Below are 56,794 nucleotides of genomic sequence, written 5' to 3'. Positions count from 1 at the left end.
TGGTCACAATAATGGCGTCGTGCTTACCAAAGTATGCCCGTGGGTGTCGAATCACTGATAAATGTAGTAGTGAGATGACTGGGCTACTGTGGACTAGTTTTAGTTAGATCGCGTCGACAGTAGTAGTTTCCAGAAGTGCTAAACATAGACACCATCCGTTAGCAACAGCGAAATCACGTGGTTTCGTTGGATGTTATTGCGTACCAGGCGGCTTACCTAAGCCCGGCATGCCTGACACGCAGCAAGGGATGAACTGAGCTATTTTTTGGTGACGGTGAATTTGCCGCCGGAGGCATCAATGTTGCAGTAGCCAGGGTCTGTATCGAACGGCATCATGCAAGCACCGACACCCATAATTTCCGCAGCACCAGTACTTATCGGCTGCTTGAGGATCTGCGAGAAGAAGGCCTTGGCTTCATCGCAGGACATGTCTGAATCGCCGAGATCATAAGTGTACTGAGCGCCTACGCAGTTACCGCCAGTAGCTTCTTGTTCAGCTGGTGCGGCTTTCAGCTGCTTGAAAGACAGCATGGTCTTTTTAAGATCCTTGTACTCGGCGGTCTTGGTGTAAGCCTTGAATCGCTTGGTGCCTTTTAGTGCTGGGTCTACACTTGGAAGCACTGCTTTATTATCGAGCTTTCCCTGGAAAAGTCCTGTTCCACCGGTGTAGACAGGACCATCAAGAGGAGCTTCCCATATTGGTGTAATTTCAGGTTCAATTGCTGTGAGCATCATCCATGCTTCATTCGGTGAACCGTTATATGAGATAAATGCGTAGTTCATCATCTTGTGGGCAGGGTCCGGCGTCGAATCGATAAGTGTGTTTTCTTCAGTGGTCGGACGTACGGTGAGGTCAAAGACTTCTGGGTATCCGGTGCGTACCTCTGCGAGGTCGCGTCCATTTTCAGAGACGATGTTGAAGCTTGCGGTCATGTCTTTCACTAACTGATACTGGTCCGGCTTGATCGTCTCGATCTTCCAATTGGACGGAAGCTCGATCTGGAAGTTCTCGTTGGCGAACTTGTGTTTCGCCCATGTCACCTCGGCTGGGGTTGGAGAAGCCGTTGGTGTGGCAGAAGTAGCTGTCGCAGCAGGGGAGCCGGAATTTGTCTCGGCTGCGGCCTCCGCGCTTGGTGAGGTTGAATTTGCGGACGGTTCTGTTGGTTCCGTGGCTGAATTCGCACTGCAGCCTGCGAGCAGCATGGCCGTGGCGAGTGTTAAGCCAGCCCACTTAGTCTTGTGACTTACTTTTTGAACGCTCATTGAGCAACCCCCAGAGTTTATGCAGACAGAATCTCCTACTGAGACCGCCATTATTCGCAATTGTATGAGAGAGCTGTGCGGCTTGTGGCCCGCCACTCTGACAATTACTGGGAGTTCACTGGGTATGTGGTGGACGATTGTGCCATTGATGATTTAAAGCGCACGGTGCACCAAACGCTAGGTTTGTCGAAGCCGCAGTAGGCGGCGTTTATTCTCGACTTTTGATTACGGCAAAATGGCTGTTGTATCTACGTGGCGTTCGCGTGTCAACGAATATCCGTGTCGTCGCCATTTAGCGCGCCATACCTAAAATAACGTCTTGATGGTCAGTGGCCTCGGCATATGCCGAGGCCACTGCGTCATAAAAATGAGGTGGAGAGCAACTGCTCTTCCTACTTCAGGTAAGTACCCGAAACCCAACCCTTCTTCGACTTGAACTTCACCGGATACCAGCCGGACTTCTTTGAGCCGATGATTTCGACCTTCTTCCCCTTTGGAATGGTCAAAACGACCTGTTTCTTGGTGCTGTTTCCGGTACGCATATTCAAGTTCGCGGTGGTCGTTTTAGTCTTGACCTTTTTCTTCGGGGAGCTTTCGGTCTTAGGCTTCGACTTCTTTGGCGTCGAGGTATTGCTCAGGTAGGTGCCGGAGACCCATCCGGTCTTGGACTTGTACGTCACCTGCAGCCAACCGGACTTGGTTTTCCCGGTGGCCTTGACCGTCTTGCCCTTTGGAATGGTCAGAATGACGCGGTTGCTGGTGCCGGCCCCAGCGCGCATATTTAGGTTGGCAGTCGTTTTCTTTGACGAGCTGTTCGGCTTAGGGGAAGGCTTCTTGGTTTCTTTCTTTTTCGTTTCGGACTTAGGCATCGAAACATTGCTCAAATACGTTCCGGAGACCCATCCGGTCTTCGACTTATAGGTGACCTGGTACCAGCCGGACTTCTTGGATCCGGTCAACTTGACGCTCTTGCCCCGCGGGATGGTGAGAATGACCCGGTTGCCGGCGCCGGCGCCGGAGCGCATATTCAGATTCGCCGTGGTCTTAGCGGTGCCCTTCACGGTTTTAGGGCTGTTCTTCTTGGTCGAGGCCACCCCATGGAAGTGCTCGAAGGTTTTAGCGCCCGAATTCTTGTAGGACTTGGCTAGGGAAGTACCGACGTAGCGGAAATGCCATGGTTCGTAGGCGTAACCGGTGACCGATTCCTGGCCCTTTGGGTAGCGCAGGATGAACCCATACTTATGGGCATTTTTCTTCATCCACTTTCCCACGGGAGTGCCTTCGAAACAGGACTGCAGCGCACAGGCACCGTTGTAGTTTCCTACGTCGGCGGCGAGTCCGGTCTGATGCTCGCTGGTTCCAGGCTTGGCCGAGATGCGTTCGGCATACTTCTTGCCGTACATCCTGGAGTATTGGTTAAACAGTTGTGCCTGACGGTTGTATGACCGGTAGCCACTGATTAGTTTGACCCGGACACCGGACTTCTTGGCTGCCTTCACCATTTTGTTGTAGGCCCCAGCGGCTTCCGGGCGAAGGCGAATGCCGGTGCCGCTGACCGTGCTGGTCTTGGGTGTGTATCTCGCCGGCTTCAGCGGGTAGCTTTTGTTGACGAATACATCAAGGTGGCTCGGGTTGCGGTCCAGTTTCCGTGCGGCCGCGACGGATATCGAGTTTGCGCTCGCCGGTGCTATCGACGAAGCGGTGGCCATCGAGGTTACTGAATGCACCGTTGCTGATTGCCCGGCAGCTATGGCCGGGCTCGGAAGGGTTCCTAAGGAAAGTGCGGCTCCGAGCGCCATGGCAGTGAAAATCTTTGGGCCAAAGTATTTGGGCATCTGAAGTTACTCCGTTGTCCAAGTGATGATGCTCCATTCGACCACTCTTTGGGCTCGTGAGACAAGGGAAATCTTGACTCGTTTTGAAACGTTCTTCAGACGATTAGTGGGAGCTGTTCGCGGAAAAGTTTATAAATTCACTGGTAGGACTCGGTTTTCTGATGCTCGTACTTGAGTCGGGGCGCAAAGTCCAACAAAGAAACGAGTCTTCATCTGAGCTTCAATTTTGGTAAGTTACCAACATGCAGATCAGGCAAGAAGTCTTCGACGACAGAGCAGGAATTTATGCTGTGACGCATGCGGCCTTCAGCAAAGACGATCACCTGGTTGAGCCAAGCGAAGTCGGATTGGTTCAGCAACTCTTCGAATGCGACGGCTATTCGCCGGCGTTTTCACTAGTAGCCACGAACGGTAACACCGTCATCGCCCACGTGATTGCCACCTGGGGAACAGTAGATGGCAAGCACAAGCTGCTGGGTCTAGGTCCGTTGACGGTGGCACCCGAGTATCAGGGCAAGGGAGCCGGTACTGCGCTGATGCAGGCCATTTCCGACCGCGCCGAGAGTGAGCATGTGTCGGGCATCGTACTGCTCGGGGCGACGGGTTATTATCAGCGTTTTGGCTACGAGCCGGCCGTTAGCCGCGGCATCATTCCCTCGGATCCTGTCTGGGGCGATCACTTCATGGTTCGGGTCTTTGACGAACGGTCGCTTCCTACCGGCCACTATCGCTACGCGGCTCCATTCGGCTGCTGAAGTGCGCGCGGTGATCAGTCGAAGATCGATAACCAAGACAGCGCAAAACCTAGCACGCCGGCACCCAGCAGGAACTTAGCGAGCACGGAAAAGATCTCCAAAGATTCCTGTGGATCGTGGCGCACCAGCCGGCTGTGGGTTTTGCTGTCCACGAGGACCGTTTGCCAGCCGCATTCCATGGAGCGGCGTTCAGTGTAAGTCAGCTGCCGTTCATGCATCCCGTCCGGTGCCATCCAACGGATGGATGTCTGATTTCCTTCGGTGAAAACGAAGGCATCAAGGTATTCGGTACCGGCCTTCAATTTCTTTTGTCGTTGCGCTAGGAGCAGGCAGAGCAGGCCAAGTCCGAGCCCGATCCACGCAAGAATTTCACCGATGACGGAGATCGTGTCCACAATATTCACTGGTGTTACCTTCATGCTGGCATCGATGGGTGACGCCGCTGCGGTAAGGCTGACAACTTCGCTATTTGGAATCTAGCAAGCTAGGCGGCGGATCTTGTTCATCGCCATCCAAGAAGCAAAAGTTTATTAGGTGAATAATCTGATTGATGGCGGCAAGAAAGAATCCAAGGTCTTGTTGCAGTGCCATGAGTAGGGCTCCTGCGGATAGCCGCTGTGCTCCGGATGAATCCGGTGAACGGTACGCGGCACGGAATCTGGGAACTGAAGGGAAAGACCCGGCTCAACGTCGTTGACGGCTACTGGAGGCACGCGGTAGATATTGCATTATGGAAACTCCCCAGCCATCCGAACCGCTGTCCTTCACAGTTAGTGGACACATTTCGAAAACCTGTCATGAAGTGTATGGAGCCGTCGCAGACCCAGACCAGCTCTCCTTCTACTTCACCACCGGAGGGGCCAAAGGGCGTTTAGAAGTAGGGGCCGAAGTGACCTGGGACTTTCACGATTTTCCCGATCGTTTCCCGGTGCAGGTAATCCAAAACATCCAGGATAAGAAGATCGTCTTAAAATGGGCAGGGGAGTGGGTGGCAGCGGATGACGGAATGAATACCGTCACCTTCGAATTCCATCCCGTAGCTGAGGCAACACGCACCAAGGTGAAGACCACCGAAGCAGGGTGGCTTTCCACGCCGCAGGGGCTGACTGGCGCCTTCGGTAACTGCGAGGGGTGGACCGGGACGCTAGCTGCCATGAAGATCTGGCTGGAGCACGGAATCAACCTGCGTGAAGGTTTCTACAAATAACTCTTGCTACTCCATCAACGGACGAATTTCCACGCTGCCGTAGGACAGGTGGGGCATGCGCCGGGCGATTTCCTGTGCCTGTTGTTCCCCGGCCACCTTGATAGCATGCACCGCAAAGATGATTTCGGCATCGGTGTCCAGCTTATTGGTTGAATCGAGCGAGCAAACTATCCCGCGGTCCTGGACGGCGAAAGACGAGATGAGGATATCATCGGCTTTCAGCGCCGTATCCAGCGATTCCCACTGGAGCATTTCTGCGTGGAATTCTTCGCTTGGTGGTTGCGGTCCGGTGCCCGGGAGGTAGCGGTGGATCAGTAGGTGGGTTGCATTGTTCACGAGGACTCCTTCGCGTCGTGGTCTGGTTGCCACCGACGTTACCTGATCCTGATTGTTGTCCAACACCAAAGGGCTACCAATTCTGAATGAACTGATAGCCCCTTGAAGCGTGGCGTCTATTCCACCGCGTTGTGTAGCTTCGTGCTCAAACGCTGCAGTTCAATGAATTCTTCTTCGCTCATCGCCTCACCTAACAACAGGTGCAACTGCTTGACGTGGGCACGGCCGATTTCCTGCTGCATGGACAAACCAGCTTCGGTGAGCTTCAGCCGGCTGGCGCGCTGATCGGTGGGGTCGGTGCAGCGGCTGACCAGCCCGCGCTCTTCGAGTCGGGTGATCATCCGGCTCAAGCTCGGCTGGGAGATCAGCAGGTGCTTATTCAGGTCAACTAGCCGGGTTTCATTTTCCGGAGCATGGCGCAGGTTGAACAGTACGTCGTACTCGCGCAGTGAGAGCTTCGCGAATTCAGGCATGGTGGTAATCTGCCTCATCACCGCGACCTGTGCTCGAAAGAGCGCCTCCCACGCATCTGTGGTGACCTTCAGCGTTGCTTGGGTGTTACTGGTCCCGGTCACTGACTTCTGGCTCCTTAGCGACGTTGGCTTGCTCAACTACCAGTTTAGCGTTGCGGGCAGCCACGCGTCCGGCGTGAGTTGGTGCCTGCGCGATATCAGGAGCTGCACGGGAGGCCATTTCCTTCTTCAGCTCCGGTAGTACGTACTCGCCGAACATATCCAGTTGGTTCAGCACGGTCTTGAGTGGAAGACCTGCGTGGTCAATCAGGAAGAGCTGGCGCTGGTAGTCGCCGAAGTACTCCTGGAAGCTCAAGGTCTTTTCCAGTACCTGCTGTGGGGAGCCCACAGTCAGCGGAGTCTGTGCGGTGAAGTCTTCCATTGATGGGCCATTGCCGTAGACCGGGGCGTTGTCGAAGTAGGGGCGGAATTCCTTGACTGCCTGCTGGGAATCCTTGGCCATGTAGAACTGGCCACCTAAGCCAACCACGGCCTGGTGTGCTTTTCCGTGGCCGTAGTGTTCGTAACGCTCACGGTAGAGGTCGATGAGCTGCTTGTAGTGTTCCTTTGGCCAGAAGATGTTGTTGGCAAAGAATCCGTCGCCGTAATACGCGGCGATCTCTGCAACCTGTGGGGTGCGGATGGAGCCGTGCCAGACGAATGGTGCCACATCATCTAGTGGACGTGGGGTAGAGGTGAAGTTCTGCAGCGGGGTGCGGAACTTTCCTTCCCAGTTGACTACGTCTTCATCCCAGAGGCGGCGCAGTAGGTTGTAGTTCTCTACCGTCAGGTTCACCGAGTCCTGCATGTTCTTACCGAACCATGGGTAGACCGGTCCGGTGTTGCCGCGTCCCAGAACCAGATCAACACGGCCTCCGGAAAGGTTCTGCAGCATCGCGAAGTCTTCAGCGATCTTCACTGGGTCGTTGGTGGTGATCAACGTGGTCGCGGTGGAAAGGATAATGCGTTCGGTCTGCGCGGCAATGTAGGCCAGTGTAGTGGTGGGGGAGGATGAGAAGAATGGGCGGTTGTGGTGCTCGCCGATAGCGAAGACATCCATGCCGATTTCTTCGACCTTTTTAGCGATAGCTACCGAGGCGTCGATACGCTCTTTTTCGGTAGGGATCTTACCGGTGGTTGGATCGCGGGTAATGTCGCTGACTGAAAAGACTCCGAATTGCATGCCCACTCCTTGGTGTTGAGGTACATTTTGCGCTTACCTCTAATTTATATGCGTATGCATGTAATAACAAGTTGACGTGTCAAATATTCCCGAGAAAAAGGTATGGCGTCGAACACGGTACGTCTTTGGCATGAAAACCTGGCAGATATGGCTGCAGCACGTGTGGACGCCGGTCATATGCATGAGGTGTGGACTAAATGTCACTATCAACGGCTATGGTTGTTTTCATTCACAACTGTCGATTTATGGGTGGTATTTGGCGTGGCGAACGAAAACGAAAACGAAATTGTAGTTGAAGATCAGGATCTCATTGAAGCCAGTGTTGAAGTAAAAGAATTTGATTCGGTAATTGAAGATGAAAATCCCGAAGAGGGCTTGAAGGATCTGACCGACGAGCAGAATCGGGAAGCCGAACAGTTCGCCACCATGTTCATGAAAAAGATCTTGCGCCTTCGTGGCGTCAGGATTGATCGTAAGCAATTCCTCAAAGCCGAGCTGCATAAACGGGGGTTCTCGCCTGAGCAAATTGCGGGCGCGATTGAGGGGACGCCGGCGGGATCTGGGGTATCAATTAGCGTTCTAGACGACATCGCGCGAAGCGCCATTGACTTTGAAACGCGAAAATCCACATCCTTGTCATTCTTTGCCGGATTGCCGGGCGGGTTTGCGATGATAGGCACTATTCCGGCCGACATTACGCAGTTCTATGTTCACGCATTCCGTGTCATGCAGAAACTTGCGTACGTCTATGGCTGGCAGTCCTTCCTCGAAGATGCCGAAGATATTGATGACGAAACGCTGGGATTGCTGGCGACGTTCCTAGGAGTGATGATGAAGGTCGGAGGCGCAAGCGCGTCGCTAAACACCTTCGCTGCCAGGGTGGCTGCACCTGCCATCGAACGCAATATTGCCCGTGTCGCGCTTACTAAGACGCTTTGGTACACCCCAATGAAAAAGACCCTGCGGATCATTGGCATAAATATCACGAAGCAGAGCTTTGCCAAATCTGTCAGCAAGGTTGTCCCTGTGGTTGGCGGAGTGATCTCCGGCGGCATGACTTTTGTCGTATTGGGTTCCCAGTCACAACGGCTCCAGAAGCACCTGAGAATGCTGCCGCCACCGAATGTAGATGCCGCAGCTTATCTTCGTGCCTTGGCAGAACTTGATGTGGAAAAAGAAGCTAAAAAATCCCGCGTCTCGATTGCCCTTGATAATGCAGGGTCTTCTGCAAGGGATGCCGCCTCGGGAACGGTCGATTTCTTTCGTGCCGTGGATCTTGACGGCGACGGGATCCCGGACGAAGCGCGAGCGAAAACCAGCGTAAAGAAAGCGATGTCGTCGGTGAAGAATGCCGTTTCCCGCAGTGCTGGAAAGACCAATGGGGGAGAAGAAGTGGATGCGGCAAATTCCGCTTCCGCACCAGAAAGTAAGCTGCGTGGTTTCGCAGAAAATACAACGGGAAAATTCAAGTCTAAGTTCGCCTCCAAGCGTTCAAGTAGGGAAACTGCGAAAGACGTTGGAATAGAAGTTCGCGACGAAAAAGATGCTTCAGAATCTGGGTTGGATAGCGACACGTTTTAAGCCTTGGGAGAGTTTTGCCCATACGTGTCTATAGCTTCATCGCAGAATTGCACGCGGTTCAGCCGAAGACGTTTCGAATTATCGCGTAAACGAGTCAGGCGGACGCAGTATTTCAGGAGCTCACAATTCCAGCCCTGTAGGCAATCAATGCTGCGTCCACCCGGTTACGCGCTCCGAGCTTGAGCAAGACAGCGGTCATATGCCCCTTGACCGTCGCCTCGCTGAGCACGAGCTGGATAGCAATCTCTGCGTTGGTGAGGCTCGCACCAACGAGGGCGAGGACTTGCTGCTCGCGAGGGGTCAGCTCTTGTACCAGCTCTTTGGCCTGGGAGTGCGAAGCGGTATTGATCCCGCGCACCTTCTCGATGACCCGCCGGGCTATGCGTGGGGAAAGAGCTGCGGCGCCCTCGGCCACCGCATGGACCCCACCCAGCAGCTCGTCGGGTCCGGAGCTTTTGAGCATGAACCCTGCGGCGCCGCCGGTCATCGCGCGGTCAATGTACTCTTCCTCGCCGAAGGTGGTCAGGATCAGCACCTTGGCTTCAGGATTCCCCTGCAATATGCCTTCCATGGCGCCGAGTCCATCAAGTTGCGGCATGCGGATATCCATGAGGATCACCGCTGGGTTCAATCGCTTAGCCAACGCAATGGCGCGCACTCCGTTTTCTGCCTCGCCGATGATGGAAATCTGCTGGTCGCTGGCCAGGATTGCGCGCAGCCCGGCGCGGATCAACGCATCGTCGTCGACCAGCAAGATGCTGATAGGTGAAGCCATTGTCATCAGTGGTTCCTCGGTTCAGCGTCTTGGATACAGGTGATCGGCGGAAACCAGCGAGTCGCCGGTAAAGCAGAGCCAGAACATTTCACTGCCCAGATCCAGCAGCCCGGTACGTGCGGCGTAGTAGCGGCATTGAGACTCGGCCGGCGGTGCTGGGATATCGAGTACGGGCAGCGGATCATCCAGTCCTTTGGCATGGACAATCTGGTTTACCTCAGCGCGGGTCATGCCGATTGATAGGTCGTGGAAATCCGTGGGGTGCAGAGCCGTTGACCGGTACGTGGCATCTTGAAGCAGCAAGAGACCGCCGGCTATGACCACCACGGCGAGGACCGGCAATAAGATGATGGCTAGCCGGCTTCGACGTTTCACCGGTAACTGCTGGGCCGGTACTGAGTCACCCTGCTTCGGCTGCGCCATCAGAGCGACGAGCTCGAAGTGTTTTCCGGATTGGTTAATGCGCAGCGAGCTACCGTGCGCTTCAAGTGCTGTCCGCAGCGAGGCGAGCCCGGTGGCGCCTGTTCGGGCTGTTGGCACCTGGCCCGTCAATGGATTGGAAATACGAAGTATCGTCGGGTCGCTTCGGCTGTCCAGAACCATGTCCACTGACGCGTGAGGTGCGTACTTCGCCGCATTGGTCAGTGCTTCCTGGGCTACCTGATGAAGCAGGCTTCCGTACCCTGCAGTTAGCGGTGAACCTAGTTGGGTGAACTTGATGTCCATGCCCTTAGATCTCGTCTGCTCCACGAGTTGCTCAAGAGCCATGGCTGCAGGTTCCAAGGGTGCGCGCTCGCCAGCGTCATGGAGAACACCGATGATCTGATGCAGATGATCTATTGCCTCGTCAGCCTGGCTGCGGATCTTGGATGCCTGCTCATGGACCGCAGTTCCCTTGTCCAAAGAAATCTGCAGGCCACCGGCCTGCAAGGCGAGCAACGCGAGGTCATGGCCCAACTGGTCATGCATGGCCTCGGCGATGCGCGCTCGCTCCCGCAGCGCCGCCTGCACCACCACATGCTGGCGTTCCTGGGCGCGAAAGATAAATGATGTGCGCCTGCCCCTGCCGATCCACCAAGGCAAAAGCGCAAAGAGCACCACCCCAGTCAGGATATTCAAGGCGAAGGTCAAAAGGCTCACCGGCGCGGAGAGGATCAGCGTGACCGTAGCGGTCACGAGGCCCGCCCCGAAAGCCAGCAAGCCATGGGCCAATGAAGCTACATGCCGTCCTGCCAGATAGCTGCAGATCGCCGCGACCGGAGCTAGCAGGATCCATGCTCCATTAGTAGAAATCGGAACCAGATATGCGCAGAGCGCCAAGGCGACCAGGAGTGCCGGCTGCTTCCACGAGGTAGTCATGTACAACATGCTACTCAGCGTTGTACCGGGCGGACACCGACCAAGGTAGGGGATAGCCGGCTCATTAGTGCCGACGAACGGCCGGTGTGCAGGGACAAGTTAATTCCTAGGGTTAGCAGCAGAACCTAAGGAGCACACCATGATCACCCTCGAAGCACTGACTAAGGATTTCGGCAGCACCCGCGCAGTGAATGAACTGAGCGTAGATATCACAGCAGGAAAGGTCACCGGATTCCTCGGACCCAACGGGGCAGGAAAATCCACCACCATGCGCATGATCCTCGGCCTTGACTCACCCACAGCTGGGAAGTCGCTGGTCAACGGAGTTCCCTACGCAAAGCTGCGTTATCCCTTGCACACCGTAGGCGCGCACATCTCCGGGACCGCCGGTCATCCCGGTCATACTCCGCGTACCTTCCTCAAAGCCTTAGCGCAGAGCAACCGGATCCCAGTTCGCCGGGCGGAGCAGGCGCTCGCCGAAGTTGGGCTGCAGTCCGTGGCCACCAAACGCATTGGAGGATTCTCTCTGGGCATGCGGCAACGCCTGGGGATCGCCGCCGCCTTGCTGGGGGACCCGCAGATACTCATCCTGGACGAACCGATGAACGGACTGGATGCCGAAGCCATCTTGTGGATCAGGCAGCTAATGCGCACCCGCGCGGATGCAGGCGGAACCATCTTCGTCTCCAGCCACCTGATGAGCGAGGTCCAGCAGGTTGCTGACCATTTGATTCTCATCGGCCGCGGAGAACTCATCACCGAAGCGCCCACCCAAGAGTTGATCCAGGAATTCACCCAACAGCTCATCACCGTGCGTACCCCGCGAGCGAGTGCTCTCGCCGGACTTCTGCTGCAGCAAGGAGCCAAAGTCAACAACGCCGGGGAAGGCCATCTGGAGGTCATCGGCATGCCCCTTGAGCGCATCGGTGCGCTGGCCTTTGCCGGAGGAATCGAACTGCATGAACTGAGCATTATTCATGGCTCGCTGGAAAACGCATATAAACAATTGACGCATGACACGGTGGACTACTCCGCCGAACTAACTGGTGGAGTGAAGACAAAATGAGCACGTTGATGATCAATGAATCCAAAAGTGTAAACTTTGCCGGTTCGTTGCTGGCGGCAGCTCGAGCCGAAACCACCAAATTTTTCGGATTGCGTACCTTGGTGGGGCTTTATGCTTCGGGCCTCCTGGTCACCATCGCGCTGGGATGGCTGCTGCTGGGCGCCAGTGCAAAAGCCAGCGGCGACAACGGCTTCGACACCGCCATGCCAGCCCCGCTGCTGGTGTTCGCCACGCTGCAATTCGGGCAGCTGTTCTTTGCGGCGGCGGCAGCCCTGCACATTACCAACGAGTACTCCAGCGGGAGCATCTGCACCACCTTGCAGTCGGTGCCGCGCCGCGGAACCACGCTCGGCGCCAAGGCGGTACTGCTCGCGGTGCTCGGCTTTCTTGCCGGGGTGGGCCTGATCCTTGTGGGGACGATCCCCACCGCGCTGAGCGCCGAGCAATATGGAGAATTTGGATTCTCGGACTTAATCTCCGCTTCACTTGGTGCGGGCATTTACCTTGGCTTGCTGAGCTTGATGGTGCTGGGTCTCGGCCTGCTGTGCCGAAACTCCGCCGGAGCGATCGTCTCGGCCATCGCGCTAGTTGTAGGTCTGCCTCAGATCTTGCAAATAATCCCGATCCACTGGGTCCAGACGTTGATCCAGTACCTGCCCACCAATGCTGCAACACTCATGGCTACCGGCGCCAGCGAACCCTATGGGCCCGAGGTGGCGTTGTTGGTGCTCATCGCCTGGAGCGTCGCACTGCTCGGTGCGGGGTGGATTTCCCTGAGATTGCGTGATGCGTAAAACAGGGGCAAAACGACAGCGGGCTCAATGGCGAGCAGACGCGGTTCAGTTGTCCGCAACCAATTTTTGAATCCTCGGCGTTGTTCGGGGCCTGAACAAGAACCTAACTGTCCTAGAAGGCCTCTTTGCCGGTGAAATCCTCAAATTCAGAGGCGAAGTTATTAACAAAAATATCACTTCCGTAGTCAAATGATTGGCCATCGCTGAAGCGAGCATGTGTCATCTGCGCTTAGTCCTTTCGATGTGCTTGCCGCGTGTGGGTAACGTAAGGGGCATGAGCACCACCAATCTCGAAACTATGGCCAGCGAACGGTTTCGTTCCCCGCTTGCTATTATTCATTTGGTATTGCTGATTAGCGCCTTGTCCCTAGGGCTATTTTCGATGCACGTTTTGCACCACCCCGGCGCAAATTCCGCCATGGTGCCTGCTGCACAAAATACCTTGGCTACAGAGCTGCCTATGCACCATTCGTCGATTGAGGTCATCGGACATGGCGCGGTGCAAGGGTGTGCTGACTGCCCAACCGGCCATGAAGTGGCTGCTGCAGGATGCATCTTAGCGTTGCTGGCCTTCTTGCTTTTCCTGAGGCCACCACGAATTCTGCAGACCGCGAAACCAAAGAACTCAAAAAGCAGTCCAGCTTTGAAACTGGCTCGCGGGATTTTGCGAAATAAGCCGAATCTCACCGCTTTGGGTATCTGTAGAACGTGAGCACCCTGTGGGCGTCCATAGCCCGCTGTGCCAAGACTTAGGCGTCATCTGATATTGGCGCCATACACGTTCTCAAACACCCTCGGAGATCCAATAATGAAACGACAGACCTTATTTTCCAGCGCCCTGGCATTGAGTTCCATACTTTTGCTGGCAAGCTGCGCCGCCGATCTGCAAGAGGCGCCGGCGCAAAGTCCCTCGGCCTCCACCTCGCACTCGGGCCACTCCATGTCGCAGTCAGTCGCCGCAAACGATGCAGACATGGCCTTTGCCTCAGGCATGAAAATGCACCATGAACAGGCGATCGAAATGTCCGATATTCTCCTGGAAAAGAAGAGCATCCCCGAAGATATCGAGGCCTTGGCCACACGGATCAAGACTGCGCAATCGCCGGAGATTGAACGCATGGTCCGCTGGCTTGCCGAATGGGGCATGTCCGATTCAATGGACCACTCAAGCATGGAACATGGCGACGGCATGATCCCGGAAGATGAAATCAAAGCACTCAAGGAGGCTTCCGGAAAGGAAGCCGCAAAGTTATTCCTTGAACAGATGATCACCCACCACGAAGGTGCCGTGGATATGGCTGAAACTGAGATCAACGAAGGAAGCTACCCGGCGGCCATCGATTTAGCGCAGGACATCGTCAAATCCCAGAATGACGAAATTCACGAGATGAAGCAGCTGCTGGCAGCGCTGTAATCGAACTACGAATCAGGAAGGAACGAGGCAAAACATGTCCAGAGAACTTGCGATGAATCGCGGCATTGGCAGACGAGTGGCTAAAACAGCGGCCGTAGCGGTCGTTGCTCTTGCTGCACTAACCGCCTGCAGCAGTGCGCCCGAGCCGGACTCCCAGGCTGGGCAGATGGCGGTTGACGCCGAGCATACCGGAGATTTCCTCGCCGAGTTGGGCCTTGAAGGACTCGACGCCAAGCAGGCGATAGACAAGCTTGATAGGTTGCCCACGGAGCAACGGCCTACTGAATTCACCGCCCAAGTGCAGCCATCCCAGCTGGTGCTGACCCATCAGTCGGGCCGAACCGCTGGACTGCCGATGCCCGAGGATCAGTACTATCTTTCAGCAGCGCCGTATGTGAACCAGACGCACAGCTGCCATTTCCACAGCCTCACTACATGCTTGGGGGAGCTGTATGGCGAGGAAGTCGAAGTGAAGGCCAGCAACGCGGAAACAGGTGAGGTGCTGGTGAACAAGTCCATGGAAACCTTCGACAATGGATTCATTGGACTCTGGGTTCCACGCGGAATCACCGTGGATCTGGAATTTGCCTACGAGGGTAAAACCGCGAAGAGCACCGTATCTACCGCAGGGACCACGAATGCCACCTGCTTGACGCAGCTGCAACTGGTATAGCCCCAGCGGTTCGCAAGGCTCCGGTATTCGGGGCTGCCGTCAGCGATGACTGGTGGCCTCGAATACTGGATCTCTTTGCGCAGCCGCCAACTCACACTGCGCGAGCCGATGCTGCGTGAGCACCGGAATGCGTTACGGCCAGAGGTTGCCGATAAGCTACAAGAATGGAAAACCAGCAGGCACCGCTGCCCAATGAAGACGAGCCGGAAGCCACCACCTCCTTATGGGTGAATTATGCACGCAACGGTGCGCTGATCGCAGTTTTTCTGCTGATGATCTGGTTGGCGTTCAACGTCCATCTGCCAACCATTGAAGAGATCAGAAATACGGCGGATGCCACCACCTGGACTACTCGGCTGTTGTTCATCGGAGCTTATGCCTTGGTGGCATTAACCCCGATTCCGGTGACTATTATGGCCACCGCCGGAGGGTTGCTCTTTGGAGTCTTCGAAGGCACCATCTACTCCCTCATCGGGGTCATGCTCGGCAGCTGGGGAGCCTATTGGATTGCCCGGGCGCTCGGCCGGCAGACGGTACGCCGGTTTCTGGGGAGGCATGCTGCCACGGTTGAGCGGAAGTTGGAGTCCCGTGGACTGCTGGCAGTGTTCATGCTGCGGCTAATGCCAGGCATTCCCTATTGGCCGGTGAACTACGGCAGTGGAGCCTTCGGGATCACGCAACGCGAGTATCTAGTGGCCAGCACGCTGGCGGTGATCCCCGGGCAGTTGTCCTTGGTCGCCATCGGGGCATTCATTGCCGTGCCCTCATTCTTCCATGGGGCGGTCATCATTGTTGCCTGGATCGCCGTAGCGATCCTGACCATCTGGGCTTACCTCCGGTGGCGCCGCCAAGGGAAAGCTGCGACCCTGGAAGCACCGACTACTTAGTCCCTGAGCTGCCCGGATATTGCACGCTGACATAAGCACTTAACGAAGTTCGCACCGCAATCCGGTGGCACGATGCCACCGGATTGCGGTGCGAACTTTTCTTTTTGCGCTAAGTGCTGGCTAGGCTCTCGTTGGCGATTGCTTATCGCGGCGCAGGTGCGCGCGATCGCGCCACGCGGCCGTTGACCATAATGCCAACGCAATCAATACCGGTTGGAAAAAGAGCCTGGTGAAGCGTTTAGCATCCGTATCCAGTCCAAATCCATCGCGGCCTTCTTGCCACTGGATCAGGTTTCCGGGGAAGACCGCGAGGAAAAAGACTGCAACGATCCAGCCCACATGGACCCGCTTTTTGAGCAGTGCCAGTACCGAGAGCCCTAACCCGATCTCCGCCACGCCGGAGAGCACTACGGTCAGATCCGGATCCAGCGGGACGAAGTGGGGAACTTGCGCCTGAAACTCCTCGCGGGCAAAGGTGAGATGGCCAATTCCGGCAAAGGTCAGAAATGAGCCCAGAATAATGCGCGCGCCATGGCGGGCAAATCCCAGCGGCTTGGCTTCAGGTATGGAACCTGGCGCGGGTCTCTTAGTCATCGCTGACGGTGACGGCAACATCGATATTGCCGCGGGTTGCGTTGGAGTACGGGCAAACCTGATGGGCCGCATCTGCCAGCTCTTGAGCCTGTGCGTGATCCATTTCGGGTATGACTACTTCAAGCTCGACGGAGAGTTTAAATCCACTGTCACCGTCGCGGTGCAAGTGGACTCGTCCGCCGACACTTGAGTCCTCGATCTTGATCTTGCGGCTGCGGGCCACCGAATGAAGTGCCGAATGGAAACATGCGGCATAGCCCGCGGCGAAGAGCTGCTCCGGGTTGGTCCCGGTTCCCGAGCCGCCCAATTCACTTGGGGGAGTCAGGTTCAAATCGAGCTTGCCATCAGCGGTCTTCACGCGTCCTTCACGTCCGTGGCCGGTGGAGAGTGACTCTGCAGTGTACAAAGATTCCATGATGTTGCCTTTCGGTGTGGTTAAGGATTGTGTGCTCTTTCCTCGGCCTAGGTGCCGGGGGAAGAAATCTTTTGCATTGATTCTGTGACCCGGTGCAGTGAATCGATCAGGGCCTGCGCCGCCTTGAGATCCGGGAGTCCGGTACCGCAGGCGATCTGTGCCGGAATGTGCGCCAGGTCTTGGCGCAGCGCGTTGCCGCTGGAAGTCAGGCTGACATTGACGATACGGCTGTCTTGCCCGTCGCGTTCCCGGACAATAAATTCTTTGTCTTCCATGCGACGCAGCAGCGGTGACAACGTACCTGAATCAAGCTGCAGCATTTCGCCTAGTTCGCGGACCGGCTTTGTGCCTTCGGTCCACAAAATGACCAGTACGAGGTACTGGGTATACGTCAGTTTCCATGGTGCCAGCAGCTCCGTATATGCCCGGGTAGTTGCCCGGCTCGCGGAGTACAGAGCGAAACAGACCATCTCATCGACTATTGCCATGGAATAAGAATTGCACACAATTCGATTGTGCGCAACGTAAATTGAGAATTAATGGCTCTCCCCAATACCGCAAGTCGAGGTGCAGCATTAAAACAACGGATCGGGGAGCGCTCAGGGCTGACGCGTGCGCCAAAAGCAAACGGGTCTGCAACCACTAAAAAGTGGTTGCAGACCCGTTTGCTTCACCAGCCGAAGTGACTACTCCTTGGGCTTTTCGTTAGCCTTGTTCATCATTTCCTCGAACTCGCGGCGTTCCTTACGGGTGACCGGAATCTGCCCGGTGAGGGGATTAACTACCTGCTCGGAAGGATTCACAGGTTTGGCCGGTTGCTTTGAAGCTGGCTTTGCGTCCTTAGCAGGTTTTTCAGTGACTTTTTCAGCAGTGCGCTTGGAAGACTTCTTTACCGGCGCCGGAGCGGGTTTTGCCTCCGGAGCGGAGGAGATCTTGGCACTAGCGCCATCCATGGCAAACGCAAGGTCCTGAGCTGTGGTGTGCTGCTCAGTCGAGTGCTTACGCGCCGCACGGTTCAACATGCGCTTTTCCTTGCGCGACTCCACCAGCCGGTAGAGCACCGGAACCAGAATCAGTGTCAGCAAGGTCGAGGACACCAGGCCACCAATGACCACCACAGCCAATGGCTGGGAGATGAACCCGGATTGGCCGGTGAGGCCCAGTCCCATAGGAACCAGCGCGAAGATGGTCGCCAAGGCGGTCATCAAAATTGGGCGCAGACGTTGCCGGGCACCTTGCATAATCGCCTGGTCCAGTGGCATTGCAGGGCGCTCGAGCGTATCTCTGCGGTATTGGTTGATCAGGTCAATGAGCACAATTGCGTTAGTCACCACAATGCCCACCAACATCAACATACCGATCAGTGATGGCAGACCCAGTGGGATGCCCGAAATCAGCAGCAGGCCAATGGCGCCAGTGGCGGCGAATGGAATGGATACCAGCAGAACCAGTGGCTGAATCAAGGACTTAAAGGTTGCCACCATGATCACGTAAACAATCGCGATGGCAGCTAGCAGTGCGAGGTAGAGCTGGTTGAAGGAGTCAGCCTGCTCGGTGGCCGCGCCACCAAGCTCGACACTGGCGCCCTCAGGAAGCTGCACGGAATCCAGACGTTCTGTGACATCCTTGGAAACCGCACCGAGCATATTCTCTGCTGGGGTCAACGTGACGGTAGCAATGCGTTCACCATTGGAGGTGGTGACCTGCTGGACGACTTCGGTGCGATCCACCTTGGCAAGATCTTGCAGTTGAACAATTCCGGTAGCAGTAGGGATCTGTAGCTCGCGCAGCTTGGTCAGACCGTTCAGATCCATGCCTTCACCAATCTGCACGGTCATATCCGTGTAGTCCAGGCGCAGGGTGCCGGCCGGGACGGTCGAGACCTGAGAAGCGACCATTCCGGCGAGCTGAGTTTCTGTCAACCCTGCTTCTGCGGCCTTTTCTGCATTGATATCAATGGAGACTTGTTCACGTTTAGCCGAGAGATTGTCGCTAATCCCGGTGACGTGCTCGGTGCCGGTTAGCGCCTCACGCATCTTGTCGGTGGCCTCACGCAGGATCTCTTCATCCGGTGCCTTCACCTCGACGGTGACATCGCTGGACATCATGGCCGAGGAGTTGGAACCGAAGCTGAGCGTCAAGTCCTTGGAAAGATCCAGCGACTCAACCTGAGTGCGTACCGTGTTGGTCAATTCTTCCTGATCAACATCAGGGTTTGTGATCACGGTGAAGCTTGCCGTATCGGCGCCGGAAGCAAACATGGCAGCCATGCCGCTGGCGCTGCCAACGGTCATCTGAACATCTTCGATTCCGTCGATGTCCTGAAGCTTCGCTTCAACCTTGTCCGCTTCCTTCAATGTGGTGCCCAGCGCGGTACCCGAAGGCATTTTTGCGGTGACCGAGATCGAGTTCTCGCCAGTGGAGCCCAGCAAGTTGGTGTTCAGCAGTGGAGTCATCGCCACGGTGCCGGCAAGGATCACTACCGATGCCAGCAAGGTGATCACCGGGTGCTTCTGGGTGCCGTTGAGTACCGGCACATAAAGTCGCTGCAACCAAGATTTATCTTCGGCCACGTGTACGGTGCGGGTTACCCCTGTGCCCGGGCGGTGCGGTAAGAACCAGTAAGCGAGCACCGGAACAATGGTCAACGAGACCAACAGCGAGGCAAGCAGCGCAATAGTCATGGTCATGGCGAAGGGACTGAATAGCTCACCGGCCATGCCGCCGACCATCGCGATAGGTAAGAACACCGCCACCGTGGTCAGTGTCGCGGCGGTAATTGCGCCTGCCACTTCCTTGACCGCAAGCAAGATGGATTGGGCCTTAGATTCTCCGTGGGAAAGGTGTCGTTTGATGTTCTCGATTACCACAATCGAGTCATCCACCACGCGGCCAATGGAGATGGTCAGTGCACCTAGGGTGAGCATGTTCAAGGTGTAGCCGAACACGTTCATCCCAATGAAGGTGGCCAGCAGGGACAGCGGGATGGAGATCGCGGTGACCAGGGTGGAGCGTACCGAGAAGAGGAAAACTAGGATGATGATCACTGCGAAGCCAAGACCTAGTGCGCCTTCCAGCGCAAGGTGGCTGATGGAGTCTTCGATAAATGGTGCCTGATCAAAGATGGTGGTCATCTTCGCCTTGTTTCCAAGCTCAGATTCCAGATCAGCAATCATCGCGTTGACTGCATGGGAGATCCCTACGGTGTCACCGGCTGGGGTTTTGGTGACCTGGATAGACAGGGTCTCTTCACCATTGGTGCGGGTGACGCTGGTGGCTTTATCGGCTTCGACAGAAACCTTGGCAACATCCTTGAGCAGTACCGGACCGTTGTCGGTGACCAGTGGGATGTTCTTGATGGCGTCTAAGCTATCGGGGGTAGAGCCGGCAATGACCGGCAGTTCCAGACCATCAACGTTCATATTGCCGATAGGCATAGGTGAACCGGCATTCTCGATGCCGTCTTTCAAATCAGCCACGGTCAATCCGGACTGACTCATCTTTCCATCATCGGGAATCACCGCAATGTGCTGGGAAGCGCCACCGGAAACCGAAGCCTCACGTACCCCATCAATTTTCTGCAGCTTAGGCAGCGCAATGCGTTCAACATCATCGTTCAGCGCTTCCAATGACTGATCCGAGGAGACAGCAAGCATCAATACCGGTAGGTCGGCAATGGAGCCGGCTAGCGCGGTAGGCTCAACATTCTCCGGAAGCTGGGATTTGACGTTGGAGATGGCACGCTCAACCTGAGCACGCGCGCGGTCCATGTCGGTACCGTACTCGAAGGTCAGCGCGATACGGGTGAAACCGGCCTGCGAGGTAGCGGTAGAAGATTCAAGTCCTTCGACTGCTTGCAGTGCGGTCTCTAGTGGAGCTGCAACCTGCTCGTCCACTACATCGGGGCTGGCGCCCATCTGGGTGGCCATCACCGAGATCTGCGGGAATTCCATGGAAGGAATGAGTTCTTGCTTCAAAGATCCCATAGAGATCACGCCAAAAACGGCGGCAAAAACCGTGATGAGCGCAATGAGCGCCCGGTTCTTTAATGACAAGGTGGCCAAGCGCTGCATGCGGGTGTAGTCCTAGCGGTGTCGCGAAGTGAGGGGTTTAAAACAACTTTAGTTGGTTGTTAGCGCGCAACGGTCTCTAAGAGATGTAAACCACCCAATATCATCCAAAGGGTTGACGATGACTGTTCAAAAAGTTCTCGTAGTCGCGGTTGTTCCTGAGCACATGAAGTGACACCAAAGAGAGGACTGGGGTCATTTTGTCGGTGCTTGATCCTATGCTCAGGGCTACTTGGTCACGAATAATATTCCACCGGCCAAGGACACTCGTTGAATGTTCTAGGGGGCATCATGTCAATTCTTTTCAACCCACCGCCTGCATGGCGTGCTTACCTGCCGGAGGATTTTGTACCGGCCGCTGATTGGATTCCGGAACGTGCGTGGGGCGCGCCACCAGTTGGTTGGCCTATGTGGGTCGAATCCACGACTGGTGCGGCATCCGAACCTCCAATTGAATATCAAGCTAATCCCTACCTGTATATGTCGGTGATGCCCGCCTGGGATGCACCAGAAACCTCTCAGCGGATTGCACCGGATATGGCGTCCAGGCACAAGCCAAAGAAGCGACCACTGAGTCGTGGAAAGAAAATTGGTCTTGGCGTGGTTGCTGGTGTCCTCGTTATTGGTGTCATCGGGGCACTGGGCGGAGCAGGTGATGAGCAACCCGCGCCGGTTGCTGCAAGTCCAAGTCCAAGTGCGGTGGAGGCCAACGCCACCCTGGAATCGACAGTAGAACCGACTACTATTTCATCGGCAAGCGCCGAAGCGGAAGCCAGCGCAAAAAAGGCTGCCGCAGAGCAAGAACAGAAGGATGCCGCCGAAGCTAGTGCCAAGGCGGAAGCAGAGGAAAAGGATAAGGCCGAGGCTGAAAAGAAAGCCAAAGTTGAAGCCGAAAAGAAAGCCAAGGCCGAGGCTAGCGCTCAAGCAGAAGCCGAAGCGAAGGCTGAAAAAGAGGCTGGAACACTGAGCCAACAAAATGCCCTAAGCAAGGCCAGTGACTATTTGGACTACACCGCATTTTCTAAGACTGGGCTCATCAAACAGTTGGAATATGAAGGATACTCAAACAGCGATGCCACATGGGCTGTTGCGCGAGTGAGCGTCGACTGGAATGAGCAGGCAGCGTTGAAGGCAGCCGACTATTTGGATTACACCTCATTCTCCAAATCTGGTCTCACCGACTAGCTCATCTTCGAGGGCTACACCAAGAAGCAAGCTGCCTATGGGGTGAGTACTACGGGCCTATAAAAGGGTGTCTGATCCACACAGCTATTAACGGACAAGACCCGTTCACCAAAAACGGTGAACGGGTCTTGTGCGTAGCTAAGAGACTAGATCAGTTCCAGAGTCTTATCGGTTGCTGCCTTAACCTCTGCGTACAGTGCAGGGTTTTCGTTCAGCTTCTGACCGTAGGAAGGAATCATTTCCGCCAGCTTCGACTCCCAGCCGGCGAACTGCTTCGGGAAGCAGCGCGAGAGCAGACCAACCATGATTGGGGTCGCGGTCGAGGCGCCAGGGGAGGCGCCGAGCAGACCGGAGATCGAACCATCCGAAGAGGTGATGACCTCGGTACCGAACTGAAGGACACCGCCCTTCTTGGCATCCTTCTTGATGACCTGTACGCGCTGACCGGCGGTGATCAGTTCCCACTTCGAGCCATCTGCCTCTGGGAAGTACTCGGCCAGAGCCTCATCCTTCTTAGCACGTGACTTGAGCACCTCCTTGATCAGGTAGGTGGTCAGTGACATGTTGTCCTTGCCAACTGCAAGCATCGGGATGATGTTGTGCGGACGCAACGAAAGTGGCAGGTCAAGCTGGGTGGTGGACTTCAGGAAGTTCATCGAGAAGCCAGCGTATGGGCCGAACATCAGCGAACGCTCGCCGTTGACGAAGCGGGTGTCCAAGTGTGGCACCGACATTGGTGGGGCACCGACCGAAGCCTGTCCGTACACCTTGGCGTGGTGCTGGTTGATGATGGTCTCATCGGTGCAGCGCAGGAACTGTCCGGAGACTGGGAAGCCGCCGAAGCCCTTGATCTCATCGATGCCAGAGTGCTGCAACAGTGACAGTGCGCCGCCGCCTGCACCAACAAAGACGAACTTAGCCTTGACGGTCTTGACCGCGCCGGTGGCGTTGTTCTTCACCGTGATAGCCCAGCCAGCACCGTCGCGCTTCAAACCCTTGACCTTGTGGCCGTAGTTCACCGAAGCACCATTGGAAGCCAACGAGTTGGTCAGATCCTTGGTGAGCCGGCCAAAGTCAACGTCGGTACCGGAGGTAACGCGGGAGGCAGCGACCTTCTGCGCGCCGTCGCGTCCCTTGGCAACCAGCGGTGCCCAATCGTTGATGGTGTCCAGGTCGGTGCTGATCTCCATATCGCCAAAGAGGGCGTTAGGCTTCAGCGCGTCGTAGCGTGCCTGAAGGTACTTGGAGTGGTCTTCACCAATAACAAATGACATATGCGGCAGTGCGTTGATGAACTTCGCGTCGGAGACGCGCTTGTTCTCAACTGCCCACGAGTAGAACTGGCGTGATACCTGGAACTGCTCGTTGATTCCAACCGCCTTCGCGGGGTCAACGGTGCCGTCGGCCTTGGCCGGGGCGTAGTTTAGTTCGCACAGTGCCGAGTGACCGGTACCTGCGTTGTTCCATGGTGAGGAGGATTCCTCGCCGGCCTTGTCCAGGTTTTCGAAAAGACCAATGGACCAGGTCGGTTCCAGCTGGTTGATCATGGTGCCAAGGGTGGCACTCATGATGCCGGCACCGATTAGTACTACGTCAAATGATTCGGTTGACGTTTCAGAAGGCACGAGGATCTCCATCGACAGTGGTACTTTGCTCTACTACAGCCTAGACCCAGTAGCGCACCGGTTAAAAATCGTTAACTGGACAGTGCAGGTGAGTTCGTCATCTGCACATCCAAATAGCTCTCATTGAGCATAGGTGAGGACGGGTAGTAAGTGACGTTGGAGTTGAAGGCCAACGCGGAGATGGGAAATACCAGCGGGACCAGCGGTAGATCCGTGTTCAGTGTCCTCAGAATGCCGGTCAAAGCCGCGGTACGTTCGTCCCCAGCGGGCAAGGAACGAGCCACCAAAGCCTGTGAGTCAAGCAACTTAGAGGTGTATCCGAACTCATGTTCTTTAGTGTCCAGAATTCCGGAAATAAAGTCATCCTCCAATCGGTAACCGCCGGAGAAACCTAAGAGGTGTAGTCCGGTGAAGTCCTTTGAACGAATCTTTTGCACATAACCATCGGTCCACGGAATCGGGCGCGGCTTGATTCGAATACCCACGGTGGCTAAGTCTTCGGCAAGTTGGGCGAAGGTGCGCTCGGGCAGCGGTAGATAGCTGCGTGAGACCCGCAGCGGGTAGGCAAACTCAATGAGCTCACCCTTGTAGCCAAGGCCGGCCAAGAGTGCCTTGGCCTTGTCGACGCTGTGCGTAATGGTGTCTTCAGGATCTGGAACGCCAAAGGTTGGTGGCAAGATGCTCTGCGCGGCCTTGGAGCCTTGCAGAAAAAGCTTGTCTGCCAGCGAGCCGCGGTCAATTGCATGTGCGATAGCCTTACGGAAGTCTGCCTTGGCCAACCAGGTGTTTCGTCGGTCCATTCCGAGATACAGCACGGAGAACGGGTCACGTTGCACTACCACCTTGGCATTACGTACCAAGGTGCGCATGATGTCTACCGAGACCGTGTCAAAGCCGTCAATTTCCTCGGCCATCAGCGCGCTTTCACGGTTGTACGGTGAGGAGATGGAGGAGACCTCCACCAGCTGCGGGTGGTTGGGATTATTTCCCAGCTTTGCCTTGTCCCAGTAGCCGGCGAAGAGTTCCAACTTCACAATGCCATCAGCATTGGAGACAAACTTGTACGGGCCGGTACCGATCGGCGCGGTGAGCAGGGATTCGCCTGGATTGGCTTTAGGTCCACCGGTCAGGGAGTTCGGAGCGGCGATGGCCATGCCAGGGAGGGTAAACGCTTCGATGAGCCCTACGCGGCGTCGGCGCAGCTTCAGCGTAACGGTGTAATTGTCGGTGGCTTCGACGCCAGCAAAGTAGCTGGCGCTGCCTCCGGAAGATTTGCCAATGAATAAGTCACCGGCAAAAACAGTCTTAAGTTTTTCAAGTTCTGCCAAGCGCAGAGTCTCCGCGGTGCGCTGTTCCTCGCTCAGCTCTTCGCCCTTTTCCACCGTCAGTTTCAGCTCGGCCTCGGTGGGCAGCTTCGGGAGATTTTCTTCGTGATGGAATACGTGGCCGAAACCTTCGGATGCATGTTCCGCCAAGGGTTTGGGCAGCTTGACCCAGCGGTTGAAGTTGGCCACGACCGCTTTGGCGTTGAAGGCGCTGCCGTCATGGAAGGTGACACCGCGGCGCAGGGTGAAGGTGTAACGCAGTCCGTCTTCACTCTCGGTCCAGGCTTCGGCGAGCCCGGCAATGGGGCTGCCAGTATTTGGATCAATGGAAATCAGCGTTTCATAGACCTGGCGGGTGATCCGGAAAGACTCGCTGTCATTGGCTAAGGCTGGATCCAGGTAAACCGGGGGAGCGGAAGAGGCTAGACGTAGCGTGCGCGGGGTAGCCTGCTTACTGGGGGAGGCGCTCACCGAAGCCTGGGCTTGTCCGTCCTTGGAAGTGCAGGAAGCTAGTGCCAACGTTGTCGCAGCGAGTGATCCGGTGAGCATCATGCGTCGCGTCACGAGATGGTGTTGCTTCGAAGGCACAGTGAAGACTCGACTTCCTGGTAAATGGTCGCGGTACCGAACCAAAAGAAATCAGCAGATTTCTCGGTGGTGAACGGTTGGGTATTTATCAAAGATAGCGCACACGACTTGCGGCACCCCGAGTATCTGACGGGATGCCGCAAAGTAGCATCAAATTGTTAGCTAAAAAGCCTTAGCGGGTGATCTGGTGCACAGCGTTTTCGCCGAGTTCGCCCGCGGACCATGCTTTGAGCTGTCCTTTGAGCAGCTTGACCATACGAGGGAAGAATGCCGCGGTATTTCCGCCGTTGTGCGGCAAGATCAATGCGTTGGGGCACTTCCACAACGGGTGATCAGCCGGCAATGGCTCAGGATCAAAAACATCTGAGGCAACCGAGAGCCGGCCAGAGGCTACCTCGGCTACTAATGCGTCGGTATCAACTACCGGCCCGCGAGCCACATTGACGATTAGCGCACCATCAGGAAGTTTGGCGAGCAGTGATGCATCCACCAGATGGTGGGTGGAATCGTTGAGCGGCACGATCAGTATTAGTACCTCAATCTCCGAGGCACGCTGGGCTAGCTGATCAATGTCCAACACTTCGCCGTGTTCATCGGTACGGGCTCGGGAACCAAAGCGCATTAGGTTGATCTCAAAGGGTGCTAGACGTTTGTGGATTTCCTCGCCTATGCCGCCCACGCCCACTAGACCTACGGTGCGGTCCGCCAGTCCGCGCCACTGCATGGGATTCCATTTGCCCTCGGCCTGATCGCGTACTGCTTGTGGGAACCCGCGCAACGAGGCGATGGCCAACCCCACGGCCATCTCGGCGGTAGCTGCCGCATGGACTCCTGCAGCGGTGGTGATGTTGGCACGGTCGCCGACCAGATCAACTAGTCCGTCAAAGCCCGTGGTCTGGGTTTGTACATGGGTGACGTTCGGTGCCTGACCGATGTTGCGCAGGCTGTGCGGGGAGGCCATGTACGGAAAGATCGTAATATCAATCTGTGCTAAGTCTGTAACTGGTTCATTAACCAAGTCCCAAATGACCGGCGTGAGGTTCTCCGGTAGCGGGCCGACAGCGTCGAGGAGTTCTTGGGTTGGGAAGGAAACCGTGCGTTGGTTGCTCATGGGTTCACTGTACAAAGTTGTGAAGCTCTACGGAATAACCCCAAGTCATCTCCTGTAACGAAGGTCACCGGCAGGCAGATGCCTCTCGATTTGCACTCCGGCTGAAAGCTGGTAAAGTTTTATCTCGTTGCGAAAGCGCGAAGCACAAAAAGCTTCTAGAACATCGCAGCGGGCGCCTCTAGCTCAATTGGCAGAGCAACTGACTCTTAATCAGTAGGTTTCGGGTTCAAGTCCCGAGGGGCGCACAGTAGAAAAGGTCGGACTTCGGTTCGGCCTTTTTGCATTTCCGAGAGCTTTTGCCACGGTGCCCGCTTTCAAAGTATTTGCTGGTGATGTAAGTCCTAATGGTTATCTGTTTTGGCAAGTTTCTGTACACACTTTTTGGGACTTAGCTCGAAACGTGGGTTGCTCGGTACAGGCTTACCCTAAATTTCCAGCCGAACCCCATAGATTAGTTTGTGGAACATTTCTTGCTGATCCAAGACCGTATGATCGGACATGAGCCAGAATTTTTAAGGATTCGAGGGGGCTTCTGCCTTGGCAGATAACGAAGTAATTGAACAACACCGCCAGTCGGTCAGTGACCTATCGGCGCCGGGTGAAGCCTTGGCCAGAGATTCTGCGCACGTGACCGTGCGAAACCCCGACTGGTTCACCGAGGTGGAGCCGGGCCACTGGGTGGCCACCGATGTGCGAAAGCAACTACACGAACAACTAAAAAACGAATTCTTAGCTGCCGTGCCAGAAGTTCGCGCAGACCGGCGTGCCTTGGTTCTAGCGGGCCCTCCTGGAGCTGGCAAAAGCACGCTCCTTGGCCAGGTGCTTGAAGGGAACCTAGAGCACTATGTGGTCATTGATTCTGATGAATTCAAAGAGGCGCTGCTTCGCGAGGCGCAATCCGACGGCAGCTACGAATCATGGATCAAACCCCAGATTGTGAAAGATCTGGAAGCTCAAGGTGAAGAATTCTTCCCCCTGGACCTAGCCACCCTGGTTCATGAAGAATCTTCGATACTTGCCGAGCAGCTACGCAGCGACTGCATTGACTTGGGATACAACCTGGTTGTCGACAAGGTACTCGCTTCGCTCAAGCCGGCTCTAGAGTTGATCAGCGACCTAGACGCTGCACGCTATAGCGTGCAGATTATTGAGGCGCATGTTCCTTATGAAGTCTCTGAACAGCGCATCACCGAGCGCTGGGAAGAAATGCACGAGGCCTCATTGGCCGGTGAAGATGATTTAGGTGCCCGGTGGGTACCGTACGAATTCGCTCGAGAGGTATTCAATGGACCTGGCGATAAATCAAAGCCGGAAGCGGTAGCTGAACATTTGGCCAATGAATGTTCTGCTGTGCGTCGATATCGCGTGTATCGCACCACCGGTGAGGCGCTGAATGGTGCGGCAGGCTATGGGCAACTGCGAAGCGACTTCCGCCGTGCTGAACGCGGTGCACCTCTGGTTGAATTTGAGGTTGAAAGCAGGGTCTAACCCCTTTCGGGATTGCCTTCGGCGCTAAATGTGGTTCAAGCCACGCAGGTATTTTTGATTGATTTTTCGTGAAATCGCATCAAAAATGTCTTCATTTCACCGTTGACTAGTATTTATATGCCATCGGTGGGGGAGGGGGGCCGATTTTCCTTTTAGGGGTAGTTCTGCCTATGATTATCTACGTCGCAAAGACATGTTCCGGAAACGGACTAGTCAGAGCGAAGTAAGCGCCTCTAGCTCAATTGGCAGAGCAACTGACTCTTAATCAGTAGGTTTCGGGTTCAAGTCCCGAGGGGCGCACCATTAGATCCGGTCTGAATTCTTCAGATCGGATTTTTTGTATACCCAGCAAAAGGAGTTCTACCGATGAGCAACGAAGCAACCACGCCTACTCGCTTAGCAGTAGGGGATCAGGCCCCAGACTTCACTTTGAGCGATGCCGAAGGTAACGAAGTCTCGCTGTCCAGTTACCAGGGCAAGAAGACTATCGTGTACTTCTACCCAGCTGCCTCGACACCGGGCTGCACCAAGCAGGCCTGCGACTTCCGTGATTCTCTATCCTCGCTGCAGGGCCTGGGCTACGAAGTTCTCGGAATTTCTCCGGACGGCGTGACCAAGCTGGCCAAATTTGTTGCCAAGGAAGAATTGAACTTCCCACTGCTGGCAGATGAAGACCATAAGGTCGCCGAAGCCTATGGCGCATGGGGCGAAAAGAAGAACTATGGCCGCACTTACGAGGGCCTGATTCGTTCCACCGTAGTGCTCGACGAGCAGGGTAAGGTCACGCTAGCTCAGTACAATGTGCGTGCTACAGGTCACGTTGCAAAGCTTCGCCGTGACTTGGGGATTGACCCAAAGTAGCTCCAAGATTCGCCGATTTTATATCTGTGAAAAAGTCCGCTATGCTTATTGAGGTCGAGTTACCGGGCTTCAAGTCGGTGTAGCGCGAGCGAGTATGGCGGAATTGGTAGACGCGCTGGATTTAGGTTCCAGTGTCTTCGGACGTGAGAGTTCAAGTCTCTCTACTCGCACCAAAGATATAAAACCTCCCGGACTTCTAAAGTTCGGGAGGTTTTGTGTATCCGGCGAAAAACTTGGGCAGCCTATGTGACATAGCTCCCACGCAACGCGGGAGTAAGCTTTGGAAGAGTGTTCCCACGCGGGAAACGATGTAAGTGAAATTCAAGGGGTGGAATGTGGAGCGCGAAAAGCTGCCCACGATGTTTAGTCTGGCGCAATCGGATCCAGAGCAAGCCATCATACCCCGCGCCGATATTCCCGCGCAGGATCTAGAGCAAATCGACCGCATCATGGCTGAATTTGGACGGTTGCGCGCGGTGGAACGGCGCATCATGCTTCGCAGCCAAAGCTACATGAAGCTCAACGAAACCGATATGCGCGCCATCCGCCAATTGATTTCCGCTAAGCACGCAGGTGAAGCCGTCACCCCGAGTCTGCTTGCACGCCACTTGGGCGTCACCACCGCCTCGGTGACTAAGATGATTGACCGGCTCGAAGCCGGTGGACACGTGATACGCAAACCACATCCCACCGACCGGCGCTCCAAACAGGTGGAAGTCAGTGCAGAAACCCACCTCGCCGCCCGCGAACAAGTTGGACGTCACCACGCCAAGCGCTTCGACGTAGCGCGCAATTTGAGCTCCGCCGAACGTGATGTAGTGATTCGTTTCCTCGCCGGCACCTCCGACGCCCTGCAAGATAGCCTTGACGGGAATGAACCGCAGGCTACCGAGCCGGGTAAATAATCGTTTAGTTCTTGCTGGCTTCGGCCTGCGACACGATGCTACGCAGCATCGAGGAGAAGATGAGCCCATGAAATGGGTACACCGACCACCAATACAGGCGCCCGGATAGTCCCCGGGGGAAGAAGATGGCTCGCTGGGTGAGCCGCGTCTGCCCGTTTTCTTCCGGGCTTAGTTGGAATTCAAGCCACGCGTTTCCGGGCACTCGCATTTCTGCACGTAAACGCAATAACTGGCCAGGTTCTAGAGCTTCAACCCGCCACCAATCCACCACATCTCCCAAGGCTAGGCTTTCGCGTTGCCTACGGCCACGGCGTATTCCCACACCGCCAGCGAGTTTGTCCATGAGTCCCCGCGCTTTCCAGAGCAGTGGGAACGTGAAGTAGCCCGCTTCTCCACCAATGCGCCCCACCACAGCAAACAATCTTTCGGCGCTGGCGGTGGTACGCGCGGTCCGCTGATCTAGGTAAACCCGGTGTCCTGCCCAGTCTGGGTCTGAAGGCAACGGGTCAGCCGGAGCAGTGACCGGATGGGAGGTGGCCCAGTTAGTCTCCACCGAGTCGGAACGGATCTTCTCAAGGGCTAGCGCCACCGCACGCGGGTAGTCTGTTAGGCCTCCAGCAGGGCGTTCAATCAGCTCATCAATATCCCAGTTGCGCATCACGCAGTCATGCTGCAATGAATCAACTAAGGCTCCGGCGAGCGTGTGGGGCAGGGGAGTGACCAGATTGACCCAATGCGAAGCCAAACGTGGGGTGAGCAACGGCAAGGCAATAACCCAAGGTTGACGCAATCCGGCCTCGGAGGCGTAACTGCGCATCAGCTGCGCGTAGCTATAGGCGTTGGGGCCGCCGATATCGTAGGTCCCTTGCACCCCGTGCGGAAGTTCGGCGCAGCGAGCTAAGTAATGCAGAGCATCGCGCACGGCTATGGGCTGGACCTTATTGAGCACCCAGCGCGGGGCCGGCATTACTGGCAACACATCGCTGAGGTGACGGATCATTTCAAAGCTTGCAGAACCCGAACCAATGACTAGTCCGGCTTGCAAAGTAAGCAACGGAACCGAGCCGGAACCTAGGATCTGACCCACGCTCACCCGCGAAGATAAATGATCGCTGAGTTCTCCCTCTGGATGGAGCCCGGACAGATACACCAGCTGTCCTACCTGAGCCTTGGTCACAGCACGCAGCATGTTGCGTGCGCCGTCTTCCTCGGCTTGCTTAAAGTTCTTGGTGTTGGACATGGAATGCACCAGGTAGTAGACCACGTCGGCTCCGGCGCAGAGCTCAGCCACTGCTTCGGGGTCCTCCAATGTTCCAATGACCACCTCGACCTGCGCGCGCCACGGCACATCGCGAAGGCGTTCTTCATTGCGCGAGAAAACCCTCACTTGGTGCCCACGTTCCAGCAGTAACGGGACTAGTCGCCCGCCAATGTAGCCGGTGGCCCCGGTGACGGCAATGACGCTCATGGTCGGCTCGATTCTGTGCGGTGGCGTTGTGAAAAGGCGATGGCCAGGGCGCCAATGAGTAACGCTGCTGCGATGACTAGCGCGGCGTATCCGACGAGTGTTGATTGATTGGTGCCGGTCAGTCGGCTATGCCCAATCCAAGCGATACCCCAGGTCATGGCCAATGCGGTGTAAATCTTTCCGTGGGTGTATCCAGTAACGCCCAAACCAATGATCGCTGCCACGAGCAAGAGCACTACCGCAGCGTAGGGTGCCCAAGCTGTATCAATTCCTACATTCCAAGAGGACAGAAGTGCTGAGGTGTTGGCAATACTCGCCACGCTCACCCACCCCAGATACAGGCCAAAGGTTAACCACATGATCCAGTGTTCGGCTCGTGAAGCGGTGCCGAAGTTCACCAGTCGCAGTAAAATCCAGATCAAAACCCCAAGCAAGATGAAAATCACAATGGTGCTTACCAGAAGTTGGTCTAGCTGGACCACGGCGATCCACGCGGCATTGAGCAATGCCGAGGCTGCCACGGGAACCCGCACAGCACGCAACTTCTGTGAACGCCGGCCCTGGGGTAAAGCCTGATAGATCGCAAAGACTGCCAGTCCTAGATAAATGACACTCCAGATGGAAAAGGCTGGTCCTGAAGGGGCTAGCAAGGTTGAATCTGCGCTGAGGTATCCACCGGCGGCCTCCTGAATCGGGGTGCCGCCCATGGCTCCGCTGCCGATAAAAGCGGCAGTAATTGCGGCTCCTAAGGCGAGGATTTCCAATATCACCACCGGCCAGGACGCCGAGGTAGTTTCTTGTCGAGCTTGCTTCATCAGTTGCTCCGAAAGTTTGTTTGTTCGGTTTTCTCGATTGTCGGGTCGACAAATCAAGATACTTAACCCATGATGTATCTAGGGAAGCTAATAATCAACCTAGCGAGAGAAGTTCTTTATGGAAACCCCACCGGATGCCCGGTCTTCGAAGGTACTGCGCCTGATGGAGCAGTTCCAAGAAGCATACATAGACGCAGAAGAGGGCTACCGTAAAGAGCTCGGTCTGAATGAAACAGACCTGCGTGCACTGCGCGCACTAGGGATCAACGAACAACTCAGCCCGGGACAACTAGCTGAACGCTTGTCGCTCACCTCCGCCTCCATTACCGCGGTGCTGGACCGGCTCGCCACCCACGGATACATTCGCCGCGAAGCCCACAGCCACGACCGACGCAAAACATTGATTCGGCATGGCGAAAATTTCCCGGGAATCCCGCAACAGACGGCACTGCGCCTGCGCAGTATCTACCGTGCGTTTCGAGAACTAGGCGAGGCCGAGCAGCAAACCGTGCTCGGCTTCCTGACCCAACTTTGCAAAGTATTAGAATCTGCCGCAGAAAATCAGCCACGGAGTAACAAATCATGAGCGCGCACACCGCCCACGCCACCTTGCCTAGCTTTGCAGATACGCAGACCTTGGCCGAGATTCGCACGCACCTAGACCAGCTGGTCACCGAAGCTCAAACCCGCGCCGCAAGCTATTCGGCATACACCGCTAATTTGTGGGAACAAATTTCGGTAAGTATCGACGGCGGAAAACTCACCCGCCCGGCCTTAGTAGTACTTGGCTATCAAGCCTTTGGCGGGGTAGCTTCTAAGGCTTTGTTTGATTTGGCATGCGCCTTCGAGTTACTGCACACCGCACTGCTGATGCATGACGATGTCGTGGACCGTGACTACGTACGCCGTGGAGCGCCGACTCTCTCAGCGCATTACCGTGACCTTGCCCTGGCTGCGGGACGTGACAGCGTCGACGCTGATCACGCAGGTAACAGCGCCGCCATCATTGCTGGCGACCTCCTATTGGCCGAAGCAATCAAAATCGCAGGCCGCTCCGCACAGGGCCTGGACTGTGAGGCCGAGGTGGAGGCAGCATTTCACCGTGCTATCGCCCAAGCCGGTGCCGGTGAACTCGAAGACCTGCTTTACTCGCTCTCGCAGCAGCCGGCCACCACCGGCGAAGTGCTACGCATGGAAGAACTGAAAACCGCAGCCTATTCCTTCCAACTTCCTTTGCAGGCAGGCGCACTATTAGCCGGCGCAGGAAAAGAGCAAGCAGAGGTTCTGGGAAACGTCGGTTGCCAACTAGGTATCGCCTATCAGGTCATTGATGACGTATTGGGAACCTTTGGGGATCCAAAAGCTACCGGAAAATCCGTAGATTCGGATCTTCGCGAAGCCAAAAGCACCATCTTGATCTCGTTGGCCAATGGCCAGCAGGGCTTCAGCTCGCAGTTAGCGCACTACCGGGCAGGAAAGAGCGAGCTCAGCGACCTACGCCGTGCCCTCGAAGAATCAGGGGCCGAACAGTTCGCACGCAAACTAGCACACCAGCTGTGTACCTCGGCCACTCGCTCGGCCACCTTCTTGCGTTTACCCGCCGCGGCGCAGGCCATGCTGCACGAATGTACCGCGCTGATCCTCTCACGGAGTAACTAAGCCATGGAACTGACAGATCTTCAACGCTATTCAGCCACGGCCACCCGCAGTGCCCAGGTGGTCATCGGCGCGTATTCAACTTCCTTTTCATTGGCCTGCAAAATGCTGGACCGCGTTTCTGCCCAGCACATCTCCAATATTTACGCGTTGGTTCGCCTTGCTGACGAGGTAGTAGATGGGGTAGCCAGTGAGGCCGGTTTGAGCGGTCCTCAGGTGGCAGCCGTCTTAGATGCCTTGGAAGCGGAAACCGTACAGGGAATGGAACGCGGGTACAGCACTAACCTGGTGGTCCATGCCTTCGCAGCCACCTGCAGGGCCACCGGTATTGGTGTGGAACTAACCGAACCATTCTTCGCCTCGATGCGTGCAGACCTGGTTCGCAACGATCACGACGCCTCCTCCTTAGAAGACTATATTTACGGTTCAGCCGAAGTCGTGGGACTGATGTGTTTGCAAGTCTTCCGCGCGATGCCAGGCAAACATCACAGTGATTCACCCAAGGCGGCACAGGCCGCCAGAAGCTTAGGCTCAGCCTTCCAGAAGGTGAACTTCCTGCGTGACCTTGCCGCCGATAGCCAACAACTGGGACGTAATTATTTCCCTGGTGCTGCGGCCCACACATTTAGCGAGGCCCAGAAGGATGAGCTAGTCGCACAGATCTATGCAGACCTGGCAATAGCGCGAGAAGGCATTAACCTGCTCGCTCCCAGCGCCGCGCGAGCGGTACGTATAGCCCACGACTTATTTGCCGAACTCAATCGACAAATAGATAACACCCCGGCGCGGAAGCTGCTGACCGGGCGGATCTCGGTCTCAACACCACGCAAGGCTTTGATTACCTTTAAGGCCGTGCTCGCGACTATTTCTTGGAGTACTAAATGAGCACAGCTTCTTCGCGCATCGTGGTGATTGGCGGAGGGTTCTCCGGACTGGCCAGTGCCGGTTTGCTGGCGGCCAGCGGACACCAGGTGACCTTGCTTGAACAGCACGCCAGCTTAGGCGGTCGCTCCGGACGGCTGCACCGCGAAGGCTTCAACTTTGATACCGGACCCTCCTGGTACCTTATGCCCGAGGTCTTTGAACACTGGTTCAAGCTCATGGGCTCCAGTGTGGACCAGCACCTGGATCTTCGTCAGCTACCGGTTGGCTACCGAACCTTCTTTGAAGGTAGTGACAGCCCGGTAGAGGTAGGAACCGGCACGCAAGTAAAGGACCTCTTCGAGCAGCTGGAACCGGGCTCTGCCCCTGCCTTAGCGAAATACTTGGATCGGGCTGCGACCGGCTACAGGCTGGCCCGGGATCATTTCCTCTACGACGATTTCAACACGCTCAAGGGCTTGGTACGCCCGGCGATAGCGCGCCACGCGCTGACCTTGGCTACATTGCTGGCTAATAACCTGCAAGGTTATGTCGCCAAGCGCTTCCGTAACCCGCAACTACGCCAAATCCTGGGCTACCCGGCAGTGTTCCTTGGCTCCAGTCCGCGGCGCACCCCGGCCCTCTACCAACTGATGAGCCACTTGGATCTCACCCAAGGGGTGCAATACCCCATGGGAGGATTTGCGGCGCTCGCCGACGCGATGGGCGACCTCGCGCAGAGCCGTGGAGTAGAAATCAAGCTGGGAGCCACAGCCACAAAAATTGAAACCGGGCGGCGCCCGGAAACCACGGTGGAAGCAGTGCGCTGGGTTGACTCTGACGGCAGGCAGCAACGCATTGAAGCCGACGCGGTGATTGGGGCCGCAGACCTGCACCACCTTGAAGGTGAACTGCTGGATCCTTCACTGCATACCTATCCAGCGAAGAGCTGGAAGTCCAAGGATCCTGGCCCAAGCGCGGTACTGCTCTGCTTAGGCGTCACAGGCCACCTTCCAGAACTCGAACACCACAACCTGTTCTTCACCAAGGACTGGGACGATAACTTCGCCCGAATCCACGAGGGCCGCGATCTCGCCGCAAGTACCAGCATCTACGTATGCAAACCCAGCGCCACCGATCCTTCCGCTGCTCCGGAAGGGCACGAGAATCTATTCATCTTGGTACCGGCGCCCGCCTTGCCGCACTGGGGTAGCGGGGGAGCCGACGGTCAAGGAGATGCGAGGGTGGAACGGGTAGCTGACGCGGCCATCGACCAACTGGCGCAGTGGGCCAAGATCCCAGATCTGCGAGAACGCATTGTAGTGCGCCAGAGCATCGGACCAGCAGACTTCGCCAGCCAATACGGTGCCTTCCAAGGCTCCGCTTTAGGACTGGCACACACCCTGGGGCAAAGTGCATTTTTACGCCCGCAGAACCGCAGCAGCAAAGTCTCCGGTCTCTACTTCGCCGGGAGCTCGGTACGCCCGGGTATCGGCGTACCCATGTGCTTGATCAGCGGGGAACTGGCCGCAAAGGCAGTCAACGGCATCAGCACTCCAGGAGCCATCGATGAGACCTGGTGGACCCAGAAGTATGGAGTGAAACTGTGATTTATCTGCTGATCCTGCTGGGACTGCTTGCCTGCATGGCCCTCATTGATGCGCGCTTTAAGCTCTTCATTTTTGCCAAGCCGCTGGCCGCACTACTGAGCCTGATTCTGGGCACGGCGTTCTTCCTGTTGTGGGATGTTCTGGCCATTAGCCAAGGGATCTTCCTGCACCGGGATTCACAGCTGATGACAGGAATCATGGTGGCCGAACAACTACCGCTGGAAGAAGTCTTCTTCCTGATCTTCCTGTGCTATTCCACCATGGTCGTGGTCACCGGGCTGCCGGTAGTACGCCGCACACTGCGCAGGAACAACGCCAGGACCACCGGAGGTCACAATGTTTCTTGAAATGGGATTATGGTTTGTCGCTGCCGCGGCACTGCTATTGCTGGTAGTTCTTGTGGTCAAACGGATCCAGTACCGCCAAGCGCTCGCCGTACTCGGGATGGCACTGGGCATCATGCTGGTGCTCACCGCCGTCTTTGACAATGTGATGATTGCCGCCGGGCTCTTTGATTATGGGGAGCAAACCTTGCTTGGCCTGTATCTGGGACGAGCACCTGTAGAGGATTTCCTCTACCCGCTAGCAGCGGTGATTTTGATGCCTGCGCTCTGGTGGCTCTTTGGCGGCAAGCCAACTGTTGAAAAGGAGGCGGCGGAATGATCCGGGCTATTTTAGCGACCTCCCGCCCGGTGTCCTGGGTGAACACCGCCTACCCATTCGCAGCCGCTTACCTGATTGCCGGACAGCACATTGACTGGCTGCTGGTGGTTGGTACCGTGTTCTTCCTTTTCCCATACAACCTGCTCATGTATGGGGTCAACGATGTCTTTGACTATGAATCTGATCTGCGCAATCCACGCAAGGGAGGCATTGAGGGAGCGCTGTTATCCAAGAGCAAGCACCGCATGATCCTCGCCGCAAGCCTGATCAGTGCGCTGCCGTTTGTCGTGGCACTGCTGCTCGGTGGTACGGCGCTTTCAAATATCATCTTGCTGATCAGCCTGTTTGCGGTCCTGGCCTATAGTGCACCGAAGCTGCGTTTTAAGGAACGCCCTGGCCTCGACTCCTTAACCAGCTCGATACATTTTCTCTCGCCCGCGGTTTACGGCTGGGTGCTGGCAGGAAGCGCCGTGGGAAGCACCCAATGGTGCGTATTCGCCGCATTCTTGCTCTGGGGAATGGCCAGCCATGCACTGGGTGCCATCCAGGACATCATTCCTGACCGTGAAGGACAGCTCGGATCAATTGCCACCGTGCTTGGCGCGCGATTGACCCTGCACTTGGTTTTAATTGCCTACCTAGTGGGCGGGGCATTGCTGGTTCTGGGACTCCGCTGGCCCTCGGCCGCCGCCGCATTACTGGTCATCCCATACCTGCTCAATGCGTTGCCTTACCTGCGGGTCACGGATGCAAATTCCCAAGAAGTCAACCGGGCATGGAAGAGGTTCCTGTGGGTAAATTACCTCTGTGGCTTCTTGCTTACTATGCTGATTATTTACACCACCATGTTCGCCTAGGCGAACCACGAAGCTAAGGAAGTAATCACTTCATGGACGTCATCTTGCTTTCCGAGGACGGCGAACCAATTGGCGCATGTCCCAAGGAATTGGTGCACACCGAAAACACCGCCTTGCATCAGGCGTTTTCCTGTTATCTGTTCAACTCCCAAGGCCAATTGCTCATCACCCGCCGGGCACTGTCGAAGCTTACCTGGCCAGGGGTCTGGACCAATTCCTTCTGTGGACACCCCATGCCAGAGGAGCCAATCGAGGAAGCGGTACGCCGCCACGCAGCACATGAACTAGGCGCGCGCATCAGCGAACCGAGCGTGGTACTGCCGGACTTTGCCTACCGTGCCGTAGATGCTTCGGGCATCGTGGAAAACGAACGATGCCCGGTCTTCGTCGCGACGCTGGACAACGAACTGGCACCTAATCCTGACGAAGTCATGGATTACCAGTGGGTGAAGGTGCAGAACCTCGAAACCTCGGTGTCGCAAACCCCCTGGGCGTTCAGCCCATGGGTGGTAGAACAACTCGCCCAGTTCTCCCCGCAGCCCGCCCACTGAGTCCGCGTTTTTCTCGCCTCCCCATCGGCTCGAATGCGTCGTGATAAGTCTGGCGTTTGGTACGGCACTGTACCGTGAGCTGTATGGGGTGGTCTATTGTGGCCTGCTCCACAAAGAAAGAGAAAACAACGCATGAATTCGACAAATGACCTTTCACTGGGTGTCATTGCAACTTCACAGAAGACCGATGAACGGCGTTTACCGATCCACCCGATGCACTTTGAGCGCATCGAAGAGCGCTTTCGCAAACGAATGATGGTTGAAACCGGCTACGGGCTCCCATGCGGCATCGATGACGAACAACTCGCACTGTTGGTAGGCAAAATTGCCTCACGAAGCGAAATCATGAAAACCGCGGATATCGTGCTGCTACCTAAGCCGCAACATGCAGACCTTGAAGAAATGCGTGAAGGACAAATCCTTTGGGGCTGGCCTCACTGTGTCCAGGATCAAAAACTCACCCAGCTGGCGATAGACAAGAAGCTGACGCTGATCGCCTTCGAAGCGATGAATCACTGGGGTGTCGACGGAAGCTTTGGGCTTCATGTATTCCACAAGAACAACGAGCTAGCCGGTTATGCTTCGGTACTTCATTCCATGCAACTATGTGGTGTGACCGGAGACTACGGACGCCGGTTATCCGCGGTGGTCATTGGATTCGGCGCGACCGCTCGCGGTGCCGTGACCGCCTTGCGCGCGCACGGTGTCAATGAAATCAAGGTGCTCACCTCACGCGCTGTGGCAGCGGTGGCCTCACCCATTCACGCGGTGGACATGGTGCAGTTCGAACACGATGACGGCCCTCACCTTGGCGAAGTGACCACCGATACCGGCAAGGTGCCCTTGGCACCGTTCTTGGCCGAACACGACATGGTCATCAACTGCACGCTGCAGGATCCCAATGCACCGCTGATGTATCTGAGTACTGAAGAACTAGATGCCTTTGCCTCAGGAAGCCTGATCGTTGATGTTTCCTGCGATGAAGGGATGGGCTTCGAATGGGCTAAGCCGACCACTTTTGCCGATCCAATGTTCAGCGTGGGAAAGAACATCAACTATTACGCGGTGGACCATTCGCCCTCCTACCTGTGGAACTCGGCCAGTTGGGAAATCAGCGATGGATTGCTGCCATTCCTCGACGTGGTGCTCGCCGGGCCTGGCGCCTGGAATGAGAATAGGACCATTGCCAGCGCCATTGAAATTCAGGACGGCATCATCAAGAATCCGGCCATCTTGGAATTTCAGCACCGTGAGGCGAACTATCCACATGAATTGCTAGTTTAAGATCTCTCCAGACTGTGATTGGTGAGATCTAAGTCAGTCTTCTGCGTACCGACCGTTTATGGTTGGTACGCAGAAGCTCTATAGCGCGTTGGTCAGTTCGCTTAACGCATCGATATCGAGCAATGTGATTCGGTTTCCTCGTCCTTGAACGATGACCCGAGCCTCACTGAGCGAACGCAACTGACGGCTAATCGACTCAGGAGTGGTGTCCAACAGCGAGGCAATGTCTTTCTTCGCCAGGGGGAGTACCACTTCCAATGCTCGCTCAGCGGATGCCACCGCCGGAAGTGACAGCAAATAATCTGCCAGGCGAGAGCTGACATCTGCGGAAATCACCGCAGCCAAACGAGATTCTGTTTCGCCTAAGCGGCGGCTGACATCTTGAAGCATGCACAATCCGATGCTTGCATGACGTTGTATCAACTGGGCTAAGTCTGCATGGCGAAAAACGCACAACTGAGCGTCCTCCAGCGCAGTCGCATCATTCTCTGGACTGATTCCTGTCAGGAACGCAGACTCACCAAAAAAATCTCCCGGACCCAGAACCCGGATAATTTGTTCGTGACCGTTGGAATTCGTGCGGGAAATCTTTACCCGCCCGGTATGCACCACCAGCAACTGAGAATTGTTGCTGGCAGCAGAGTAGAATACCTCGGCGCGGTCCAAATGAATCGCATGTGCCACCCCGGCAACCTCTAGCTGTTGCTCGTAGCTCAATGATTGAAATAGCGGTACTCGGCTTACACAAAGCTCGTTTGCTCCCGCAGATTTCTCCGTAGCAATACTGGTGTGCATCAGATCTTCCTTACCCTCAGCTATGCCCTTATCCTCCATGAAAAGACGCACAACTGCCACCGCCAAAGTTATCTGGCTGTGGCAGTTGTTCTGCTGCTTAGCGAAGTGCTGCCTTATTCTTTTGATCCTCTCCCGTGGCGACCTGGTCAGGTACGGCAACTTGCGTGGGACGAACCCGCATCAGCCGCATGGCGTTGAGGATGACAATGAGCACCGAACCTTCGTGGACGAGCATTCCCAGCGACATGCTCACCCCGCCGGCAAAGACTCCAGCGAGCAATATCAGCACCGTGCCCAAGGCAATGGTGATGTTCTGTCGCATGATCCGTACTGTGCGTTGGGCCAGCCAGATTGCTTCCGGAAGTTTCAGCAGCCGGTCTCCCATGAGCGCGATATCCGCAGTTTGCACTGCGACCGCCGAACCGGCAGCACCCATGGCCACACCGATGTCCGCGGTGGCCAAGGCCGGCGCATCATTGACCCCGTCACCGACCATGGCCACAACGTGACCTTCGCTCTGCATTTGTGCGACGGCGGCGAGTTTGTCTTCCGGGAATAAGGAGGCTTGGATTTCATCAATTCCCGTCGCCGCAGCGATAGCTTCTGCCACCTTGCGGGAGTCTCCGGTGAGCATCACGACCTTCCTCACCCCGATGGCGTGCAATTCGCGGATCATTGCCGGAGCCTCGGCACGAATCGTGTCGGCTACTGCAATCACTGCGATGACACGGTCTTCCAGCGCGATAATCATGGCGGTTTTTCCTGCTGCGGAGAGCTCGTCAGCAACTTCTGCCGAAGCACCCAATTCAGTAATTCCATATTGAGCCATGAGCGCGGTATTGCCCACCAGAACCTGTTGTCCTTCAACGTGGGCAACGATTCCTTTGCCAATCACCGGGGTGACATCTTCGGCTAGAGTGGTGGGAGAAACCCCTTCGTCACGGGCGGTGTCCAAAATCGGTGCAGCTAGCGGGTGCTCGGATCCTGCCTCGGCGCCGGCGGCCCAGCGAAGCACTGCTGAACGATCCATCTTCGGATCGAGCACCACGATGTCGGTGAGCACAGGGCGCCCCTCGGTGAGGGTGCCAGTCTTATCTACGGCTACCGCGGTGATCCTTGCGGCATTCTCCAGATATTCGCCACCCTTGATCAGGATTCCGTTCCGTGCCGAGCGTCCTATACCTGCCACAATGGCCACCGGGATAGAGATCACTAATGCACCTGGGCAGCCAATGACCAGCAACGTCAGTCCAAGTACCACGTCTGCAGAGATGAGCCATGCCAGCAGGGCGAGCAGCATTACGGCCGGGGTGTACCACTTGGAAAAACGATCAATGAAGGTTTGGGTTTTAGCCTTGGCATCTTGGGCTTCTTCCACGCGGTGAATGATGCGTGCCAACGTGGTGTCAGCGCCGGTGCCGGTGGCCTTGACTTGAAGGAAGCCACCGTGAGAAATAGTTCCCGCGAACACCTGGTCTGCGGCCGACTTTTCAACCGGGATGGATTCGCCGGTGATGGTGGCTTCGTCAATCGCCCCGGTGCCGCTGATGACCAGCCCATCCACGGGGATCTTGGCACCGTTTTTGACTAGTACCGTCTCGCCCATCTTCACCTCGGTGGCAGGTACCTGAACCTGTTCACCATTGCGCAGGACGACGGCTTGATCAGGAACTACCGCGACCAGCTCGGCGAGAGCAGCGCGGGTTTTATTCATGGTTCCTGCTTCCAACGCGTGGCCTACGGAGAAAAGGAAGGTCACCGCTGCCGATTCCCAGAAGTTCCCAATCAGCACCGCGCCGAGGGCAGCGATAGAGACCAACAGATCAATACTGATGAACTTCACCTGCAGGGCCCGTACCGCGTTCACGCTAATTTTGTAGCCGGCCACGATTCCACCAGCAAGCATCAACGCGTTGGACAGGGTAAATACATGGCCCGTCTCGTGGGAGTGTTCGGTGGCTGCAAACCACCAGCGAGGCGTCAGCGTGGCGTTCCACTGCCCGGCAAACAGGTACTGAACACCGAAGGAGAGAAGAATTAGCAGACCGGAAACCACAGGAATAAACCAGTTTCCGTACCTGAATTTGCCAAGCGCTTTCACGAGCACGCCGACCTTTCTGAATTATCGACAGGAGATTAGAAGGCCGAGACCGCGGACTTATATCCGGCCTTGTCCACAGCGGCAATGAGTTGCTCAACGGAGGTTTGGGCTGGGTCGTGGTCTACCTCAACGCGGCCCGAGGCGAAGTGCACCTGAACTTTTTCAACGCCTTCTAGTCGGCCAACCTGTTTCTCGATTTTGGATACGCATGAGGGGCAGGAGAAACCTTCGGCACGGAGCAGGGTGTGGGTGCTTGCAGTCGTGTTGGACATGGTGGAACCTTTCGCTCAAAAAAGAGAAGGAGCAATAGTTGGAGGGGATTCCAACCATTGCTTCCGAGCGTATCTATGTGCTGAAATATTGTCCTTGACGTGGATCAAGTGCCTGATTCGCGGAAGTTCTTGCAGGCAAAGCGCCAACTGCCAATGAGCTTGTGCGTTAGTTCGAGCGTGCAGTGAAATGCGCCGAAAGCTGTTGCCTGTTACGTGTACCAGTTTTGCGGAATAGCCGCGTCAGCCGCGCCTCCACGGCACTGACCGTAATGAACAATTCTTCGGCGATATCCTTATTCGTCATGCCTTTTCGAACCATGGCGACCACCTGAGCCTCGTCGGGGGAGAGCATTTTGAAAGAAGTGTCCTCCGAGGTGCTCTCGGTGACGTGTGAAAGCTGGGAATCGACGCGTTGCGCCCAACCTAAGGCCCCAATATTCCGGTAGATGGTGCGCGCAATGACAAGCTGCTCGATGCTCTGTTCTTGCCGGCCAGCAGTTCCCAACCGGGTACCGAAGCAGTGGTGGATTCTTGCGAGCTCGAGTTGGCCATCGGCAGGTTGCCACGTATCAAGGAGAGCTTGGAAACGAGCAAGAGAAATATCCCCGGGCAATGCGATTGCTTGAGCGCGAAGTATCAGCATCTTTGCATGCCTGCCCGAAATTCTGGCCATCAACGATTGCGTCGCCCTGAATTCGTTGGCCGCTTCCTGGTCATGATGTGCGCAGGAAAAGGCCTCGATGAGATTCACACAGGTTTCCACGTAATGGATACTGACAATCTCGCCATATGCCAGTTGCGCCTGCTGGAAGTAGGTGATTGCTTCATCAAACCTGGCGCTCATCAGCGCTTGGAGTCCTTGAAGCTCGGTGACGAGTGTGGAGTAGATTGAGGGCAGCTGACCTATAACAAATGGCCGCAAGGCATCCAGGATGGGACCAGCCTGATCGGGACGGGCTTTCATGATCCAATACCACGCGTTGACGATGCTTGGCAGCGGACGCATCAAGTCCACGCTAGGTGAGGCGTTCCAGCGTTCTACCGCGCGTAATGCCCGCGGTACATCATGGGCAGTGATAGCAAATTGGGCTTCGTAGAGCAGCCCTAGGGATTGGTAGACGATCTCGGTTCTGGTCCCGTTCAGCACCGGCAAAAGTGCGGTGCGCGCCTGTTCGTGGTAGCCGAGCGTCGAGAGGGCCGAGGCGACAGTCAGGAATGTAATGCCATTAACGTCTGCTGCTTTTCGCTGGATCACCGACTGATAGCTGGACATCACCGACGCCTGATGTCCGGTATACGAATCATGGAGTACTTGCGCGTGTCGGAAACGTGGACTAGGCGCAGATTCAGCTGCAGAAAATAGTTCCCGGGCACGCTGCAAATCTGTGTGTGCTTCGCCAAGCTTTCCATCGAGGCACAGGGCAAGGGCGCTCATGCTCATGAGGTTTGCGCTGAGCGCGAGGTTATTGACGTGGTGCTCTTCCACCGCACTATGGATACTGGCAGTGGGGATGATTGAGCCTTCTATAACGCGTAGTTCTACCTCATGGTTCAGCAACATGAGTTTTTGCTCAGGGGCCAGACTGAAGCCATCAAGATATTTAATATAGCGCCAGGCAATACCTAAGTGTCCACTTCGTCCCAGTTGTTGAATGAATTGAAGGACTTCGGGAGCTGGATGCTCACTATCGAGGCGGGTTAGGGCCCATTCAACGACTTCAATGGCTGCATGGATTAAGCCGTCGTCAACTAGGCGGACGGCACCTCGGATTAGCTGGTGTGAGGGTATCTGCGAATCGTCAGCCCGGCTTTGATGAAATAGCTTGAGTTCTATGGAGTTTGCGGCTTCGGCAATGAGCAGATGCATCTGGCGGCGTTGCATAGAGCCGAGACCCCAAAACAAATGGCTGCGCATGAGGGCATTGGGAAGGTTGAGTAATTCTTGGCTGAATCTCACGACACCGGCGTTGACCAGTTCGCTGACGTCATGCTCCGTGACATCAGGAATTTTTATGGCCACGGCGAATGGCAGCACCGGGCCAATCGCGATGTATTTCAACGCCGTAATCTGCGTTGCGGTAAAGCGCGCTTCCAGAGCGCGCAGTGTGGAAGAGGACTCTATCCGTGCATGGTACGGAAGCGTCAACGGTTCCTGATTCGACTTTTGTGCCTCCGACAAGGAACTCAGGTGCTCGAGCAGAGTCCCTGGGTTTCCTCGAGCAAAGCAAACGAGAATTTCGGCGACGGACTCCTGCAGCTCAAAGACACTTTCGTCTATGGCGATTTGTTTCAGGGTCAGTGAATCCATCATTTCCAGCGGAAAGCGTTGGAAGACGTCGAATGGCTCAGGTACTGTGGCCGAATTAGTGGTTGCGATGAAACTGACCCGGTTGCCTTGAAGCCGGCTTGCAAGGAATCCTAAGATCCTTTGGCTGTCGGGATCCATGAAATCCAAATCGTCAATGAGGAATACCGTGTCTGGTTCAATTTTCTCGGTGAGTTCTTGAAGCAGGGCTATGGCGATTCGATAACGGTCCACCTCAGCATCCGTGGAATCAGGGACGAGTCCGGAGATCTCTGGTGAAAGCTTCAGCGGAATAGCCGAAATAAAAGAGAATAACCCTGATAGCGGCCAAGCCGAATCATGTTTGTTAGAACGGATAAGCCGGTGGGGTTGCCCATCGAGCCGCTGACCAATCTGCTCGAGTACCCAGGATTTTCCCAAGCCGGATCCGCCAGACACGATGGCAACTCTGTCACGGTGCCCTTTCGTGAATTTTCCTAGCTTTTCTAGAAGCACTTGCCTGTTACGCATAGGGGTGACCCGGCCAGAACTGATATCGCCCGGTGGCAGAATGCGGATTTAAAATCAACAAGTCGAGTACCCCCAAGGTACGTAAATCAGGCCCAGAACTGACGAACCTTTGCGAGTGCAGTTAACGCTCCTCAGCGAAACCTCGTCGATCATACTTATGGCCGACTAATCCAACAATACGTTGACATCGGAAATAGGTGAAAAGTATCACGTCGTGTTTCAGAAACTATTTACGGATGTGTTTTCACGTCTTGGATGTATTCTCAACAAAAATAAACTTGGCATACATTCTTACGTCCAGTGGGCACTGAAGGCTTGGTTTCGAGCGCACTGCAGTTGGGGTCTAAGCACTGACATTATTTCCTGGAGCTCGGCACAGATAAGCTCAACGTAAGAAAACATGACTTGACCGTGGCAAGGTTTGTTTTCCATGCCATACGGTGTTTGCACATCGAGTTCGACTGGGGAAGACCAGCACACAGCCTGGATGCGTTCCAGAATTGACCGCGGAGCGGTCATCACTAAACGGCGCATGTACGCAAGATAGTAGTTGAAGCGTCATCTTTGAAGTATGCGTTTAACGTGGGGTTAACCCCACGTTCCTTTCATCGCTATGGGGTTTTCTATATTCCCCGTCGGATGCACTAGCCAACTTGACATGCACCAGTTCAAGCTTGTTTCAGGACGGACCGACAGTTTGCTGGGCAGGTGTCAACTCACTGTGCACTTTTGGGGGAGTACAGAGGAAGCGTTGCGCTGGCCCTGCGCCTGTTCGAAGGAAAGTGGGAGCACCGTAGTATTCTGAACGGTATATTGGAGACTTCTTGGGGGAAGCGTGATGACCGTACTTAATATTCGAGGCAAACTCGGTCTGTCGGAGGTTGTTGATACCGGAGACTCGCCGCAAGAATTTGTAGGCGAGAATCCGCGTATTGACAACAAATTTGAATACGACATCGCAGTGATCGGGTTGGGGCCCGTCGGAGTGCGGACGCTTCACAATCAGTGCATCTCCAAAGAGCGGGTGCTTGGTTTTGATGCCTCTGAGTCCCGACTCGCTGAGGTTTCCAGTGGATCTATGAGTTTATCGTTGCTCGAAAACAAGAGGATCGCCCACGCAATGGGCGCGCAGCTGCTGACGCTGACTGCCGATCCGGAAGAACTTGCTAAAGCTGCAGTGCTGATCATCTGCGTACCCACACCGGTATCTGAAGCCAACGTCCCAGATTATTCGCCTCTGCGTGATGCCTGCGGCCTCGTGGTGAACGTAGTGTCACCAGGTCAGCTCATTGTGCAGACCACGACAACTTACGCAGGTGCTACTCGCGAATTGATTGTGGAACCACTCCGGAATCGAACCTTAGTGCCAGGCATTGATATCCATGTGGCATTCAGCCCGGAACCGGCTAACGTCTCTATCTCCCAGCAGAAAAATATTCATGTCCCACGACTAGTCGGTGGATACACCACTTCCTGCCGAGAAGCGGCAGTGGAGTTTTTCGGACACGGAGTATTCAAGTTCCAGCGTACTTATGGCTTGGAAGCCGCGGAGATGACGAAACTCTTCGAAGCCGCTTTTCACACGGTAAAGACCGCGTTGACCAGCGAATTCGCGCAAGCTTGTACGGAACTCGATGTTCCATTCGAGGAGGTTCTGGAGTCAGTCAATCTAAATCTAGATGCTGTTGCGGGATTCACCGCTGGTTCGGGTGCCGGTGGTTACGAGCTAACCATTGGCCCTCATCATATACTCAACCAATCACAAGCTCATGGTTTACAGCTTCCGGTACTTGAGGCGGCCGTGAAGTCCAATAAACACCGCCCTGCCGCGGTGGTGGAACGTTGCGTGCGAGTGCTCGTGGATTTGGGAAAAGAGCTCTCCGATTCCAAGGTGCTGATCATTGGTTTGTCCAACTACCCGGACACGGCAGACCTGTCTAACTCTCCGGGTCTTGAAATCATGTCGTTGCTGCTTGAGGCTGGTGCGCACGTGGGATTCCATGATCACCACTTTGCCGGTCCAATAACTCTTGGGGATACCCATGTTTCGGGATACCCGAACCCGCACGACTTCGGCGCGGATCTCATCTTCCTAAACACTGCGCACAGCCATGTGGACCTGTCATGGATCAGCATGACGGATACGGTAATTGATGGGACCTATCGGGCCACTGGAATCCTGAACCGGGTGCCGCTCTAAGCATCTCAGCGCAGATTGATCCGTCGGCGTCGGTCGTTTTTCCCGCGCAGGTCGCGGTTTAGTCTGCGGTCGCCTTGGTACAAAATTGTTTCCCAATCCGTAGTTTCCGGAGTAGCTGGGGGGTAAGCCGCGGCCACCGGAGGACTTTTCTTAGGGCTCACGAACAGCCAGGACACCAGTCCGAGCGTCATATCGGACAATGAATTCTTGAAGCCGATATAAGCCCTGATGGCGTAGGCCGCCAAGACGGCGTTCAACGCGGCAAAGACTGCGTTGCCCCAGTTCTCACTGAGCACATCGCGGTATAGCGTGAACAGTGAGAAGAGCACGATTATGTAAGGAACCGCGACGTGTAATGCTGGCGCGGCCGTGCGGTCGCGCACCTTGGGAGTTCTGGCGAAGGGAATCTTCTCTCCGGTGAAAGCCTGCTGAACGGATTTAAGCACCCCAGCCATATTCACCGGTAGCAGCACAAGATTAAAGCCGTAGATGCGGAAGATATCGCTGAAGCGGTGCCCGGAATCACGAAGATCGCTGCCCATGCAGAGGAAGTAGGGAACGGCCGCAGCGAATATCAATGGACTGAGCAGACGGCTGTCGTATGGGTAGGCCAGGAGGAAGATCAGCCCAACGCTGGCCCAGGCAATGGAAGACATGTAGTTGACCCGGAGCAAGATCTCGCGTAATCGCAGGGGATTGCGCTGCAGCCGCCGCTCGCGCGCCTGCCTCCAGAGTTTGGGCATGATCAGCAACCCGCCGTTGGCCCACCGTCGGCGCTGCACCACTAGCGAGCCGAAATCAGGCGGGGTAGCGCTGTAACTCAGCCGCTCGGGGTAGTTGCTCAGAGCCCATCCATGGGCACCCAGATCAATGCTTGATTCAGTATCCTCAATCACCGTGCGGTCCTGAATATACGTATGGATCTCATAGCCGCCCACGGTGTTCACCTGGGCGATATCCTGCAGTGCCTCCTTGCGGATCACCGCATTCGCACCGACCCAGAACGTGGCGTTGTAGAGGGTCTTGCCCTGATGCAGGATGTGCTGGATGTCGGTCGTTGCACCTGCGATCCGCTCAATGCGGGTCGGGGCACCTCGGAAGGAAGAATAGGGTGTCTGAGTCACTGCAACGCGCGAGTTCTCCTCCGATTCAAGGAAGTACACCAAGCGCAGGCAGTAATCGCGCAGCAGGATTGAGTCAGCATCCAGCGTCAGTAAGTAGGTGCTGTCCGGGATGCTGATCAGGCCCTCAACGTTGGTGTGCTGGCCCTGTGGGGCATATTCACGCAAGATCAGAGCGTCGCCGCGCTGCTCGGGAAGCCATTGCTTGCCCATCAGAGAAATATAGGAATTGAGATTCATCGCCTTATTGGCTTCCTGGGAGAGACTCGCGTAACGCTTGCGCTCGAAGTTCACTAGTTGCGCGTTGAAGATGCGCACCAGCCGCAGGTGCAGTTCCTCCATCCGGGAAGTGTCCGGCACGGAATCCTGGGCGTGAGCTGCCTCCAGTGCCAGCAGGGTCAACCGCAGCTCGCGGGAGAGCCCCATGAGCACCGAATCGACGAAGAATTCCTCGACATGGTCGCTGACAGTTTCAGCTTCAGCCATGGCTTCCAGCCACTGAGCGCACCAGCGGTAGCTGGAAATCAATTCTTCCAGCAGGCGGTGAGACTCGCTATGGTCCGCCTGACGGAAGGAATCCAGCGCCGATTGAGTGCGTGCCAACGGCTCCTGCAACGCACGCTGAATCTCCCCGGTCAGCTCGCGGGTAAGCTCCAGTTTTTGTGCAACCGTCTCATCGCGAGGAAATGGGTCGTCATCGATCAGCAGGACCACACGAATCGCCGGAAATTCCTGAAGCGCAGCAGACCACAGGGTGCCCCGCACCACGGCAGGTTCTTCAGCATAGCTGGGCACCAATACGGTAATGCTTTCGCGGTGGTCGCGGAAATGCCGGTCCAGTTCCCCGCGCGGCACACGCCGGTGGGCAGCGAACCGGTTCAGCGCGCCCTGCCGCGCGGTGAGGTACATCAATGCCGAGAAGGTCAGCAGCGTGACCACCAACAGGTAGAGGACAGCTTCGAATTGGAATCGGAACCCCACGCCTGGATTATTTGCCAACTCCCGCAGAATGGTGCTGACCACGTAGGAGAACCACGCGGCGATAGTCGTCACAATGGCCACGCGGCCCCAAGCCAGTTTGCGGCGCGAGGGGGCTGGATGGACTATCGGCAAAGGGTCGGAGCGTTTTTCCGAACCCCACTGCCGACGTCTGCCTGCGGCAGCCTGCTGGGCATCATTTTTGACAGAGCTCATGCGGGTTCCTTCGCGAGATGATGAATCGATACTGAGCACGTAGCTCGTGAGTCAGATAATGCCAGCTCAAAAATCGTCACCCAGCTGGCGGGGCTACCTCAGGCACGCAGGCGCTGCGTAATTGGCACAATTCTAACGCATGGGGATACGATAAACCGGCGGGTGCGAACTGACGCCCTCGAATCATGCTGAGGCGGGGTTCAGGCGTTGCCTGCAGATGCCCGCCTGCGTCCGGCTAGTCAGCGATTTTCTTCTTTGCTCCTCCTAAGGGGACCACATGGCTTTACAGTTTCAAGGTCGACGCCTGTCGCCAGTTCGGGTGCTCATAGTTGCGGCGGCCATCGCTGCGTTGGTTGCCGGCGGACTGGCCTACTGGCATCGCGCCAACGACAGCGCCGCCGCGGCGGATGCCGACCAGTGGTTCGGTGCCTATGTGGATGCCACCTCCACGCCTTTTTATGACATCGGTGCATCCGCGGCTCCGGAGCAGCGGGTGGTTCTCGGGTTCGTGGTCGCAGATCCAGAGGATGACTGTGCCCCCTCATGGGGCGGTTACTACTCAATGGACGAGGCCGCTGAAGTCTTTGACCTGGATCGCCGTGCCGCGCGGGTTAATGCCGCCGGTGGCCAGATCGTCGTATCGACCGGGGGACTGCTCAATGATGAGCTCGCCACCGCATGCAAAGATCCGGCGGCTACAGCTGCCGCCTACCGCGCAGTGCTGGATCGCTACCAATCCACCACGTTGGATCTGGACATTGAAGGCGATGACCTGAGTGACGCTGAGGCCGGCCAACGCCGGGTCGAGGCTGTGCTGCAGCTCCAACAAGACACAGATTTCCAGCTCTGGCTGACGCTGCCGGCGGCAACCTTCGGACTCGCCCCGGAAGGAGTGGCCGAGGTGCAGCGCATGCTGGATGCCGGGGTGCGGATCGACGGGGTCAACTTGATGACGATGAACTTCGGGCAGACCCGGGAAAGCGGCCAGTCGATGGCAACGGCGTCAATTCAAGCCGCGCAAACTGCACATCAGCAACTTGACGAGTTGTATCAGGCCAAGGGGCAGAAGCTGGGCGAACGGTCGCTGTGGCGCAAAATCGGGGTGACACCGATGATCGGCCAGAATGACCTGCTTGGTGAGGTGTTCAGCCTGGAAGATGCCGTGGAGTTGAACCGCTTCGCGCTGGCGCAGGGCGTAGGCCGGGTCTCCTTCTGGTCTGCTAACCGCGATGCCGGCTGCGGGGAGACCTATCCGGATCTGAACAGAGTCTCCAATAACTGCAGTGGCGTAGCACAGGATACCGGGCAGTTCGCTTCGCTCTTGTCAGCCGGCCTGGGGCAGCAAACGCCGGCGGTCGCACCTTCCCTGGAGTCATCTGGAGAGAAAGCGCCGGTGGAGACTGCTATTGCAGATGATCCGGACGCCAGCCCTTATCCGATCTGGAATGCCCAGTTCGCCTATGTCAAGGGTGACCGGACCGTATGGCGCAAGAATGTTTACGAAGCCAAATGGTGGAACCAGAATTCGGCACCAGATGCCCCCGCAGGAAAAGACCAGCCCCAACCGTGGAGTCTGGTGGGCCCGGTGCTGCCGGGAGACAAGCCTGCCGCGGTGCTCGAAGCTCCGGCAGGCCTGTACCCGAGCTGGTCCCCGGAGAAGGTCTACACCAAGGATGACCGGGTGCTTTTCGAAGGCCGCGTGGTTCAGGCCAAATGGTGGAATACGGCGCAATCGCCGGAAGCAGCCCTGCAAGGATCCACCGATTCGTCATGGATGGTCCTGGACAACGCGACGGTGCGAAAGCTCATTGATAAGAAACCTGCCAAAACACCTTCTGCACCAAGCAAAGCCAGTGCTACGTCTCCGGCTGCGGAGAACTAGCACCGGCTTTGCCGCTGCGCCTAGTTTTCTGGGTCCGCCAGGTACGCGAGGGCTTCATCCATGTCGGTGACATACGCCGCCAAGCCGGCATTGGTCAGATCCGCCATCATGAACCCTGCCAGTACTCGGTCCACACGGCTCTGGCCCAGTAAAGCCAGTCGGGTGGAAGTGCGCGCAGCGCTGACCCGAGTGGCTACGCCGGGGCACACATCGACCAACCCGCTCACGTGGACTACCGCACGGATGCCACCAACCTGGTTCTCGGCCAGCAGAAAACTGGCGATCTCCTCGAAGAGTTCCAGATCAAGAGTTGTTCCCGGCGCGAAAGCGATTTCGCGTATACGGTCGCCGAGTTGGCGCGCTGTCCATAGTGGTACTGCGCTTTGGCCCGGATGCGCTTCGAGTGGTTGAGTGATCATCTGTCCCCAAGTGTGATCCCAGCCCGCTGCTCTACGTGGTCTATGCCAACGATGAGATGCGGGTCACTAATAATTCTCCTGCTTAGTCTATCCGAAAGATTACCAAGATTTTACCCGAGTCCCATCGGCTCGTAGGCGCCTGGTTTACCATAAAAATAGCCTTGGAAATGCGTGGCTCCCAAGGCGATAAGCGCATGCGCCTGCTGCGCGGTTTCCACGCCCTCCACCGTGCAGTCAAGCTCGCATGCCGCGGCCAGATCGAAAATCGAGCGCAAAATAGCGCGCTGCCGCGCGCTGGTTTCCACCTCGGTATTCAGCGATCGATCGATTTTCACCCCGGCAACCGGCAGTTTGCTGAGATAGCCAAAGGACGAGTATCCGGCTCCGAAATCGTCGATATACACCCTGACTCCCATCTGCTTCAGTGCCATGAGGGTATATAGCTCCAGCTTGCCATCTGAGATGTAGCGTTCCTCGGTAACCTCGATAACCAAACAGTCAGCGGGAACTTCATAGCTGCGCAGCAGGCCCTTGATCAGGTCGGGGAAGGCGAGATCACAGAGTTCTGCCGGAGTCACATTCACTTGGACACGGAAATCGCGTGTCACCTTGCCCGCTGCGTGCCAAGCGGCCAAATCTGCCAATGCCCCGGAGAGTATTCGTGCGGTAACTTTGTTTGAGATGCCTGCCGCCGCCGCCAGCGGCAGGAATTCCAACGGTGACAGCACCCCCAGCTCGGGATGCGCCCAGCGCGCCAGTGCCTCCACAGCCACGTGCGCACCGGTGCTGGCGCAGATGATGGGCTGATAGACCGGGAAGATGTCCCTGCAATCCAGTGCGTCGCGCAGCTCTGAGCTGAGTTTTGCCTTCTGACGGCGTTCGTAGAGCATATACTGCTCGAATTGCTGAACCTTGTCCTGGCTGGAGTTGCGCTTGGCGACGTACATGGCGGTATCCGCCTGCTCAACCCATTGGTCTTCGCTCTGCGCAGGATTGCTGGCGCAGAAACCAATGCTCCCACCGGGAGTGATCACCGATGAGTCCAGGTCTATGGGCTCCTGCAGGACTTCGAGGATGCGCTGGCCCAGTGATTTAGCGGACACGATATCCACGTGCGCAAGAATTGCGAACTCGTCGCCTCCCAGACGGGCCGCGAGGTCGCCGGGGCGCGTATGCGCTTCCAGCCGCCGTGCTACTTCCTTGAGCACTGTGTCTCCGGCATTGTGCCCATGGGTGTCGTTAATATGCTTGAAGAAATCCAGATCCAGCAGGAAGAGGACAGCAGCAGGCTCACCGCGCTGCAGGGATTCGTGATGGGCGCGCAGCTCGCGTAGGATCGCCGCTCGATTTGCCAGTCCGGTGAGGGTATCGGTGTAAGCCAGTACTTCCAGGCTTGAACTGGCGCGTTCAAGCATTGCGGTGCGCTGATCTACGCGGCGCTCTAGGGCCTCGTAGGTGTCTCCGAGGCGGGCTGCCATGGCTCTGATGCCGACAATGATCGCATCCACATCGTCGCGCAGCACACTGGGGGTGAGCGACACTGAGAAGTCCCCGGCAGAGATGCTCACTATCGCATCGACGATCTGCTGAATCCGCGGGTCAGTATTCTCCGTCACGGGCACCACCTTGGGTTGGGGTTTGCTGGTGCGTCCATTGAGCGACGTATTGCTGCTTATCCCTCGCTACCGACTGGCGGCCGGTGGACGCAGCAAGGTCAGCCCACCACTGGTACAGCGGTACCAGATGCTCGCCGGATCCGGAATAGTGCGCGGTAAAATCCTCAAGCAACACCGTGGCCCGCTCTGAATCCCCATCCAGGGCCGCAAGCCGGGACTGGGTCATACGTAATCCCATCCGGTCCAGATCTCCGGCCTCAATCAGCTCAAATGCCGTTTCGGCGCGCTGCAGGCAGTCGTGCGTCGCCGAATCGGCGATACCCGCTTGCAAGCGCATCTCGGTGGAGGCGCGGTTGAACCGCGCCCAGAGCAGCATGTCTTTCGCGGGGCTGAGCAATGTCGCGGCGCGGTCATGATAATGCAGTCCAAGTTGCGGTTGGTTGACCATGAACGCTAAGTTGCCAAGGGTCCAATAGGCTTTGCCCTGCTCGTGGGAATCGATAACTAGGTGCAGGCATTCATCGAGCTGGCCGTGCAGCTGCCACGCCTGCCCGAAGTCTCCACTTTCCACCAGGGCGGCAATCAGCACTTGGTAAACCTGCACCCGCAATGGTGATTCTGCTGGAAAGTTTGTGCTTTGCTTGCGAGCCTCGCTGGCCATTTCAAGTGCGGCTTGCGTCTGCCCGAGGCAACGCTTCGCGGTGGAGGACTTGCATAGTGCTTCAACGTGCAGATCCGCGCGCTGGAGCAGGTTCGCGGTGTGGGTTAGTTCTGTGGCGAGGGCATCCATGAATTCATAGTCATCAGCTTCATGCGCTGCCGAGCAGAGTGCTTCTTGGACCAGCCAGGCGGTCCCCGGGTCGACCGTCGGGGAGAGCTGCGTGAGCAGCTGCGTGCCGAGTTTGAGTACCGCTTCATAGTCTTCTTCGTGCACCTTCTGCAGGAGTCGGGAAACCGACATCTGCACCGAGGCTGCTGGGGGTATTTGATCCACGGAATCAGTATCGCATTATTGGCGGAGCACTTGTTGCCAGTGACTGGAAACACTAAGATGATCTGCGGCGCACAGCAATTTTCGCAGCGTGCCGTGGCTAGCAGCCGCTTTTCAAAAGCGAAGGATCGCACCCTCTATGAAGAAGATCAAGAAAATTGCAGTTTTGTCCGCAGCGGCGCTGGCATTGGTAATTGGCGTCGCCGCCAATACCTCGCAGCCCGCCGATACCGATGCCGGAGGCCTATGGCCATATAAGGCTCAGGTCACTAACCCAGCTGGCGGACTTTGGCCTTACTAAGCCGGGAAATGCAGCACTGCTGAGTTCGCTGTGTCTTTGAGAAGAGACGGCAGTAAAGCAAGCTGAAATCACCGGAGAAATTCGCGCACAGCGCGGGAATGCCTCCGGTGATTTTTGTTTTGCCGTTCGCCAGCCGCTCAGCGCGGCGAAGGAACTATTTAAACGAAGCTTTCGGTGCCCTCGATGGTATTCATGAAATGATCCATAAAATCAGCGAAATCCCGCGCATCAATTTCTTGATCGATAACTGCTCCAACGCTGACCGCATCATCAACATGCACGTCAATACTCGGAGTCCCGGGGATAGCAAAACGGAAGACGCGTCCGGTAGACGTAGCGACTTCGTAACCACCATCATTGAGCAAGGCCAGCTGATTCACGTTGGTGTTGTTGATGGTGATGGCCGCTTCCGACGCGGAAAGATCGGTTGAAGAAACCGGTGCGAGGACTAGTTCCGCTGGCTGACGTCGATATCCAATGACCTTCAAGCCTCCCGAACCGGCAATGCCGGTACCTGCCACCAGGTTATAGCTGGCGAAGTTGGGGATCTGTGAGTCAAAGGCCTCATGGAGGAGGCGCTTGACGTGGTCGGTAGGATTTTCGTCTGGGCGTGGGTCCATAAGTTCCACTCTACCGACTTTGATGGACAAATTGATCAGTCTCCTCGCATAGCGAAATATGTCATTGTCGCGTCATGGGTTGTCCAATTGGTCATATTGACTACTAGAATCTCAAATATGAGCCAGGATACAGCCCCAGATATCAAACCACGTTCACGTGTGGTCACCGATGGTATCCACGCTGCCCCATCACGCGGCATGTTGCGTGCGGTCGGCATGGGAGACGATGACTTCGCTAAACCGCAAATCGGCATTGCCAGTTCGTGGAATGAAATTACCCCTTGCAACCTTTCACTGAACCGATTGGCGCAAGGCGCCAAGGAAGGTGTTCACGCTGGGGGAGGGTTCCCCATGCAGTTCGGCACCATCTCGGTCTCCGATGGCATTTCCATGGGCCATGAGGGAATGCACTTCTCGCTGGTTTCCCGCGAAGTCATTGCCGACTCGGTAGAAACCGTCATGATGGCCGAGCGCCTCGACGGTTCGGTCTTGCTAGCAGGCTGCGACAAGTCGCTGCCAGGCATGCTGATGGCAGCTGCCCGGCTCAATCTTTCCTCGGTATTCCTTTACGCCGGTTCCATCATGCCCGGTTGGGTCAAGCTCGAAGATGGCACCGAAAAAGATGTCACCCTGATTGATGCCTTCGAAGCCGTGGGAGCTTGCGCCGCCGGCAAGATGAGCGAAGAAGATTTAGGCCGCATTGAACGTGCCATCTGTCCGGGCGAAGGCGCCTGTGGCGGCATGTACACGGCCAACACCATGGCATCCATTGGCGAGGCGCTGGGTATGTCCCTGCCCGGCTCGGCGGCCCCGCCATCCCCGGACCGCCGCCGCGACATGTTCGCGCACAAGTCCGGCGAGGCCGTCGTTGAAATGCTGCGCAAGGGCATCCGTG

53 protein-coding genes and 3 tRNA genes (1 of these 56 running past the window's edge) are annotated in these 56,794 nt (G+C 56.2%); 29 read left to right on the top strand and 27 right to left on the bottom strand.

Annotation, left to right across the window (positions count from 1 at the left end; all coding sequences use genetic code 11):
* Positions 1-258 precede the first annotated feature (258 nt).
* On the bottom strand, positions 259-1,263 hold the full coding sequence (locus IEX04_RS16210; protein ID WP_194446473.1) for a hypothetical protein: 1,005 nt from the start codon (positions 1,261-1,263) through the stop codon (positions 259-261).
* A 392-nt stretch (positions 1,264-1,655) separates the two neighbouring features.
* Positions 1,656-3,098 (bottom strand): D-alanyl-D-alanine carboxypeptidase family protein, encoded by a 1,443-nt coding sequence (locus IEX04_RS16200; protein WP_188687178.1) that lies wholly within the window; start codon positions 3,096-3,098, stop codon positions 1,656-1,658.
* 242 nt (positions 3,099-3,340) lie between these two features.
* Here IEX04_RS16200 and IEX04_RS16195 point away from each other — a divergent pair, with 242 nt between their 5' ends.
* Positions 3,341-3,853 (top strand): GNAT family N-acetyltransferase, encoded by a 513-nt coding sequence (locus tag IEX04_RS16195; protein WP_188687177.1) that lies wholly within the window; start codon positions 3,341-3,343, stop codon positions 3,851-3,853.
* A 14-nt stretch (positions 3,854-3,867) separates the two neighbouring features.
* On the opposite strand, the gene IEX04_RS16190 is transcribed toward IEX04_RS16195, so the two are convergent.
* Both IEX04_RS16190 and IEX04_RS19040 read right to left on the bottom strand, forming a co-directional pair.
* Positions 3,868-4,272, bottom strand: coding sequence for a hypothetical protein (locus IEX04_RS16190; protein WP_141392924.1), 405 nt, complete (start codon positions 4,270-4,272; stop codon positions 3,868-3,870).
* A 46-nt stretch (positions 4,273-4,318) separates the two neighbouring features.
* Complete coding sequence (locus IEX04_RS19040; protein ID WP_268236926.1) at positions 4,319-4,444, bottom strand: hypothetical protein; 126 nt, start codon at positions 4,442-4,444, stop codon at positions 4,319-4,321.
* A gap of 139 nt (positions 4,445-4,583) precedes the next feature.
* Here IEX04_RS19040 and IEX04_RS16185 point away from each other — a divergent pair, with 139 nt between their 5' ends.
* Complete coding sequence (locus IEX04_RS16185; protein WP_188687176.1) at positions 4,584-5,060, top strand: SRPBCC domain-containing protein; 477 nt, start codon at positions 4,584-4,586, stop codon at positions 5,058-5,060.
* A 6-nt stretch (positions 5,061-5,066) separates the two neighbouring features.
* Here the strand turns inward: IEX04_RS16185 and IEX04_RS16180 are convergent, their stop codons facing one another.
* The 3 genes from IEX04_RS16180 to IEX04_RS16170 all read right to left on the bottom strand — a co-directional run bounded on the left by IEX04_RS16180 (position 5,067) and on the right by IEX04_RS16170 (position 7,091).
* On the bottom strand, positions 5,067-5,396 hold the full coding sequence (locus tag IEX04_RS16180; RefSeq protein WP_188687175.1) for a YciI family protein: 330 nt from the start codon (positions 5,394-5,396) through the stop codon (positions 5,067-5,069).
* Positions 5,397-5,512: 116 nt separating this feature from the next.
* A complete protein-coding gene (locus tag IEX04_RS16175) occupies positions 5,513-5,971 on the bottom strand; it encodes a MarR family winged helix-turn-helix transcriptional regulator (RefSeq protein ID WP_188687174.1) in 459 nt (152 codons plus the stop codon).
* Positions 5,955-7,091: an LLM class flavin-dependent oxidoreductase gene (locus IEX04_RS16170; protein ID WP_188687173.1), complete on the bottom strand. Its 1,137-nt coding sequence runs from the start codon at positions 7,089-7,091 to the stop codon at positions 5,955-5,957. The genes IEX04_RS16175 and IEX04_RS16170 overlap by 17 nt, the downstream gene beginning before the upstream one ends.
* Positions 7,092-7,193: 102 nt before the next feature.
* On the opposite strand from IEX04_RS16170, the gene IEX04_RS16165 reads away from it, so the two are divergent.
* A complete protein-coding gene (locus IEX04_RS16165; RefSeq protein ID WP_188687172.1) occupies positions 7,194-8,672 on the top strand; it encodes a hypothetical protein in 1,479 nt (492 codons plus the stop codon).
* Positions 8,673-8,784: 112 nt separating this feature from the next.
* Here the strand turns inward: IEX04_RS16165 and IEX04_RS16160 are convergent, their stop codons facing one another.
* Together IEX04_RS16160 and IEX04_RS16155 are read right to left on the bottom strand one after the other, a co-directional pair.
* A complete protein-coding gene (locus IEX04_RS16160; RefSeq protein WP_188687171.1) occupies positions 8,785-9,453 on the bottom strand; it encodes a response regulator in 669 nt (222 codons plus the stop codon).
* Between the two features lie 15 nt (positions 9,454-9,468).
* Positions 9,469-10,806, bottom strand: coding sequence for a sensor histidine kinase (locus tag IEX04_RS16155; protein WP_188687170.1), 1,338 nt, complete (start codon positions 10,804-10,806; stop codon positions 9,469-9,471).
* Positions 10,807-10,945: 139 nt separating this feature from the next.
* Here IEX04_RS16155 and IEX04_RS16150 point away from each other — a divergent pair, with 139 nt between their 5' ends.
* The 6 genes from IEX04_RS16150 (at position 10,946) to IEX04_RS16125 (ending at position 15,640) form a co-directional block, all read left to right on the top strand.
* Positions 10,946-11,872: an ATP-binding cassette domain-containing protein gene (locus tag IEX04_RS16150; RefSeq protein ID WP_188687169.1), complete on the top strand. Its 927-nt coding sequence runs from the start codon at positions 10,946-10,948 to the stop codon at positions 11,870-11,872.
* Positions 11,869-12,666, top strand: coding sequence for an ABC transporter (locus IEX04_RS16145; protein WP_188687168.1), 798 nt, complete (start codon positions 11,869-11,871; stop codon positions 12,664-12,666). Before IEX04_RS16150 ends, IEX04_RS16145 begins: the two co-directional genes overlap by 4 nt.
* A gap of 274 nt (positions 12,667-12,940) precedes the next feature.
* Entirely contained in the window at positions 12,941-13,378 is a 438-nt protein-coding gene (locus IEX04_RS16140) for a hypothetical protein (protein WP_188687167.1), read from the top strand.
* Between the two features lie 96 nt (positions 13,379-13,474).
* Positions 13,475-14,080, top strand: a complete 606-nt coding sequence (locus tag IEX04_RS16135; RefSeq protein ID WP_188687166.1) for a DUF305 domain-containing protein — start codon at positions 13,475-13,477, stop codon at positions 14,078-14,080.
* 34 nt (positions 14,081-14,114) lie between these two features.
* The gene (locus tag IEX04_RS16130) at positions 14,115-14,753 is read left to right on the top strand and encodes a CueP family metal-binding protein (protein WP_229677204.1); all 639 of its coding nucleotides are present in this window, start codon (positions 14,115-14,117) and stop codon (positions 14,751-14,753) included.
* 164 nt (positions 14,754-14,917) lie between these two features.
* On the top strand, positions 14,918-15,640 hold the full coding sequence (locus IEX04_RS16125; RefSeq protein WP_229677203.1) for a TVP38/TMEM64 family protein: 723 nt from the start codon (positions 14,918-14,920) through the stop codon (positions 15,638-15,640).
* A 120-nt stretch (positions 15,641-15,760) separates the two neighbouring features.
* Here the strand turns inward: IEX04_RS16125 and IEX04_RS16120 are convergent, their stop codons facing one another.
* The 4 genes from IEX04_RS16120 to IEX04_RS16105 form a co-directional block, all read right to left on the bottom strand.
* A complete protein-coding gene (locus tag IEX04_RS16120; protein ID WP_229677202.1) occupies positions 15,761-16,234 on the bottom strand; it encodes a DoxX family protein in 474 nt (157 codons plus the stop codon).
* The gene (locus IEX04_RS16115; protein WP_188687165.1) at positions 16,227-16,649 is read right to left on the bottom strand and encodes an organic hydroperoxide resistance protein; all 423 of its coding nucleotides are present in this window, start codon (positions 16,647-16,649) and stop codon (positions 16,227-16,229) included. Before IEX04_RS16115 ends, IEX04_RS16120 begins: the two co-directional genes overlap by 8 nt.
* A 47-nt stretch (positions 16,650-16,696) precedes the next feature.
* Positions 16,697-17,137 carry a MarR family winged helix-turn-helix transcriptional regulator gene (locus tag IEX04_RS16110; RefSeq protein ID WP_229677201.1) on the bottom strand — a complete coding sequence of 147 codons (441 nt, stop codon included), beginning with the start codon at positions 17,135-17,137 and terminating at the stop codon, positions 16,697-16,699.
* A 198-nt stretch (positions 17,138-17,335) separates the two neighbouring features.
* On the bottom strand, positions 17,336-20,722 hold the full coding sequence (locus tag IEX04_RS16105) for an efflux RND transporter permease subunit (protein WP_188687164.1): 3,387 nt from the start codon (positions 20,720-20,722) through the stop codon (positions 17,336-17,338).
* A gap of 288 nt (positions 20,723-21,010) precedes the next feature.
* On the opposite strand from IEX04_RS16105, the gene IEX04_RS16100 reads away from it, so the two are divergent.
* On the top strand, positions 21,011-21,904 hold the full coding sequence (locus IEX04_RS16100) for an Ltp family lipoprotein (RefSeq protein WP_229677200.1): 894 nt from the start codon (positions 21,011-21,013) through the stop codon (positions 21,902-21,904).
* A gap of 146 nt (positions 21,905-22,050) precedes the next feature.
* Here the strand turns inward: IEX04_RS16100 and IEX04_RS16095 are convergent, their stop codons facing one another.
* The 3 genes from IEX04_RS16095 to IEX04_RS16085 all read right to left on the bottom strand — a co-directional run bounded on the left by IEX04_RS16095 (position 22,051) and on the right by IEX04_RS16085 (position 26,553).
* Positions 22,051-23,541, bottom strand: a complete 1,491-nt coding sequence (locus tag IEX04_RS16095; RefSeq protein WP_188687163.1) for a malate:quinone oxidoreductase — start codon at positions 23,539-23,541, stop codon at positions 22,051-22,053.
* 59 nt (positions 23,542-23,600) lie between these two features.
* Entirely contained in the window at positions 23,601-25,418 is a 1,818-nt protein-coding gene (locus IEX04_RS16090) for an ABC transporter substrate-binding protein (RefSeq protein ID WP_229677199.1), read from the bottom strand.
* A 196-nt stretch (positions 25,419-25,614) separates the two neighbouring features.
* The gene (locus tag IEX04_RS16085; RefSeq protein WP_096256134.1) at positions 25,615-26,553 is read right to left on the bottom strand and encodes a 2-hydroxyacid dehydrogenase; all 939 of its coding nucleotides are present in this window, start codon (positions 26,551-26,553) and stop codon (positions 25,615-25,617) included.
* Between the two features lie 172 nt (positions 26,554-26,725).
* Between IEX04_RS16085 and IEX04_RS16080 the strand changes: the two genes are divergently transcribed.
* The 6 genes from IEX04_RS16080 (at position 26,726) to IEX04_RS16055 (ending at position 29,807) form a co-directional block, all read left to right on the top strand.
* Positions 26,726-26,798, top strand: a tRNA-Lys gene (locus tag IEX04_RS16080).
* A gap of 292 nt (positions 26,799-27,090) precedes the next feature.
* Positions 27,091-28,041: a zeta toxin family protein gene (locus IEX04_RS16075; protein ID WP_188687161.1), complete on the top strand. Its 951-nt coding sequence runs from the start codon at positions 27,091-27,093 to the stop codon at positions 28,039-28,041.
* Positions 28,042-28,268: 227 nt separating this feature from the next.
* Positions 28,269-28,344 (top strand) — tRNA-Lys (locus tag IEX04_RS16070).
* 63 nt (positions 28,345-28,407) lie between these two features.
* The gene (gene bcp / locus IEX04_RS16065; protein WP_096256136.1) at positions 28,408-28,902 is read left to right on the top strand and encodes a thioredoxin-dependent thiol peroxidase; all 495 of its coding nucleotides are present in this window, start codon (positions 28,408-28,410) and stop codon (positions 28,900-28,902) included.
* Positions 28,903-28,990: 88 nt separating this feature from the next.
* Positions 28,991-29,075: transfer RNA gene (locus IEX04_RS16060), tRNA-Leu, on the top strand.
* A gap of 162 nt (positions 29,076-29,237) precedes the next feature.
* Positions 29,238-29,807: a MarR family winged helix-turn-helix transcriptional regulator gene (locus IEX04_RS16055; protein ID WP_188687160.1), complete on the top strand. Its 570-nt coding sequence runs from the start codon at positions 29,238-29,240 to the stop codon at positions 29,805-29,807.
* Positions 29,808-29,811: 4 nt separating this feature from the next.
* On the opposite strand, the gene IEX04_RS16050 is transcribed toward IEX04_RS16055, so the two are convergent.
* Both IEX04_RS16050 and IEX04_RS16045 read right to left on the bottom strand, forming a co-directional pair.
* Complete coding sequence (locus tag IEX04_RS16050) at positions 29,812-31,275, bottom strand: SDR family oxidoreductase (RefSeq protein WP_188687159.1); 1,464 nt, start codon at positions 31,273-31,275, stop codon at positions 29,812-29,814.
* On the bottom strand, positions 31,272-32,090 hold the full coding sequence (locus IEX04_RS16045; RefSeq protein ID WP_188687158.1) for a TspO/MBR family protein: 819 nt from the start codon (positions 32,088-32,090) through the stop codon (positions 31,272-31,274). Before IEX04_RS16045 ends, IEX04_RS16050 begins: the two co-directional genes overlap by 4 nt.
* A gap of 118 nt (positions 32,091-32,208) precedes the next feature.
* Here IEX04_RS16045 and IEX04_RS16040 point away from each other — a divergent pair, with 118 nt between their 5' ends.
* From IEX04_RS16040 to IEX04_RS16000, 9 genes are all read left to right on the top strand, one after another.
* The gene (locus IEX04_RS16040; RefSeq protein ID WP_096256138.1) at positions 32,209-32,676 is read left to right on the top strand and encodes a MarR family winged helix-turn-helix transcriptional regulator; all 468 of its coding nucleotides are present in this window, start codon (positions 32,209-32,211) and stop codon (positions 32,674-32,676) included.
* On the top strand, positions 32,673-33,749 hold the full coding sequence (locus IEX04_RS16035) for a polyprenyl synthetase family protein (protein ID WP_096256139.1): 1,077 nt from the start codon (positions 32,673-32,675) through the stop codon (positions 33,747-33,749). The genes IEX04_RS16040 and IEX04_RS16035 overlap by 4 nt, the downstream gene beginning before the upstream one ends.
* 3 nt (positions 33,750-33,752) lie before the next feature.
* Positions 33,753-34,631, top strand: coding sequence for a phytoene/squalene synthase family protein (locus IEX04_RS16030; RefSeq protein WP_188687156.1), 879 nt, complete (start codon positions 33,753-33,755; stop codon positions 34,629-34,631).
* A complete protein-coding gene (crtI, locus tag IEX04_RS16025; RefSeq protein ID WP_170947838.1) occupies positions 34,628-36,217 on the top strand; it encodes a phytoene desaturase family protein in 1,590 nt (529 codons plus the stop codon). The genes IEX04_RS16030 and crtI overlap by 4 nt, the downstream gene beginning before the upstream one ends.
* Positions 36,214-36,564 carry a lycopene cyclase domain-containing protein gene (locus tag IEX04_RS16020; protein ID WP_096256140.1) on the top strand — a complete coding sequence of 117 codons (351 nt, stop codon included), beginning with the start codon at positions 36,214-36,216 and terminating at the stop codon, positions 36,562-36,564. The genes crtI and IEX04_RS16020 overlap by 4 nt, the downstream gene beginning before the upstream one ends.
* Positions 36,554-36,880: a lycopene cyclase domain-containing protein gene (locus IEX04_RS16015; RefSeq protein ID WP_096256141.1), complete on the top strand. Its 327-nt coding sequence runs from the start codon at positions 36,554-36,556 to the stop codon at positions 36,878-36,880. The genes IEX04_RS16020 and IEX04_RS16015 overlap by 11 nt, the downstream gene beginning before the upstream one ends.
* On the top strand, positions 36,877-37,737 hold the full coding sequence (locus IEX04_RS16010) for a prenyltransferase (protein WP_096256142.1): 861 nt from the start codon (positions 36,877-36,879) through the stop codon (positions 37,735-37,737). Before IEX04_RS16015 ends, IEX04_RS16010 begins: the two co-directional genes overlap by 4 nt.
* A gap of 32 nt (positions 37,738-37,769) precedes the next feature.
* A complete protein-coding gene (gene idi / locus IEX04_RS16005) occupies positions 37,770-38,288 on the top strand; it encodes an isopentenyl-diphosphate Delta-isomerase (protein ID WP_096256143.1) in 519 nt (172 codons plus the stop codon).
* A 132-nt stretch (positions 38,289-38,420) separates the two neighbouring features.
* Positions 38,421-39,572, top strand: a complete 1,152-nt coding sequence (locus IEX04_RS16000; protein ID WP_188687154.1) for a N(5)-(carboxyethyl)ornithine synthase — start codon at positions 38,421-38,423, stop codon at positions 39,570-39,572.
* Positions 39,573-39,650: 78 nt separating this feature from the next.
* Here IEX04_RS16000 and IEX04_RS15995 read toward each other — a convergent pair whose 3' ends face one another.
* The 4 genes from IEX04_RS15995 to IEX04_RS15980 form a co-directional block, all read right to left on the bottom strand.
* On the bottom strand, positions 39,651-40,367 hold the full coding sequence (locus tag IEX04_RS15995) for a Crp/Fnr family transcriptional regulator (protein ID WP_188687152.1): 717 nt from the start codon (positions 40,365-40,367) through the stop codon (positions 39,651-39,653).
* A 97-nt stretch (positions 40,368-40,464) separates the two neighbouring features.
* Positions 40,465-42,468 carry a heavy metal translocating P-type ATPase gene (locus IEX04_RS15990; protein WP_188687149.1) on the bottom strand — a complete coding sequence of 668 codons (2,004 nt, stop codon included), beginning with the start codon at positions 42,466-42,468 and terminating at the stop codon, positions 40,465-40,467.
* A 35-nt stretch (positions 42,469-42,503) separates the two neighbouring features.
* Complete coding sequence (locus IEX04_RS15985; protein ID WP_188687147.1) at positions 42,504-42,740, bottom strand: heavy-metal-associated domain-containing protein; 237 nt, start codon at positions 42,738-42,740, stop codon at positions 42,504-42,506.
* Between the two features lie 166 nt (positions 42,741-42,906).
* A complete protein-coding gene (locus tag IEX04_RS15980) occupies positions 42,907-45,555 on the bottom strand; it encodes a helix-turn-helix transcriptional regulator (protein WP_382344685.1) in 2,649 nt (882 codons plus the stop codon).
* A gap of 838 nt (positions 45,556-46,393) precedes the next feature.
* Here IEX04_RS15980 and IEX04_RS15975 point away from each other — a divergent pair.
* On the top strand, positions 46,394-47,755 hold the full coding sequence (locus tag IEX04_RS15975) for a nucleotide sugar dehydrogenase (protein WP_188687143.1): 1,362 nt from the start codon (positions 46,394-46,396) through the stop codon (positions 47,753-47,755).
* A gap of 5 nt (positions 47,756-47,760) precedes the next feature.
* Here the strand turns inward: IEX04_RS15975 and IEX04_RS15970 are convergent, their stop codons facing one another.
* Positions 47,761-50,070 (bottom strand): glycosyltransferase family 2 protein, encoded by a 2,310-nt coding sequence (locus IEX04_RS15970; protein WP_096256150.1) that lies wholly within the window; start codon positions 50,068-50,070, stop codon positions 47,761-47,763.
* A 277-nt stretch (positions 50,071-50,347) separates the two neighbouring features.
* On the opposite strand from IEX04_RS15970, the gene IEX04_RS15965 reads away from it, so the two are divergent.
* Positions 50,348-51,952 (top strand): chitinase, encoded by a 1,605-nt coding sequence (locus IEX04_RS15965; protein WP_188687136.1) that lies wholly within the window; start codon positions 50,348-50,350, stop codon positions 51,950-51,952.
* Positions 51,953-51,972: 20 nt separating this feature from the next.
* On the opposite strand, the gene IEX04_RS15960 is transcribed toward IEX04_RS15965, so the two are convergent.
* From IEX04_RS15960 to IEX04_RS15950, 3 genes are all read right to left on the bottom strand, one after another.
* Positions 51,973-52,371 carry a hypothetical protein gene (locus IEX04_RS15960; protein WP_188687134.1) on the bottom strand — a complete coding sequence of 133 codons (399 nt, stop codon included), beginning with the start codon at positions 52,369-52,371 and terminating at the stop codon, positions 51,973-51,975.
* A gap of 110 nt (positions 52,372-52,481) precedes the next feature.
* On the bottom strand, positions 52,482-53,987 hold the full coding sequence (locus IEX04_RS15955; RefSeq protein ID WP_188687133.1) for a putative bifunctional diguanylate cyclase/phosphodiesterase: 1,506 nt from the start codon (positions 53,985-53,987) through the stop codon (positions 52,482-52,484).
* Positions 53,971-54,981, bottom strand: a complete 1,011-nt coding sequence (locus IEX04_RS15950) for a hypothetical protein (RefSeq protein WP_188687131.1) — start codon at positions 54,979-54,981, stop codon at positions 53,971-53,973. Before IEX04_RS15950 ends, IEX04_RS15955 begins: the two co-directional genes overlap by 17 nt.
* A 136-nt stretch (positions 54,982-55,117) precedes the next feature.
* Here IEX04_RS15950 and IEX04_RS15945 point away from each other — a divergent pair, with 136 nt between their 5' ends.
* Positions 55,118-55,279, top strand: coding sequence for a hypothetical protein (locus tag IEX04_RS15945; RefSeq protein ID WP_188687129.1), 162 nt, complete (start codon positions 55,118-55,120; stop codon positions 55,277-55,279).
* Between the two features lie 158 nt (positions 55,280-55,437).
* On the opposite strand, the gene IEX04_RS15940 is transcribed toward IEX04_RS15945, so the two are convergent.
* The gene (locus IEX04_RS15940) at positions 55,438-55,899 is read right to left on the bottom strand and encodes a hypothetical protein (RefSeq protein ID WP_188687128.1); all 462 of its coding nucleotides are present in this window, start codon (positions 55,897-55,899) and stop codon (positions 55,438-55,440) included.
* A gap of 117 nt (positions 55,900-56,016) precedes the next feature.
* Here IEX04_RS15940 and ilvD point away from each other — a divergent pair, with 117 nt between their 5' ends.
* Positions 56,017-56,794, top strand: the 5' portion of a protein-coding gene (ilvD, locus tag IEX04_RS15935) for a dihydroxy-acid dehydratase (RefSeq protein WP_188687126.1). The gene runs 926 nt beyond the window's last position; only the first 778 of its 1,704 coding nucleotides appear in the window; its start codon is at positions 56,017-56,019; its stop codon lies beyond the right edge, outside the window.

The sequence above is a fragment of the Glutamicibacter ardleyensis genome, from assembly GCF_014644555.1.
Lineage (GTDB): Bacteria > Actinomycetota > Actinomycetes > Actinomycetales > Micrococcaceae > Glutamicibacter > Glutamicibacter bergerei.
This window is presented reverse-complemented; position numbering and strand designations above follow the sequence as displayed.

Excerpts from the sequence above, each read along its gene's own strand:
- IEX04_RS16200 (WP_188687178.1), bottom strand. The coding sequence starts at position 3,098 with ATGCCCAAATACTTTGGCCCAAAGATTTTCACTGCCATGGCGCTCGGA.
- IEX04_RS16120 (WP_229677202.1), bottom strand. The coding sequence starts at position 16,234 with ATGACTAAGAGACCCGCGCCAGGTTCCATACCTGAAGCCAAGCCGCTG.
- IEX04_RS16145 (WP_188687168.1), top strand. The coding sequence starts at position 11,869 with ATGAGCACGTTGATGATCAATGAATCCAAAAGTGTAAACTTTGCCGGT.
- IEX04_RS15995 (WP_188687152.1), bottom strand. The coding sequence starts at position 40,367 with ATGCACACCAGTATTGCTACGGAGAAATCTGCGGGAGCAAACGAGCTT.
- IEX04_RS16030 (WP_188687156.1), top strand. The coding sequence starts at position 33,753 with ATGGAACTGACAGATCTTCAACGCTATTCAGCCACGGCCACCCGCAGT.
- IEX04_RS15975 (WP_188687143.1), top strand. The coding sequence starts at position 46,394 with ATGACCGTACTTAATATTCGAGGCAAACTCGGTCTGTCGGAGGTTGTT.
- IEX04_RS16140 (WP_188687167.1), top strand. The coding sequence starts at position 12,941 with ATGAGCACCACCAATCTCGAAACTATGGCCAGCGAACGGTTTCGTTCC.
- IEX04_RS16050 (WP_188687159.1), bottom strand. The coding sequence starts at position 31,275 with ATGAGCGTCATTGCCGTCACCGGGGCCACCGGCTACATTGGCGGGCGA.
- IEX04_RS16195 (WP_188687177.1), top strand. The coding sequence starts at position 3,341 with ATGCAGATCAGGCAAGAAGTCTTCGACGACAGAGCAGGAATTTATGCT.
- IEX04_RS16185 (WP_188687176.1), top strand. The coding sequence starts at position 4,584 with ATGGAAACTCCCCAGCCATCCGAACCGCTGTCCTTCACAGTTAGTGGA.
- IEX04_RS16100 (WP_229677200.1), top strand. The coding sequence starts at position 21,011 with ATGTCAATTCTTTTCAACCCACCGCCTGCATGGCGTGCTTACCTGCCG.
- IEX04_RS16135 (WP_188687166.1), top strand. The coding sequence starts at position 13,475 with ATGAAACGACAGACCTTATTTTCCAGCGCCCTGGCATTGAGTTCCATA.
- IEX04_RS16165 (WP_188687172.1), top strand. The coding sequence starts at position 7,194 with ATGGCGTCGAACACGGTACGTCTTTGGCATGAAAACCTGGCAGATATG.
- IEX04_RS16035 (WP_096256139.1), top strand. The coding sequence starts at position 32,673 with ATGAGCGCGCACACCGCCCACGCCACCTTGCCTAGCTTTGCAGATACG.
- IEX04_RS15970 (WP_096256150.1), bottom strand. The coding sequence starts at position 50,070 with ATGAGCTCTGTCAAAAATGATGCCCAGCAGGCTGCCGCAGGCAGACGT.
- IEX04_RS15940 (WP_188687128.1), bottom strand. The coding sequence starts at position 55,899 with ATGGACCCACGCCCAGACGAAAATCCTACCGACCACGTCAAGCGCCTC.
- IEX04_RS16045 (WP_188687158.1), bottom strand. The coding sequence starts at position 32,090 with ATGAAGCAAGCTCGACAAGAAACTACCTCGGCGTCCTGGCCGGTGGTG.
- IEX04_RS16000 (WP_188687154.1), top strand. The coding sequence starts at position 38,421 with ATGAATTCGACAAATGACCTTTCACTGGGTGTCATTGCAACTTCACAG.
- IEX04_RS16130 (WP_229677204.1), top strand. The coding sequence starts at position 14,115 with ATGTCCAGAGAACTTGCGATGAATCGCGGCATTGGCAGACGAGTGGCT.
- IEX04_RS16040 (WP_096256138.1), top strand. The coding sequence starts at position 32,209 with ATGGAAACCCCACCGGATGCCCGGTCTTCGAAGGTACTGCGCCTGATG.
- IEX04_RS16190 (WP_141392924.1), bottom strand. The coding sequence starts at position 4,272 with ATGAAGGTAACACCAGTGAATATTGTGGACACGATCTCCGTCATCGGT.
- IEX04_RS15960 (WP_188687134.1), bottom strand. The coding sequence starts at position 52,371 with ATGATCACTCAACCACTCGAAGCGCATCCGGGCCAAAGCGCAGTACCA.
- IEX04_RS16110 (WP_229677201.1), bottom strand. The coding sequence starts at position 17,137 with ATGGCAATAGTCGATGAGATGGTCTGTTTCGCTCTGTACTCCGCGAGC.
- IEX04_RS16010 (WP_096256142.1), top strand. The coding sequence starts at position 36,877 with ATGATCCGGGCTATTTTAGCGACCTCCCGCCCGGTGTCCTGGGTGAAC.
- IEX04_RS16170 (WP_188687173.1), bottom strand. The coding sequence starts at position 7,091 with ATGCAATTCGGAGTCTTTTCAGTCAGCGACATTACCCGCGATCCAACC.
- IEX04_RS16085 (WP_096256134.1), bottom strand. The coding sequence starts at position 26,553 with ATGAGCAACCAACGCACGGTTTCCTTCCCAACCCAAGAACTCCTCGAC.
- IEX04_RS16150 (WP_188687169.1), top strand. The coding sequence starts at position 10,946 with ATGATCACCCTCGAAGCACTGACTAAGGATTTCGGCAGCACCCGCGCA.
- IEX04_RS16125 (WP_229677203.1), top strand. The coding sequence starts at position 14,918 with ATGGAAAACCAGCAGGCACCGCTGCCCAATGAAGACGAGCCGGAAGCC.
- crtI (WP_170947838.1), top strand. The coding sequence starts at position 34,628 with ATGAGCACAGCTTCTTCGCGCATCGTGGTGATTGGCGGAGGGTTCTCC.
- IEX04_RS19040 (WP_268236926.1), bottom strand. The coding sequence starts at position 4,444 with ATGGCACTGCAACAAGACCTTGGATTCTTTCTTGCCGCCATCAATCAG.
- IEX04_RS16095 (WP_188687163.1), bottom strand. The coding sequence starts at position 23,541 with ATGGAGATCCTCGTGCCTTCTGAAACGTCAACCGAATCATTTGACGTA.
- IEX04_RS16015 (WP_096256141.1), top strand. The coding sequence starts at position 36,554 with ATGTTTCTTGAAATGGGATTATGGTTTGTCGCTGCCGCGGCACTGCTA.
- IEX04_RS15965 (WP_188687136.1), top strand. The coding sequence starts at position 50,348 with ATGGCTTTACAGTTTCAAGGTCGACGCCTGTCGCCAGTTCGGGTGCTC.
- IEX04_RS15985 (WP_188687147.1), bottom strand. The coding sequence starts at position 42,740 with ATGTCCAACACGACTGCAAGCACCCACACCCTGCTCCGTGCCGAAGGT.
- IEX04_RS15945 (WP_188687129.1), top strand. The coding sequence starts at position 55,118 with ATGAAGAAGATCAAGAAAATTGCAGTTTTGTCCGCAGCGGCGCTGGCA.
- IEX04_RS16155 (WP_188687170.1), bottom strand. The coding sequence starts at position 10,806 with ATGACTACCTCGTGGAAGCAGCCGGCACTCCTGGTCGCCTTGGCGCTC.
- IEX04_RS16160 (WP_188687171.1), bottom strand. The coding sequence starts at position 9,453 with ATGACAATGGCTTCACCTATCAGCATCTTGCTGGTCGACGACGATGCG.
- IEX04_RS16115 (WP_188687165.1), bottom strand. The coding sequence starts at position 16,649 with ATGGAATCTTTGTACACTGCAGAGTCACTCTCCACCGGCCACGGACGT.
- IEX04_RS16105 (WP_188687164.1), bottom strand. The coding sequence starts at position 20,722 with ATGCAGCGCTTGGCCACCTTGTCATTAAAGAACCGGGCGCTCATTGCG.
- bcp (WP_096256136.1), top strand. The coding sequence starts at position 28,408 with ATGAGCAACGAAGCAACCACGCCTACTCGCTTAGCAGTAGGGGATCAG.
- IEX04_RS15980 (WP_382344685.1), bottom strand. The coding sequence starts at position 45,555 with ATGCGTAACAGGCAAGTGCTTCTAGAAAAGCTAGGAAAATTCACGAAA.
- idi (WP_096256143.1), top strand. The coding sequence starts at position 37,770 with ATGGACGTCATCTTGCTTTCCGAGGACGGCGAACCAATTGGCGCATGT.
- IEX04_RS16210 (WP_194446473.1), bottom strand. The coding sequence starts at position 1,263 with ATGAGCGTTCAAAAAGTAAGTCACAAGACTAAGTGGGCTGGCTTAACA.